This is a genomic window from Psychrobacillus mangrovi (genome assembly GCF_037104765.1).
Taxonomy (GTDB): domain Bacteria; phylum Bacillota; class Bacilli; order Bacillales_A; family Planococcaceae; genus Psychrobacillus; species Psychrobacillus mangrovi.
In genome coordinates this window covers 1-57,671 of the sequence record NZ_JBAWSY010000019.1, presented here as the reverse complement: position 1 = coordinate 57,671, position 57,671 = coordinate 1, and the positions used below count along the sequence as shown (strand labels likewise).

General features: G+C 35.0%; 61 protein-coding genes, 1 pseudogene and 2 riboswitches (1 of these 64 running past the window's edge). Of the genes and pseudogenes, 55 read left to right on the top strand and 7 right to left on the bottom strand.

Annotated features, from left to right (window positions below; all coding sequences use genetic code 11):
• Together WAX74_RS17575 and WAX74_RS17570 are read left to right on the top strand one after the other, a co-directional pair.
• A protein-coding gene (locus WAX74_RS17575; RefSeq protein WP_336498966.1) for a hypothetical protein crosses the window boundary here: on the top strand, positions 1-384 show its 3' portion. Its footprint begins 171 nt before the window's first position; 384 of the gene's 555 nt are visible here — the last part of the coding sequence; its start codon lies off the left edge, out of view; the stop codon is at positions 382-384.
• 1 nt (position 385) lies between these two features.
• The gene (locus WAX74_RS17570; protein WP_336498965.1) at positions 386-547 is read left to right on the top strand and encodes a hypothetical protein; all 162 of its coding nucleotides are present in this window, start codon (positions 386-388) and stop codon (positions 545-547) included.
• Between the two features lie 259 nt (positions 548-806).
• Here the strand turns inward: WAX74_RS17570 and WAX74_RS17565 are convergent, their stop codons facing one another.
• Positions 807-1,064, bottom strand: coding sequence for a hypothetical protein (locus WAX74_RS17565; RefSeq protein WP_336498964.1), 258 nt, complete (start codon positions 1,062-1,064; stop codon positions 807-809).
• A 418-nt stretch (positions 1,065-1,482) separates the two neighbouring features.
• Here WAX74_RS17565 and WAX74_RS17560 point away from each other — a divergent pair, with 418 nt between their 5' ends.
• The 11 genes from WAX74_RS17560 to gcvPB all read left to right on the top strand — a co-directional run bounded on the left by WAX74_RS17560 (position 1,483) and on the right by gcvPB (position 9,334).
• On the top strand, positions 1,483-1,764 hold the full coding sequence (locus WAX74_RS17560) for a hypothetical protein (protein WP_336498963.1): 282 nt from the start codon (positions 1,483-1,485) through the stop codon (positions 1,762-1,764).
• Positions 1,745-2,809 carry a competence type IV pilus assembly protein ComGB gene (gene comGB / locus WAX74_RS17555; protein WP_336498962.1) on the top strand — a complete coding sequence of 355 codons (1,065 nt, stop codon included), beginning with the start codon at positions 1,745-1,747 and terminating at the stop codon, positions 2,807-2,809. Before WAX74_RS17560 ends, comGB begins: the two co-directional genes overlap by 20 nt.
• A gap of 27 nt (positions 2,810-2,836) precedes the next feature.
• Positions 2,837-3,175: a competence type IV pilus major pilin ComGC gene (gene comGC / locus WAX74_RS17550; protein ID WP_336498984.1), complete on the top strand. Its 339-nt coding sequence runs from the start codon at positions 2,837-2,839 to the stop codon at positions 3,173-3,175.
• Positions 3,153-3,590, top strand: a complete 438-nt coding sequence (gene comGD / locus WAX74_RS17545) for a competence type IV pilus minor pilin ComGD (RefSeq protein ID WP_336498983.1) — start codon at positions 3,153-3,155, stop codon at positions 3,588-3,590. The genes comGC and comGD overlap by 23 nt, the downstream gene beginning before the upstream one ends.
• The gene (locus WAX74_RS17540; RefSeq protein WP_336498961.1) at positions 3,583-3,891 is read left to right on the top strand and encodes a hypothetical protein; all 309 of its coding nucleotides are present in this window, start codon (positions 3,583-3,585) and stop codon (positions 3,889-3,891) included. Before comGD ends, WAX74_RS17540 begins: the two co-directional genes overlap by 8 nt.
• Positions 3,870-4,325 carry a competence type IV pilus minor pilin ComGF gene (comGF, locus tag WAX74_RS17535; RefSeq protein ID WP_336498960.1) on the top strand — a complete coding sequence of 152 codons (456 nt, stop codon included), beginning with the start codon at positions 3,870-3,872 and terminating at the stop codon, positions 4,323-4,325. The genes WAX74_RS17540 and comGF overlap by 22 nt, the downstream gene beginning before the upstream one ends.
• On the top strand, positions 4,303-4,497 hold the full coding sequence (locus tag WAX74_RS17530; protein ID WP_336498959.1) for a hypothetical protein: 195 nt from the start codon (positions 4,303-4,305) through the stop codon (positions 4,495-4,497). Before comGF ends, WAX74_RS17530 begins: the two co-directional genes overlap by 23 nt.
• Positions 4,498-4,523: 26 nt before the next feature.
• On the top strand, positions 4,524-5,036 hold the full coding sequence (locus tag WAX74_RS17525; RefSeq protein WP_336498958.1) for a shikimate kinase: 513 nt from the start codon (positions 4,524-4,526) through the stop codon (positions 5,034-5,036).
• A 117-nt stretch (positions 5,037-5,153) separates the two neighbouring features.
• Positions 5,154-5,248, top strand: a riboswitch (glycine riboswitch).
• 157 nt (positions 5,249-5,405) lie between these two features.
• Positions 5,406-6,509 carry a glycine cleavage system aminomethyltransferase GcvT gene (gene gcvT / locus WAX74_RS17520; protein ID WP_336498957.1) on the top strand — a complete coding sequence of 368 codons (1,104 nt, stop codon included), beginning with the start codon at positions 5,406-5,408 and terminating at the stop codon, positions 6,507-6,509.
• 25 nt (positions 6,510-6,534) lie between these two features.
• Positions 6,535-7,881 carry an aminomethyl-transferring glycine dehydrogenase subunit GcvPA gene (gcvPA, locus tag WAX74_RS17515; RefSeq protein WP_336498982.1) on the top strand — a complete coding sequence of 449 codons (1,347 nt, stop codon included), beginning with the start codon at positions 6,535-6,537 and terminating at the stop codon, positions 7,879-7,881.
• A complete protein-coding gene (gene gcvPB, locus WAX74_RS17510) occupies positions 7,874-9,334 on the top strand; it encodes an aminomethyl-transferring glycine dehydrogenase subunit GcvPB (RefSeq protein WP_336498956.1) in 1,461 nt (486 codons plus the stop codon). The genes gcvPA and gcvPB overlap by 8 nt, the downstream gene beginning before the upstream one ends.
• A 571-nt stretch (positions 9,335-9,905) precedes the next feature.
• Here the strand turns inward: gcvPB and WAX74_RS17505 are convergent.
• Together WAX74_RS17505 and WAX74_RS17500 are read right to left on the bottom strand one after the other, a co-directional pair.
• Positions 9,906-11,174, bottom strand: coding sequence for an ATP-binding protein (locus WAX74_RS17505; RefSeq protein WP_336498955.1), 1,269 nt, complete (start codon positions 11,172-11,174; stop codon positions 9,906-9,908).
• A 74-nt stretch (positions 11,175-11,248) separates the two neighbouring features.
• Positions 11,249-11,608, bottom strand: coding sequence for a rhodanese-like domain-containing protein (locus tag WAX74_RS17500; protein WP_413788992.1), 360 nt, complete (start codon positions 11,606-11,608; stop codon positions 11,249-11,251).
• A 126-nt stretch (positions 11,609-11,734) separates the two neighbouring features.
• Between WAX74_RS17500 and WAX74_RS17495 the strand changes: the two genes are divergently transcribed.
• From WAX74_RS17495 to WAX74_RS17355, 30 genes are all read left to right on the top strand, one after another.
• Complete coding sequence (locus tag WAX74_RS17495) at positions 11,735-12,571, top strand: lipoate--protein ligase family protein (RefSeq protein ID WP_336498953.1); 837 nt, start codon at positions 11,735-11,737, stop codon at positions 12,569-12,571.
• Between the two features lie 157 nt (positions 12,572-12,728).
• Entirely contained in the window at positions 12,729-15,293 is a 2,565-nt protein-coding gene (locus WAX74_RS17490; RefSeq protein ID WP_336498981.1) for a vitamin B12-dependent ribonucleotide reductase, read from the top strand.
• A 322-nt stretch (positions 15,294-15,615) separates the two neighbouring features.
• Positions 15,616-15,753, top strand: coding sequence for a hypothetical protein (locus tag WAX74_RS17485; protein WP_336498952.1), 138 nt, complete (start codon positions 15,616-15,618; stop codon positions 15,751-15,753).
• Between the two features lie 57 nt (positions 15,754-15,810).
• Complete coding sequence (locus WAX74_RS17480) at positions 15,811-16,074, top strand: GNAT family N-acetyltransferase (protein WP_336498951.1); 264 nt, start codon at positions 15,811-15,813, stop codon at positions 16,072-16,074.
• A 90-nt stretch (positions 16,075-16,164) separates the two neighbouring features.
• A complete protein-coding gene (locus tag WAX74_RS21070; RefSeq protein WP_413788991.1) occupies positions 16,165-16,290 on the top strand; it encodes a TetR/AcrR family transcriptional regulator in 126 nt (41 codons plus the stop codon).
• 405 nt (positions 16,291-16,695) lie between these two features.
• Positions 16,696-17,478, top strand: coding sequence for an arylamine N-acetyltransferase family protein (locus WAX74_RS17475; RefSeq protein WP_336498950.1), 783 nt, complete (start codon positions 16,696-16,698; stop codon positions 17,476-17,478).
• A gap of 411 nt (positions 17,479-17,889) precedes the next feature.
• Complete coding sequence (locus WAX74_RS17470; protein WP_336498949.1) at positions 17,890-18,318, top strand: hypothetical protein; 429 nt, start codon at positions 17,890-17,892, stop codon at positions 18,316-18,318.
• 72 nt (positions 18,319-18,390) lie between these two features.
• Positions 18,391-19,452: a M24 family metallopeptidase gene (locus tag WAX74_RS17465; protein WP_413788990.1), complete on the top strand. Its 1,062-nt coding sequence runs from the start codon at positions 18,391-18,393 to the stop codon at positions 19,450-19,452.
• Between the two features lie 17 nt (positions 19,453-19,469).
• On the top strand, positions 19,470-20,027 hold the full coding sequence (gene efp, locus WAX74_RS17460; RefSeq protein WP_336498948.1) for an elongation factor P: 558 nt from the start codon (positions 19,470-19,472) through the stop codon (positions 20,025-20,027).
• 968 nt (positions 20,028-20,995) lie between these two features.
• A complete protein-coding gene (locus tag WAX74_RS17455) occupies positions 20,996-21,205 on the top strand; it encodes a SpoIIIAC/SpoIIIAD family protein (protein WP_336498947.1) in 210 nt (69 codons plus the stop codon).
• 3 nt (positions 21,206-21,208) lie between these two features.
• Positions 21,209-21,592 (top strand): hypothetical protein, encoded by a 384-nt coding sequence (locus WAX74_RS17450; RefSeq protein WP_336498946.1) that lies wholly within the window; start codon positions 21,209-21,211, stop codon positions 21,590-21,592.
• Between the two features lie 14 nt (positions 21,593-21,606).
• The gene (locus tag WAX74_RS17445; protein WP_336498945.1) at positions 21,607-22,518 is read left to right on the top strand and encodes a stage III sporulation protein AE; all 912 of its coding nucleotides are present in this window, start codon (positions 21,607-21,609) and stop codon (positions 22,516-22,518) included.
• Positions 22,519-22,819: 301 nt separating this feature from the next.
• Entirely contained in the window at positions 22,820-23,152 is a 333-nt protein-coding gene (locus WAX74_RS17440) for a hypothetical protein (protein WP_336498944.1), read from the top strand.
• A 4-nt stretch (positions 23,153-23,156) separates the two neighbouring features.
• Positions 23,157-23,690, top strand: a complete 534-nt coding sequence (locus tag WAX74_RS17435; RefSeq protein WP_336498943.1) for a SpoIIIAH-like family protein — start codon at positions 23,157-23,159, stop codon at positions 23,688-23,690.
• Between the two features lie 154 nt (positions 23,691-23,844).
• Positions 23,845-24,342, top strand: coding sequence for an acetyl-CoA carboxylase biotin carboxyl carrier protein (gene accB, locus WAX74_RS17430; RefSeq protein ID WP_336498942.1), 498 nt, complete (start codon positions 23,845-23,847; stop codon positions 24,340-24,342).
• Between the two features lie 81 nt (positions 24,343-24,423).
• Complete coding sequence (gene accC, locus WAX74_RS17425) at positions 24,424-25,773, top strand: acetyl-CoA carboxylase biotin carboxylase subunit (RefSeq protein ID WP_336498940.1); 1,350 nt, start codon at positions 24,424-24,426, stop codon at positions 25,771-25,773.
• Between the two features lie 13 nt (positions 25,774-25,786).
• Positions 25,787-26,179, top strand: coding sequence for an Asp23/Gls24 family envelope stress response protein (locus WAX74_RS17420; RefSeq protein ID WP_336498939.1), 393 nt, complete (start codon positions 25,787-25,789; stop codon positions 26,177-26,179).
• A gap of 148 nt (positions 26,180-26,327) precedes the next feature.
• A complete protein-coding gene (gene nusB, locus WAX74_RS17415) occupies positions 26,328-26,705 on the top strand; it encodes a transcription antitermination factor NusB (RefSeq protein ID WP_336498938.1) in 378 nt (125 codons plus the stop codon).
• A 27-nt stretch (positions 26,706-26,732) separates the two neighbouring features.
• A complete protein-coding gene (gene folD / locus WAX74_RS17410) occupies positions 26,733-27,587 on the top strand; it encodes a bifunctional methylenetetrahydrofolate dehydrogenase/methenyltetrahydrofolate cyclohydrolase FolD (RefSeq protein WP_336498979.1) in 855 nt (284 codons plus the stop codon).
• Positions 27,588-27,748: 161 nt separating this feature from the next.
• Positions 27,749-29,107, top strand: a complete 1,359-nt coding sequence (gene xseA, locus WAX74_RS17405; protein WP_336498937.1) for an exodeoxyribonuclease VII large subunit — start codon at positions 27,749-27,751, stop codon at positions 29,105-29,107.
• A 5-nt stretch (positions 29,108-29,112) separates the two neighbouring features.
• The gene (gene xseB / locus WAX74_RS17400; protein WP_336498936.1) at positions 29,113-29,334 is read left to right on the top strand and encodes an exodeoxyribonuclease VII small subunit; all 222 of its coding nucleotides are present in this window, start codon (positions 29,113-29,115) and stop codon (positions 29,332-29,334) included.
• Positions 29,327-30,211, top strand: a complete 885-nt coding sequence (locus WAX74_RS17395; RefSeq protein WP_336498935.1) for a polyprenyl synthetase family protein — start codon at positions 29,327-29,329, stop codon at positions 30,209-30,211. The genes xseB and WAX74_RS17395 overlap by 8 nt, the downstream gene beginning before the upstream one ends.
• A gap of 88 nt (positions 30,212-30,299) precedes the next feature.
• Complete coding sequence (gene dxs, locus WAX74_RS17390) at positions 30,300-32,195, top strand: 1-deoxy-D-xylulose-5-phosphate synthase (RefSeq protein ID WP_336498978.1); 1,896 nt, start codon at positions 30,300-30,302, stop codon at positions 32,193-32,195.
• On the top strand, positions 32,192-33,028 hold the full coding sequence (locus WAX74_RS17385) for a TlyA family RNA methyltransferase (protein WP_336498934.1): 837 nt from the start codon (positions 32,192-32,194) through the stop codon (positions 33,026-33,028). The genes dxs and WAX74_RS17385 overlap by 4 nt, the downstream gene beginning before the upstream one ends.
• 83 nt (positions 33,029-33,111) lie before the next feature.
• Positions 33,112-33,561 (top strand): transcriptional regulator AhrC/ArgR, encoded by a 450-nt coding sequence (ahrC, locus tag WAX74_RS17380; protein ID WP_336498933.1) that lies wholly within the window; start codon positions 33,112-33,114, stop codon positions 33,559-33,561.
• A gap of 63 nt (positions 33,562-33,624) precedes the next feature.
• Positions 33,625-35,328 (top strand): DNA repair protein RecN, encoded by a 1,704-nt coding sequence (gene recN / locus WAX74_RS17375; RefSeq protein WP_336498932.1) that lies wholly within the window; start codon positions 33,625-33,627, stop codon positions 35,326-35,328.
• Positions 35,329-35,422: 94 nt separating this feature from the next.
• The gene (locus WAX74_RS17370; protein ID WP_336498931.1) at positions 35,423-36,385 is read left to right on the top strand and encodes a SpoIVB peptidase S55 domain-containing protein; all 963 of its coding nucleotides are present in this window, start codon (positions 35,423-35,425) and stop codon (positions 36,383-36,385) included.
• A 224-nt stretch (positions 36,386-36,609) separates the two neighbouring features.
• Positions 36,610-37,401 (top strand): sporulation transcription factor Spo0A, encoded by a 792-nt coding sequence (gene spo0A / locus WAX74_RS17365; protein ID WP_336498930.1) that lies wholly within the window; start codon positions 36,610-36,612, stop codon positions 37,399-37,401.
• Positions 37,402-37,477: 76 nt separating this feature from the next.
• Positions 37,478-39,109: a DUF342 domain-containing protein gene (locus tag WAX74_RS17360; protein WP_336498929.1), complete on the top strand. Its 1,632-nt coding sequence runs from the start codon at positions 37,478-37,480 to the stop codon at positions 39,107-39,109.
• Positions 39,102-39,821: a glycerophosphodiester phosphodiesterase gene (locus tag WAX74_RS17355; RefSeq protein WP_336498928.1), complete on the top strand. Its 720-nt coding sequence runs from the start codon at positions 39,102-39,104 to the stop codon at positions 39,819-39,821. The genes WAX74_RS17360 and WAX74_RS17355 overlap by 8 nt, the downstream gene beginning before the upstream one ends.
• A 385-nt stretch (positions 39,822-40,206) precedes the next feature.
• Here WAX74_RS17355 and WAX74_RS17350 read toward each other — a convergent pair whose 3' ends face one another.
• Entirely contained in the window at positions 40,207-40,449 is a 243-nt protein-coding gene (locus WAX74_RS17350) for a DUF2627 domain-containing protein (protein ID WP_053588926.1), read from the bottom strand.
• 230 nt (positions 40,450-40,679) lie between these two features.
• Between WAX74_RS17350 and WAX74_RS17345 the strand changes: the two genes are divergently transcribed.
• The 6 genes from WAX74_RS17345 (at position 40,680) to WAX74_RS17320 (ending at position 48,792) form a co-directional block, all read left to right on the top strand.
• Positions 40,680-42,701: a sigma 54-interacting transcriptional regulator gene (locus tag WAX74_RS17345; RefSeq protein WP_336498927.1), complete on the top strand. Its 2,022-nt coding sequence runs from the start codon at positions 40,680-40,682 to the stop codon at positions 42,699-42,701.
• Positions 42,702-42,851: 150 nt separating this feature from the next.
• Complete coding sequence (gene bcd / locus WAX74_RS17340; protein ID WP_336498926.1) at positions 42,852-43,946, top strand: branched-chain amino acid dehydrogenase; 1,095 nt, start codon at positions 42,852-42,854, stop codon at positions 43,944-43,946.
• Positions 43,947-44,036: 90 nt separating this feature from the next.
• Positions 44,037-45,467 (top strand): dihydrolipoyl dehydrogenase, encoded by a 1,431-nt coding sequence (gene lpdA, locus WAX74_RS17335; RefSeq protein ID WP_336498925.1) that lies wholly within the window; start codon positions 44,037-44,039, stop codon positions 45,465-45,467.
• A 14-nt stretch (positions 45,468-45,481) separates the two neighbouring features.
• Entirely contained in the window at positions 45,482-46,492 is a 1,011-nt protein-coding gene (locus WAX74_RS17330) for a thiamine pyrophosphate-dependent dehydrogenase E1 component subunit alpha (protein ID WP_336498924.1), read from the top strand.
• Entirely contained in the window at positions 46,492-47,475 is a 984-nt protein-coding gene (locus WAX74_RS17325; RefSeq protein ID WP_336498923.1) for an alpha-ketoacid dehydrogenase subunit beta, read from the top strand. The genes WAX74_RS17330 and WAX74_RS17325 overlap by 1 nt, the downstream gene beginning before the upstream one ends.
• Before the next feature lie 18 nt (positions 47,476-47,493).
• A complete protein-coding gene (locus WAX74_RS17320; protein ID WP_336498922.1) occupies positions 47,494-48,792 on the top strand; it encodes a dihydrolipoamide acetyltransferase family protein in 1,299 nt (432 codons plus the stop codon).
• 245 nt (positions 48,793-49,037) lie between these two features.
• Here WAX74_RS17320 and WAX74_RS17315 read toward each other — a convergent pair whose 3' ends face one another.
• Positions 49,038-49,229: a hypothetical protein gene (locus WAX74_RS17315; RefSeq protein WP_336498921.1), complete on the bottom strand. Its 192-nt coding sequence runs from the start codon at positions 49,227-49,229 to the stop codon at positions 49,038-49,040.
• A 201-nt stretch (positions 49,230-49,430) separates the two neighbouring features.
• Here WAX74_RS17315 and WAX74_RS17310 point away from each other — a divergent pair, with 201 nt between their 5' ends.
• The 5 genes from WAX74_RS17310 (at position 49,431) to WAX74_RS17290 (ending at position 53,952) form a co-directional block, all read left to right on the top strand.
• The gene (locus WAX74_RS17310; protein WP_336498920.1) at positions 49,431-50,666 is read left to right on the top strand and encodes a HAMP domain-containing sensor histidine kinase; all 1,236 of its coding nucleotides are present in this window, start codon (positions 49,431-49,433) and stop codon (positions 50,664-50,666) included.
• A 763-nt stretch (positions 50,667-51,429) separates the two neighbouring features.
• Positions 51,430-51,993 (top strand): GNAT family N-acetyltransferase, encoded by a 564-nt coding sequence (locus tag WAX74_RS17305; protein WP_336498919.1) that lies wholly within the window; start codon positions 51,430-51,432, stop codon positions 51,991-51,993.
• Between the two features lie 459 nt (positions 51,994-52,452).
• Positions 52,453-52,860, top strand: coding sequence for a VOC family protein (locus WAX74_RS17300; protein WP_336498918.1), 408 nt, complete (start codon positions 52,453-52,455; stop codon positions 52,858-52,860).
• Positions 52,861-52,957: 97 nt separating this feature from the next.
• Complete coding sequence (locus WAX74_RS17295; RefSeq protein ID WP_336498917.1) at positions 52,958-53,404, top strand: GyrI-like domain-containing protein; 447 nt, start codon at positions 52,958-52,960, stop codon at positions 53,402-53,404.
• Between the two features lie 38 nt (positions 53,405-53,442).
• Positions 53,443-53,952, top strand: a complete 510-nt coding sequence (locus tag WAX74_RS17290; RefSeq protein WP_336498916.1) for a GNAT family N-acetyltransferase — start codon at positions 53,443-53,445, stop codon at positions 53,950-53,952.
• Between the two features lie 221 nt (positions 53,953-54,173).
• On the opposite strand, the gene WAX74_RS17285 is transcribed toward WAX74_RS17290, so the two are convergent.
• Positions 54,174-55,502: a TrkH family potassium uptake protein gene (locus WAX74_RS17285; RefSeq protein ID WP_336498915.1), complete on the bottom strand. Its 1,329-nt coding sequence runs from the start codon at positions 55,500-55,502 to the stop codon at positions 54,174-54,176.
• Positions 55,503-55,659: 157 nt separating this feature from the next.
• Positions 55,660-55,801: riboswitch (cyclic di-AMP (ydaO/yuaA leader) on the bottom strand.
• A 226-nt stretch (positions 55,802-56,027) separates the two neighbouring features.
• A pseudogene (locus WAX74_RS17280) lies at positions 56,028-56,297 on the bottom strand (transposase); the annotation flags it as partial.
• A gap of 483 nt (positions 56,298-56,780) precedes the next feature.
• Here WAX74_RS17280 and WAX74_RS17275 point away from each other — a divergent pair.
• A complete protein-coding gene (locus WAX74_RS17275; RefSeq protein WP_336498914.1) occupies positions 56,781-57,302 on the top strand; it encodes a hypothetical protein in 522 nt (173 codons plus the stop codon).
• Positions 57,303-57,671 lie beyond the last annotated feature (369 nt).

Here is a 57,671-nt window from a genome sequence, read left to right as displayed (position 1 = left end):
ATTAGAATTAGTGAACATTTAAGAGAAATGCGTAACACTTCTCAAGAATATTTACATATACACACTCATCCAGAGAATTCGCCACCGTCACCAGAGGATATAAAAATTTTTTTACAAACAAAAGAAATCAAATTTATGATTATTTTTGGTTTAATGAATGCTACTTATTTTATGAGTAAAAAAGATACGTTTGATATTTCTGAGGAACAAATTAAAAAAAGTTTATATGACAATATGCAAACTTTAGAAGAAGCAGAAAAGTATTCGAAGAAATATAACGAAACAAAAGATATTAAATATATAGAGGATTTATTTGAACGTACGTGGAGTGTCACTTGCGCCGAATTCGGTATTAATTTTCACATAATTAAAGGGGGGATTTGATATGTGCAATAGAAAAATCGAGAGAGAGCATGATAACCAGGAAGAAAAGGAAATATATCTAACTGAAATGAAGTTAGATGAATTTTTGGGTATTCCGAAAGAAGAAATACATCGAATGTTTGAACAAATGGGAAATAGAGAAGCAAAACACAAAAAAAATTAATATATTTACAAGTTGTTTTAAAGAAAACAATTTGTAATCAACAGTTGAAGTCTATCTCATCCTTACTAAAAAACGCTCAGAACTTAGCCTCTGAGCGTTCTTTTTTCTTGATGACCTATTCAAGTAAGTCTTATAAATGATATAAAAGGTTCTTTGGGTTGAGTGAGCCGAAGGTTAATAGATTACTATTTTTAAACCAAAGATTCGAGAAGCTATACATTTCGATTCTTTGGTTTTTTTTACGAATACTACTCCTTTCTTACAGTTCTTTATTGCTTATAGGTGTTCTCCACCATTTAATAATGCTAGTAAACTTTAGGCGGTCCCAAATAACAAATAAAAGCCATACCACGATCCCAGCCATCGCAATGGTAATTGTGTAAGGAAAGAATACAACAGCCAAAACAATATCTCCTTTTGTGAAATCAGTTATTTTGTCTTTTGACACCAGATAACAAAAGCACAATAATCCAATAACAAAATATGCACCACAACAGATTGCTAAAAATTTCTCCACTATTTTCCCTCCTTTTTTTCTAGTCTAAAAAGTGACACTTTACTTGTTCATTTAGAAATTACATATCCAACCGAAAAATCGAGAAGTAATACAATTCAATTTTCGTTTTTTACATACCTTGTTCCCGACCGATAAAAAGAGTGCTATCAACTCCTCTATTCAAGAATTCTTCAAAATGAATTCTTTTCCTGTTGTCAGGGACAATCAAATGTTCTTCTTTATCGTAAGGAAACTTAGATTCTTTTCAAGTTAGGAACTCGTTGTGTTTTTCCCTCGCCACGCTTTTGATTTGCGTGTCGCCAAAGAGGAAGAATGAAAATTTCCCCCGCCACGCTTTTTGCACAACTTTAGTTGTGTCGCCAAGCTTTGATTTTTTTCAAGACAGACATGTTGGAAGACATACCACGTTTCATGCGATTTGTTCCATTATCTTCGCCAAACTTTTTCGAGGATAACACTTGGTATTTCAGCTGAAGAATTAAAGCAAACAGTTATTGGTTTAGTTGCGCAAAAACTAGTTACCGTTTCTTATGCTAAACAGCCAGAATTATCAGCGATTTTTGAAATTATTTCAGACGAACTATTGATGGAAGCTTTAAACTCTCTACTATCAGGAGCAGAATTTAAGATACCTTATTCGTTAACACTTTCTTATCAAATAGAGAGAGGTGTGCGTGAAGGTGTTATTCAAAAAAATTAATGACTATATAGTTCGTAGAAGTGAAACAATTCCATCTCCCATTCAATCTTCCTTTTTAAAGAGATTAAGTGACCTATTACAGGAAGGTTATACATTCCATGAGTCAGTCTCAATGTTATTGCCATTTCATGTAAAAAACTCTGATGTAGTCATTCAAAAAATGACGCAAGTGCATAAAAACGGTTTAAGTGTTACAGAAGTATTTAGGTTGTTAGGGTTTCCTGATCGTCTTTTGCTTCCTATAAATTTGGCAACAACTCACGGGAAACTTCAAGAGACAGTATCTGTATTAAGTGTACAAGCAGCTATTTTTGAAAAGGCAAGAAAAAGGTTAAATAGTTTATTAATGTACCCATTATTTTTATTTGTAGTAATTTTCCTTTTGTTTACGATCTTTAAAATTTATTTCTTGCCTAACATGGAATCATTACTACATACGAGGGCTACTGAAGATGCTGATAGTTCTATTATTTGGACAAGTGTATTACTGCAATTGCCTAATTATTTTTTGATTGGTCTATTGTTTTTTTCTGGCGCAATGTTGTTTTTAGTGAAAATGATAAATAGGAAAAAAATAGAGGTTCAGATATCTCTTTATTTAAAAATACCGCTAGTAAATAAATGGTATCGCCTCTTTTTGACAAGAGTTTTTTCTAGAGAAATGGGGGGGCTATTAGACAGTGGTATGTCATTGCAGCAAGCATTTGATTCATTGATCAAACAAGAAGAACATAAAACGCTTCAGTATATAGCAATGCAAATGAAAGAGAAACTAGTACATGGAGAGTCATTTTCTAATGCTTTATTGTTATTAGACCATTTTACTAACGACTTCCATCAATTTGTAACTCATGGAGAACTTAGTGGTTACTTAGGAAGAGAGTTGAGTTTGTATAGTGAGTTTGTAACAGAAACAATAGAAGCAAAGTTATCGAAGTACTTAAGTATTCTACAACCTACACTTTTCTTAATACTTGCCATTTTTATTGTCGGAGCATACTTGGCTATTATGTTACCAATTTATGAAATGATCAATATTGTATAAAAGGAGAAGGATCTATTGAGAAAACTAATGAAAAATAACAAAGGATTTACTTTAATAGAAATGATGATTGTTTTACTTATTATTTCTATTTTAATTTTAATAACAATACCAAATGTGACGAAACATTCCGCATCCATTGATGACAAAGGGTGCAAAGCTTTTGCCAAAATGGTAGAGGGTCAAATTCAAGCATACAAAATAGAGTTTAAAAAAATTCCAAATGTAGAGGATTTAACTAAAGAGGGTTATCTAAAAGGAATTGAGAGCTGCCCGAATGGTACGGAAATTATCATTGATGAAAAAGATGGAAGTGTAACGATAACGGGAGCAGTAGTTATTGAAAATGAAACAATGCCTTTTGCGTGAAAATGGATTTACATTTATCGAAATGCTACTTGTTTTATCTATCGTAATGGTGATGTCTACCTCTATAATTTTTGTAAGTACTTCTAAATTTGAGAGGATGGAGGAAAAACGATTTTTTGAACAATTTCATTTGGATGTGCAAAGTCTCCAAAGTATTGCTTTGTCCGAGAGGAAATATATGAGTTTAGTATTTTTCGAGAACGGCACAAAATATAAAGCAAAAAATGCAAATGAAATATATTTTGAATATGAAATGCCGAAAGGGATACGATTATCTCAAGATAGTTACTTGAAAGAAATAGTTTTTCACCCTAATGGAACCGTAAAAGAGTTTGGGACTCTCTTGTTCGAAACAAAGAACGGATTTAAGAATGTTTATGTTTATATCGGTAAAGGAAGATTAAGATATGATTAACAGTAAAGGTTTTTCCTGGCCAGAAACAATCGTAGCCTTAAGTGTAATTTTTCTAATTGCAACTACGTTACTACCTCTTTTAAGTAATATGGTAGTGCTACTTGAAGAGAAAAAAAGAAAATATCATTCGTCGGTAGTTATAAAAGAGGGTGTAAAAATGTACATCGAAGAAAATTTGTTAGATGGTTCCATGCGGATTGACGAAATCGAATATACATTTTCAATTGATGGTCAACAAATTTGTGTAAATTATGAAGGGATGACTGAGGAGAAAATGAATTGCCTATCGATATCTTATTGAACAAAAATAATGAAAATGGATATACCTTAATTGAAGCTATCATTCAATTATCTGTGCTTATGCTTTTTTCTCATGTATTTGCTATATCTATAGGGTGGTTATATTTGATGGAGGAAACAGTAACAAATCCAACCGAAACAGAGTGGGCTTTGTTTGTAGAGGACGTTGAAAACTATTTAATCGATTTAGATATGATAATAGTGCAAACAGGAAATAAAGGGATACGTTTTAAAAAGAATGGCGATGAATATGATATAGAAATTTATCAAAATCTAATCCGTAAACAAAAAAATAGGGTAGGTCATGAACAAATGTTACTTCAGGTGAAAACTATAAACACAAGCATAGAAGATCGACTATTATATTTTTCTGTCGAGTTTATGAATGGAGTAAAAAAGGAGCATACATTTTATGTTACGTTTAATTCAGAATGAAAAAGGCGTTCTATTACCTGCTTCTATATTACTTCTGTTATTTGTATCTCTTTCGATTTTGTCTGTTTCTGCTGCATATCAATCAAAATACCGAACATATGATTCGTTGGAATTGAACAATATTAATGCTACTATCAAAAGAATAGAAATTTTCAATGCAAACAAAAAATAATACTGGTAGCAGTGAGTTGGTGAATCGTGTACAAAGTATATTTAGTTGGGTTTATGGGTAGTGGAAAAAGTGCGGTTGGGAGAAGACTGAGCTATTTATTGAAGATGCCCTATTATGATATGGATAAAGAGCTTGTCAAAAAGGAAAAAAGGTCCATACCCGAAATATTTGAGCAAGAAGGAGAAGCGTATTTTCGTAAGATAGAAACAGATTTTCTTCAAAACTTTCGTAATGAATCCTGTATTATTTCTACGGGTGGCGGAGTTGCGATGAATGAGGAAAATATTCGCATTATGCGAAAAACCGGGCTGGTTTTGTACTTAGATGCTACTTTTCAAGATATTTGGATGCGAGTGAAAAATGACAAAAACAGACCCGTCGTTCAAAATAGCACGAAAGAGGAACTGGAACAGCTATATAAGAAAAGACGTAGAAATTATAAAAAAGCTGCACATATTACCATATTGACGGGAAATCGTCATTTACGACAAGTTACAGAGTATGCTGGATATCAAGTAAATAGGCTTAAAGGCGAATGAAAATAAATATATTGTAAAAATAGTTCGTGTTTTAACTAATTTATTAAAAAGTATTGCTTACTTTTGTGTTCAATGTTAGGATATAGACAAAGCAAGTGATAAATACAGATTTAGCGGATGAGTATACGGGGAGAGAACGCCTTTAGTGCGTCGCCGAAGGAGCAAATAAAGTATTTTATGAATCTCTCAGGCAAAAGAACTCGTATAGGACGCAACTCTGGAGAGTGCTTTCGTTTAGTATCACGCAAAGCCACCAAAGAGGAAAGCCGTTTCGGTAAACTTTCAGGTGCCAGGACAGAGAACCCCTGTTTTTTTAAAAGGGGTCACTCTGTCTTTTTTTGTGTGAAAATTATAAAGGGGGAGAATTTTGTGTCAGAACAGTTGAAACGTACACCTCTATATGAAGACTATGCAACTTATGGTGGGAAAACAATTGATTTTGGTGGATGGGAATTACCTGTCCAATTTTCTAGCATTAAGGAAGAACATGCTGCAGTTAGAACAAAAGCGGGATTATTTGATGTTTCCCATATGGGAGAAATTTTTGTTAAAGGATCAGCAAGTGAAGATTTTTTACAAAAAATAATGACAAATGATGTTTCCAAATTAGTAAATGGGCAAGCCCAGTATACAGCAATGTGCTACGAAGATGGCGGCATTGTAGATGATTTATTAGTGTATAAAGTAGAAGATAACCATTATTTATTAGTAGTAAATGCAGGGAATATTGAGAAAGATTTTGACTGGATGAAACAATTCGCGACTGCAGGTGTAGAACTAGTAAATAAATCCGATGAATACGGTTTACTTGCTTTACAAGGCCCACTTGCGCAAGCGATTTTACAAAAGCTTACTTCCAAAAATTTAGAGGAAATCGGCTTCTTCCGTTTTGCTGACAATGTAGAAGTAGCAGGAAAATCGGTTCTCGTATCTCGTACGGGCTATACAGGAGAAGATGGATTCGAAATTTATGCGGCAAGTAAAGATGTAAGAGACTTATGGAGCAGCATTTTAGAAGCTGGTAAAGAAGATGGGCTACTTCCTTGCGGACTAGGTGCGCGTGATACATTACGATTTGAAGCTTGCTTACCATTATACGGTCAAGAGCTTTCGAAAGATATTTCACCACTTGAAGCTGGATTAGGTTTTGTTGTTAAACTTAAAAAAGAACAAGATTTCAATGGGAAATCAGTTTTAGCAGCTCAAAAAGAAAATGGTGTTCCGAGAAAAAGCATTGGAATTGAAATGATTGATAAAGGAATTCCACGTACTGGGTACCCAGTGTATGCTGGTGAAAAGCAAATTGGGTTTGTAACTACAGGAACTCAATCGCCAACACTCAAAAAAAATATCGGTTTAGCATTAATTGACGCAACATTTGCTGAAATCGGTAAAGAGTTAGAAGTTGAAATAAGAAACAAACGTTTAAAAGCGGTTACCGTTACTACTCCATTTTACAGAAGAGAAAAATAAGACAAAGAAAGAGGTTGTCCATTTGATAAAGCATCGTTATTTACCAATGACTGAACAAGATCAAAAGGAAATGCTAGATGTCATCGGCATTTCTTCCGTTGATGAATTGTTTGCAGACATTCCGGAGAAAGTGCGTTTTAAAGGGGAATATAATATTAAACCTGCAAAAGCGGAGTCTGCTTTGTTAAAAGAATTATCTGTTCTTGCTGATAAAAATGCTCACAGCAAAAAGTATGCTTCCTTTCTTGGTGCCGGTGTATACGATCACTTTAAGCCTACAATCGTAGATCACGTTATTTCAAGATCTGAATTTTATACTGCTTATACACCTTATCAACCGGAGATTTCTCAAGGTGAATTACAGGCTATTTTTGAATTTCAAACGATGATTTGTGAGCTTACAGGTATGGATCTTGCAAACTCTTCCATGTATGACGGTGGTACTGCACTTGCGGAAGCTGGTAACTTGGCAGCTGGTCACACTCGCAGAAAAAAATTATTAGTTTCTGAAGCTGTTCATCCAGAGTATATTGACGTAGTGAAAATGTATGCAAAAGGTCAAAACGTGCAAGTTGTTACGATTCCTACAAAGGATGGTGTGACTGACCTAGGTAAATTAGAGGAACTAGTAGATGAAGAGACAGCAGCAGTGTTAGTCCAGTATCCTAATTTCTTTGGACAAATTGAAGATTTAGCAAATGTAGAGAAACTAACACATGATCAAAAAGCATTGTTTGTTGTTTCTGCAAATCCACTTGCTCTTGGAGCTTTAACGCCTCCAGGAAAATTTGGTGCTGATATTACAGTTGGGGATGCACAACCTTTTGGTATTTCTGAAGCATTCGGCGGACCGCATTGTGGTTTCTTTGCTGTTTCATCAAAACTTATGCGTAAAGTACCTGGTCGTTTGGTAGGGGAAACGACAGATGAAGAAGGACGCCGTGGGTATGTTTTAACATTACAAGCTCGTGAACAACATATTCGACGTGACAAAGCAACTTCTAATATCTGCTCAAACCAAGCGTTAAATGCACTTGCCGCTTCAGTAGCAATGACTGCACTTGGTAAAAAAGGTGTAAAAGAAATGGCTATTCAAAATATTACTAAGACACATTATGCAAAACAAGCATTTGAAAAAGCTGGATTTGAAGTTCCTTTCCAAGGTCCTCATTTCAATGAAATCGTTGTTAAAGTAGATGGTTCTGTAGCAGATGCAAACAAAACACTTCTTGATAAAGGAATTATCGGTGGTTTCGACTTAGGCCGTGTTATCTCTGACCTTAAAAGTCATGTATTAATTGCGGTTACAGAGCAACGAACAAAAGAAGAAATAGATGCACTCGTGCAAGAAATGGGGGCTCTTTATGCATAAGGATAACCAACCACTAATTTTTGAAATGACAAAAGAAGGTCGTGTAGGGTATAGCCTACCTGAACTAGATGTGCCAGAAATAGATATTAATTCTTTGTTACCACAGGGCTTGCTTCGTGAAGAAGAAGCGGAACTACCAGAAGTATCAGAGCTTGATATAATGCGACACTATACAGCTCTATCCAACCGTAACCATGGTGTAGATACTGGTTTCTATCCACTTGGATCTTGTACGATGAAATACAATCCAAAAATTAACGAATCAGTAGCACGTTTCCCTGGATTCGCAAACGTACACCCATTACAAGACGAGTCAACTGTACAGGGTGCAATGGAATTGATGTATGATTTGCAAGAACATTTAGTAGAAATTACTGGTATGGATGAAGTAACCTTACAACCAGCTGCTGGTGCACACGGAGAATGGACTGCTTTAATGATGATTCGTGCTTTCCATGAAGCAAATGGAGATTCACAACGTACAAAAGTAATTGTCCCTGACTCCGCACATGGTACAAATCCAGCATCTGCTACTGTTGCAGGTTTTGAAACTATTACAGTGAAGTCTGACGAAAATGGATTAGTAGATTTAGAGGATCTTCGTCGTGTAGCTGGTCCAGATACAGCAGCTCTTATGCTTACAAACCCTAATACGCTTGGGTTATTTGAGGAAAGTATTCTAGAATTAGCTGAAATCATTCATGGAGTGGGTGGAAAACTTTACTATGATGGAGCTAACTTAAATGCAGTTATGTCTAAAGCGCGTCCTGGAGATATGGGCTTTGACTGCGTTCATTTAAACCTGCATAAAACATTTACAGGTCCTCATGGTGGCGGTGGTCCGGGTTCAGGCCCAGTTGGAGTTAAAGCTGATCTTATTCCATTCCTACCAAGCCCAGTTCTTGTAAAAGAAAATGATCAGTATAAATTTGACTATAATCGTCCACAGACAATTGGTCGTGTAAAACCATTCTACGGCAACTTTGGAATTAATGTTCGTGCATATACTTACATTCGTTCAATGGGTCCAGATGGTCTTAAAGCTGTAACTGAATACGCAGTTTTAAATGCAAACTATATGATGAGACGTTTAGAAGCGCATTTTGATTTACCATATAATCGCCATTGTAAGCACGAATTTGTACTTAGTGGTCGTCGCCAAAAGAAATTAGGGGTTCGGACTCTTGATATGGCAAAACGTCTGCTTGACTTCGGATATCATCCTCCGACAATCTACTTCCCATTAAATGTAGAAGAAGGTATGATGATCGAGCCGACAGAAACAGAATCAAAAGAAACATTAGATGCTTTCTGTGATGCAATGATACAAATTGCAAAAGAAGTAGAAGAAAATCCTGAAATCGTTCAAAATGCACCACATACGACAGTAATCAACCGCTTAGACGAGACGAAAGCTGCCCGTCATCCAGTGTTACGCTATACTAAAGCTTAATAATAGAAAAGCGATCCGAGATGGATCGCTTTTCAGACTGTCGGCAAAAGGTATCAAGAGGGTGTCCTCTCGATACCTTTTGTCTTTTTAATATGTTTTTTTAGGTAAACAAAAGATGTGTTTTTGCAAGGCATACTCTTCAAGTATTTTTCAATATATTGCTGTTTGGGCTGTGCAAGTGGCGAATTTATTTATATAAATTGCAGCAATAGTTAGTATCGTCTTCATGGCCAATTTTTAAGAACTCTTAAGGTTGTCCATCCTTGATTTGTTTTTTCGTCATTCCGGTACATCACTTCGAAAGTAGTGCTTAACTGCAATGTTTATCTATCCATTTTGAAATAAAACTCATCGTTCATTTCCACTGCGGTCGGACGCTTTCCGCGGGCGGTCCGTGAGCCTCCTCGTCGCTAGCTCCTGCGGGGTCTCACCTGAACACGCTATTCCCGCTGGAGTCGCCGCCCTCCGTTTCAATCAACTGAATGATTCCATGAACAATATAATCTACTAAACTATAGAATATAATGTCCACAGTCTAATATGTCCAATAGAACCTATTTTCTTCTTTGATTTAAAATCCAATAGAATGTTCGTCATTCTCCCATTCTTTTTTCATGGATCTTTTGTTTTGTTTTAGCAACTCTTCAATTCGCTCTTCATATGCCAGTTTTCCATCATAATGCCAATTCAACGCAACCGACATGTACAATTCGTTCAGTTGAGACACGGAAAGTCCTTTAGAGCGTCTAGCCATATCTGTAAATTGTTCATCCGTAAAAATATGTTTAATATCTAACTTTCGCAAGTAGTGTTCTCGTACTTTATCCGAAGGAGATGGTATTTCGTATGCACGGTCAAAACGTCCAGCTCTATTTATAAGCGCAGGATCGATTTTTTCCGGGTAGTTTGTCGTTCCGATGATAAATAACCCTTCTCGAGATTGAACGCCATCTAGCGTGTTTAAAAAGACGGATCTCGTGTATTCAGGCATGGAATCGATATCTTCGATAACAAGAATTGCAGGGGCAAGTCTTGTAACGATGCCAAAGACTTCCTGAATTGAGTGACTTCCAGTAAACTCAGTTATTTGCCAATAAACAACCGGTGCTTTTGTTGAGCCTGTAATAGATTTAACCAAGGTTGTTTTTCCGTTACCAGGACTACCATACAGTAAAATTCCTCTTTTATAGGGTAAGCCATATTCTTTGAAGAATTGTCCGTCTTGCTTAAAGAATTCATCGATAGAACGAAATATATCTTGCTTAATACTATCTGCTAATAATACGTCTTCTCTATTTACAACAGCTTGTTCGCCATAATTTCTTCGTTGGACTCCATTTTCTGTATCAACTAAATAAGTAATGGATTGCATGAGTAATTGTCTTAACTTTTCGTTGATTTCGTTTAAAAATATAAGTGCTTTTTCTGCTGACAGAGAAAAGAAACGATATTCAGGCCAACTATGACTTGATGAATAGTTAAATGATAATGTCATTCCTACATCATATTCTGGAAAGTAGATAAGTTTATTTTCAAAGGTTTCGGTAATTTCTAAACCTGTGCCTACATTTAGAGAAGATTTACTTACAATTTTACCTAAAGGCTGCGTTTCGAATATATAGCCAAGTGTTTCATAGGTTAATAAGTTTTTTTCCATCATATCAAGTAAGTTTGCATCAAGTTGAGTTATTGTTTCTCCGATTGAAATATTTTTCCAATCACCTTGTTTTCTTTCATTTAAGGCCCAAATAATCCTTTTGGAAACAAGTGCAAAGTCCTCATAATTAGGGAGAGTAGTTCTAAAATCCTCGTGATGTGAAAATAACGTTTTCTCTTTCATTCTATACCTCCAGAAAATTTAGTGAGTGTTGAAAGAAAAAAGGTTCCTCTAATGAAAAGAAGAACCTTTATATATTATTTAGATTTAATTTTACCAGTCCAAGTTTTGAATCCGCCTTGAAGTTGGTTTAATTGGGTATATCCTTTTTTCTTAAGGAACATGGCTGCGCGTGCGCTTCTTGCACCGTTTTGATCATATAGATAAACTGGTTTATCAGGACGAATTTCTTTAAAACGTTGTCGAAGCTGAGAAGATGGAATATTTCTAGCTCCTAGAATATGACCTGCATCAAATTCTTTTGGTTCTCTTACGTCGATTAATTGAGCTTTTCGATATCCCTCAATGAATTGTTCTTGCGTAAGGTTTGTAACTGCTTTTTTTAGTCGGAATGCTTGAACACCAGCATAAACTAATAACACAACAATTACTGCTATTAAAAAGTATAAAGTAGTAGACACGGTCTTTCCCCTTTCTATGTTTCCTTATTCATTATAAAAGATTAACTAGATACAATTCAATCTATTTGATAAAATGAATAACGTTGTTAGGGGGAAGATTCGATGGAAAAGACAAAATGGTACTTTATTAATTCCGGACCTTGTAGTCCATCTTATAACATGGCACTTGATGAGGCTTTACTAGATTGGCATAGTGAAGGGTTGATTCCACCAGTAATTCGCTTTTATGAATGGAATCCAGCAACTCTATCGATCGGTTATTTTCAATCTGTTGAAAAAGAAATAGATTTAGATGCAGTAAATCGTTTGGGCCTCGGGTTTGTTCGTAGACCTACTGGAGGAAGAGGCGTACTCCATGAACACGAGCTAACATATAGCGTAATTGTCACCGAGAGCTATCCGGATATGCCAGCAACCGTGACAGAAGCTTATCGTGTGATAAGTGAAGGCTTATTACTTGGTTTTCAAAATCTCGGTTTAGATGCTTACTTTTCCATTCCAGACACAGAAGAGAAAAAGCAAAATCTAAAGAAACCTAAATCCGCTGTCTGCTTTGATTCACCTAGCTGGTATGAATTAGTAGTAGAAGGAAAAAAGGTTGCTGGAAGTGCTCAAACACGTCAAAAAGGCGTTATTTTACAGCATGGTGCGATCTTGTTAGATCTTGATGAAGATAAACTTATCCAGACATTTAAATTTTCTTCTGATGCTCTACGTGATAGAGTAAAAGCTAGCTTATCTAAAAAAGCTGTGGCCATCAACAAAATTAGTCAAAATCCTGTAACAATCGACGAGTGTAAAAAAGCATTCAAAAAAGGATTTGAAGATGCGTTGCAGATTGAATTAGTAGAATTTACCCTATCAGAAGAACAAGAATTATACGTAAACGAGCTGCAAAAAAATCGTTATGATAATAATCAATGGAATTTTAAAAAATAAATTATTTTTTTTAGGAAATTAGTCCGTTGACTATTGCTACATATGACTTTTAGCGGAATTCATATATTTGCAAAACAACACAACATATAGTATGGTTTAAAAATAATCATACACTATATGGTGTGTTTTATTTTTAAATATAAGGGAGGCAATTATGATGGTATTAGCATCTCAGAACAATAATGCAACCATTAACATTGATCAGTTAAACAAAGACATTCAACTATTTCCACAAGTACATCCAATTACAGAAGACATGAAATTGACGCACAAAGGTGTTTCCCGACTAGTAATGATTGACCGTTATTCATTTAAGGATACGGAAAAGAAAACGCTAAAATCAGGAGATTTTGTCGTACTTACTGTAAAAGCAGATCCGAAATTTCCTGCACGTGGCTTAGGTCACATAGTTTCAATCGATCATTCGACAAAAACAGCAGAAGTATTGATTGAAGAAGATTATCGAAGTGCAATTGATGATCAAGATGAACTACAAGAAGGAATTGTAAAACGTTCCCTTAATGTTATTGAGAAACCATTGGAAGTGTATTACGAGCAAATTGCTAAACGTAATGCAACTGGACTAGCTTCGGTCGAAAAAACAGAGGAAAAACGCAAGGAATGGTTTGAAAAGTTCTACCAACAATTAGTTTCACTAAAATTTATTCCAGCTGGACGTGTACTCTATGGAGCAGGTACAGGTACAGATGTTACTTACTTTAATTGCTACGTAATGCCATTTGTTCCTGATTCACGCGAGGGAATCAGTGACCACCGCAAACAAGTAATGGAAATAATGAGTCGCGGTGGTGGTGTTGGAACGAACGGTTCTACGCTTCGTCCACGTAATACACTAGCTAGAGGTGTAAATGGTAAGTCATCCGGTTCAGTATCATGGCTAGATGATATTGCTAAACTGACTCACTTAGTGGAGCAGGGCGGATCACGAAGAGGGGCACAAATGATAATGCTAGCCGATTGGCACCCGGATATTGCAGAATTTATTATCTCCAAAATGCAAAATCCTCGAATTCTTCGTTTTTTAATTGAAAATACGAATGATGCGACTATTAAACAATTAGCGAAGGATAAGCTAAAATTTACACCATTAACTCTTCAAGAAGAAGCAATGTATCAAGGAATAGTTAATTATAAAGCGATTCCTGGATTAGGTGGCTTCAGCGATGATATCATTCGCGAAGCAGAGACAAAACTTCGTGATGGTGGTAATTTTACTGTTCACAATCCTGAATTTTTAACTGGTGCAAATATCTCTGTCACATTGACAGACGACTTCATGAAAGCTGTGGAGGAAGATGCAGACTTTGAACTGCGTTTCCCTGCAATTGAAACATATTCTCCAGAAGAAATGGTATTTTATAACAAACATTGGCATGAGGTTGGAGATGTCCGTGAATGGGAGAAAATGGGCTATGCTGTTCGAACATATCGCACAGTAAAAGCAAAAGATTTATGGAATTTAATTAATATTTGTGCTACTTATTCTGCAGAGCCAGGTATTTTCTTTATTGATAATGCAAATGAAAAAACAAATGCAAAAGCGTACGGACAAAAAGTTGTTGCTACGAATCCATGTGGTGAACAGCCGCTTGCACCATATTCTGTATGTAACTTAGCAGCTGTTAACTTAGCTCAATTTGCAAACAAAGGAACAAAAACGGTAAACTTTGAAGCATTAAGAGAAACTGTAAGTGTTGGAGTTCGTATGCAGGATAATGTAATAGATGCTACTCCATATTTCTTAGAAGAAAATAAAGTACAAGCTTTAGGAGAAAGACGTGTAGGTCTTGGGGTTATGGGACTAGCGGATCTTCTAATTTATTGTGAAAAAGAGTACGGATCTGAGGAAGGAAATATTCTCGTTGACGAGGTATTTAAAACGATTGCTATTGCTGCCTATGAAACTTCAGCTAACTTAGCGGTAGAACGAGGAAGTTTCCCATTTTTAACGGCTGAAACAGAAGAAGAAACAAATCGCCTTCGTAAAGCATTTACAGAAACTGGTTTTATGCAATCTATGCCAGAGGAAATTAGAAACACTATATTAGAAAATGGAATTAGAAATTCACATTTACTAACAGTTGCACCAACAGGATCTACTGGAACAATGGTAGGTGTCTCTACAGGCTTAGAACCTTATTATTCTTTCACATATTATAGAAGTGGACGTTTAGGAAAATTCATTGAAGTAAAAGCTGATATCGTTCAAGAATACTTACAAGCAAACAGACATGCTGATGAAAACGATTTACCTGAATGGTTTGTTACTGCTATGGAGCTAGCTCCAGAAGCTCATGCTGATGTTCAATGTATTATTCAACGTTGGATTGATAGTTCTATCTCCAAAACGGTAAATGCACCAAGAGGCTATACAGTTGAACAGGTAGAAGGTGTATATGAACGTCTATATAGTGGTGGAGCTAAAGGTGGAACTGTTTATGTGGATGGAAGTAGAGATTCTCAAGTTCTAACCTTGAAAGCGGAAGAAAATACGCTTGACGATCATAGACAAGAAGAAAAGGTATTTGAAAAACGACCTATCGTTTTAATTGATACAATACAAGATTTACGTTCAACAAATGTTACAATCGGTTCTGAAGTAGGTAACACTTGCCCTGTTTGCCGAAAAGGTACAGTAGAAGAGATGGGCGGATGTAACACATGCACTAATTGTAACGCACAATTAAAATGCGGATTATAATATGATAATAAAAAACACATTGTAGCTTTGAAATAAAGTTTGATAAAAACAACCTCTTTGGTATTCTTTACCAAAGAGGTTGTTTTTTTATTTTTTCAAACAGGAGGGAAAATGCAAAGAGTTACCTTGGTAAGATGAAAGATTTAGATTTAAATGAAAAATTATTCTTCGGTTATGATAATGATCATATATTCATTCATTAAAAAGGAATAATATAATATATGGAATCTGAGAATTATAAATTTACTATTGTGAAAGCAGATAAAGTGAATTTTGATGTGAGGAAACAAATGTCTGAGATTTTTTCGGAAGGGTTCTCACAATGGCTCGTTTTTTTTCAAAGGATAAAAATAAAATTGCAAAAGCTTTTGCTCATATGTTTGTTTTGAATCAATTTTATGTAGCGATAGCTAATAATAAAATTGGTGGAATGACAGCATGCACGGATGGAGCCGATTGATCGGTTCGATTAAATATAAAGGAATTAAGGAAGCATCTAGGATTTTTCAAGGGAAGCATGGCATGTATCTTTCTAAAGAAGGAATTTGAAGCGCCTTTCGAAGAATTCCCTCCCAATACTGGGTCGATTGAGTTTGTTGGAACAACTTCAGAATTTAGAGGACAGGGTGTAGCATCTCAAATCATAAATCATATCATTGAAAACACTCCGTACAATGATTATGTCATTGAAGAGGTTGCGGATACGAATACTTCGGCAATGAATTTATATAACAAATTGGGATTTGAAAAGTACAAAAGAAAGCCTCGTTCCAGAAATTAGGGCTAAGAAAATTGGAATCAATAATTTTTCGGCTTTGAAATATGTGAAAAAATAATATATATTTCTTTAAGATAATGGAAAAAGGTAGAAATAAAGTCCATTCGGCTGCTAAAACTATTTGCTATAAAAGGCTTTGCTGAAACCAGTATTCAGGAGATTGCAATTAGAGCAGGTATTAGCACTGGACTATTGTACCGTCACTATAAAACCTTGTAGATGGCTTGAGTAAAAACTATATATTCCTTTTTAGATACTCAACAATCGGGCGCTATCCTTGAACAAGGATAAGGGCTCATTTTTCATTAAAGGGCTATTATCTTGAATAACGCTTAATAAGAAAAGTTGGATATTTTTGTTAAGAAATAGAGAAGATTGTGAAAAAATTTACTAAGAGAAGTGTTAGTTCAAGAAGAATTAAAGTGATTTTAGGGTTAAGATCTTATTGTAGTATTCCATAAAAGGGGTTTGATTCCTTTTTAATAGGGCAGATTCTTGTTAAAGGCAAGCAATGAAAGTAGGAAATAGAATTTAAATAAAAGTAGTGAAGTATATAAACCACTGAAGACATACTATTCGATAGGCGAATTAATTAAAAAAGAAATATTATTGGGGGAATTATTAATGAGTGAACTGAATGCTTTATTTCGTAAAAGAATCGGTTTTCCAGAAAATGAGGAAATAACATTTGAAGCGTTGGATATCATTCTTGAAAAAACGGCAAAAAACATTCCTTTTGAAAATTTATGTATTCTTGAAAAGAAAACAAGTGATATCACTAAAGAAAACTTAATCAATAAAATACTAGTAAAAAAAGAAGGTGGTCTTTGTTATGAGTTAAATTCGATATTGTATTTCTTCTTAATCGAAAATGGTTTTAACGCAGTCCTAGCCCGCGGAGTTATTTTTGAGAATGCTACTCAAAACTATCTAACGCTTGGGAGAACTCATGTAACTATTCTTGTAAATCACGAGGATCAACAATACTTAATAGATACTGGCTTTGGAGGGAATTTGCCATTAAAACCTGTTCCTTTAAGTGGGGAGCCCATAACCTCTAATAATGGAGAATTTCGAATCAAAAAAGTTAATAGCGAGCATGGAAACTATGTTCTTGAAATGAAATTGAAACATAAAAATATAGCTTGGAAAATAGGATATGCCTTCGATTCCAAGAAGCCTATACACGATGTATCGGAATTTAATGAAATCCAAACGATTATCGCTGAACACCAAGAATCTCCATTTAACAAAAAACCTATAATCACACGACTTACAACTGGAGGAAATTTAACATTAACAAATACTTCATTTACACAGTGGATTGATGGAATCGTTACAAAAGAGGAAATTGACAACTCTAGTTTCGAAGAGCTATTGAAACAACATTTTGATATTACCCACTAAATCAAAAGATAATAATCCTATAAATCAGTAGCTGGTACCAAATTTATAATAAATTATTAGTGTAGTTATGTAGAATGATGTACTAACTTATACAATTATAGGTGAAGGTAGGCTACATATGATTTGAAATTTTGAAAACTTCATCTTCATCAAACTGGTGCTTTCTTTGAAATAAGGAGAGCGTCTTTCTTCATGAAAAGGGCCGGGATCAATCTTTTTTCAAAACGGATTCTTTTTATATAACGCAAAATGCGGGTTTGTGAGGGGGGGTGATCAAACTTTATTTCAAATCAACACACATGCTCGTAGGTAAATCCTCTGTATGTGTTTTTTGTTATTTTAGAAGTTTTTTTCCTTTTTGTTTAATAATCTTCTTCTAGCATCAAACTGATACAAAAAGGAGACTTGAATATGAAAGAAAAAGGATTATCTGTTAGTACTAGTTTTGTAGCTGCATTAATTTGTACTTTTTTTCTTAAAGTACTGGATTTTTTTAATTGGATCAAATGGAGTCCTATTGGTTATGCAGACAAATTGCAAATATTTGAATCATTCCGGGATCGATGGAAATGGGGAATTCTATTTATTGTAGTTTGGTTTATTTGTTTTGTATTTTATTATATAAGCCTGATTTTTATAAAAATCCCTGTCTCTATTACTAGCTTGGCCATTGGAATCATTTTAGCAATTATTATGGAGTGGATATTTTTAGATAAGAGTACACTCGTAAAAACAATTAAACATTTAAGCATTCCGTTTATCTGTATCGTTGTTATGTTAGTAAGGTTTATGATGGAGTCTGCCATTTTCCAAGCACAGGATAATCCTCTTAGTAAATGAAAAATTTACCCACGCCTCTTCCTATGATAAAATAAAGTGTAGATATATTAGAAAAAGAGATGGGGTATAATAATGAAACTTGATAAGTTGCGTGCTGCTTTAGAAGAACAAGGTGTGGATGCCTTATTGATAACAAACGGATATAGTAGACGTTATATGACTGGTTTTACTGGTACAGCAGGTGTTGCAATTGTGTCCAAAAACGATGCGGTATTCATTACAGATTTTCGTTACACAGAGCAAGCTGCTAGTCAGGTGAAGGACTACCGTATTGTACAGCATACCAAAACTTTAATAGAAGAAGTTGCTAACCAAGTCACAGAAATGTGCATTAATTCTATTGGATTTGAAAAAGACGATTTAACTTATAGTGGTTATGAATTGTACAAACAAGCTATCCAAGCAGATTTAGTGCCGCTTTCTGGGCTAGTGGAAAAAATTCGCTTGATTAAGACAGAGGAAGAGATTAGTATTATAAAGGCGGCTTGTCGTATAGCTGATGAGGCTTTTGAACATATTGTTACATACATAAAACCAGGAATGACAGAACTCGAAGTGTCAAATGAACTTGAATTCTTCATGAGAAAACTTGGTGCCTCGTCTTCATCTTTTGATACGATCGTTGCTTCTGGTGTAAGATCTGCACTTCCACATGGTGTTGCAACTAGCAAAGTTATTGAAGTAGGAGACTTTGTGACACTTGACTTCGGTGCACTCTATAATGGGTATATTTCTGATACAACTCGAACAGTTGCTGTTGGTGAACCGAGTGACCAATTAAAAGAAATTTATCAAGTAGTTTTAGATGCACAATTACTTGCGTTGGATAAAATTAAACCAGGAATGACAGGTAAAGAAGCAGATGCAATTGCTCGTGATTATATTGCTTCAAAAGGCTATGGTGAAGCATTTGGTCACTCTTTAGGTCACGGAATTGGGCTTGAAGTGCATGAAGGACCTGGGTTATCTTTTCGATCTGATATTACACTAGAACCAGGGATGATTATTACAATTGAGCCGGGAATTTACTTGCCGAATATCGGTGGAGTTCGTATAGAAGACGATGCAATTGTAACTGAAAATGGATTAGAAAAGCTTACGCATTCGACTAAAGAATTACTCATTTTATCTTAATATTTGGAGGAAAAATAATGATTTCTGTAAATGATTTTAAAACAGGTTTAACAATAGTAGTAGATGGAGTACTTTATCGTGTACTGGATTTCCAACACGTTAAACCAGGTAAAGGAGCAGCGTTTGTTCGCTCGAAACTTAGAAACCTTAGAAATGGTTCAGTGAATGAGAAAACTTTCCGTGCAGGTGAAAAAGTAGAGAAAGCTCAAATTGATAACAGAAAAATGCAATATCTATATGCGAGTGGAGATCAACACATCTTTATGGATACAGATTCATACGAACAACTTGAGCTAAACGAAGGACAAATCGAATACGAACTAAAATATTTACGCGAAAACATGGAAATCCATGTTATTCAATACCAAGGAGAAACACTTGGGGTAGAACTACCAAAATCGGTTGAACTTGAAGTGACAGAAACTGAACCTGGTATTAAAGGGGATACTTCTGGCGGTGGATCTAAAACTGCTACTCTTGAAACTGGTTTAGTTGTAACGGTACCACTTTTTATCAACGTTGGAGATCGACTAATTATCAACACAGACGAAGGTTCATACGTTTCTAGAGCTTAAATTAAAAATAGTTATATAGGTTAATTTCATTTAAGAGTTTTGTGAAGATATGGCTTTTCAAAGTAAAAAAAGAGGCAGTTGGAATGATTTCATTCTGACTGCTTTTTTTGCTGCATTATATTAAATTATTTTATCTTAATAATTTAATAGTAAAAGTGACGCTTCTACAATAGTTTGTAAAAGCGTTACTCGATTTCAGTAAGCAGTAATTATATGGAAAATGTATCTTTTTAGTAGAGATTTCGATATCTTATGTAATCATCCGTTGATTTGAGAAGATGGCTCACCAGTATTATCTTCCTTACCCTATGTGTAAGAATTGGAGGATTGATCCTAGTGAGTTGAGAACTGGAGTTCAGTGTGGGAAACGTGAGAGGTTTTGTATGAAAATATTAAAAGCGGGATGGTATTGCCTTTCATGTGGATATCTAGATCATCAAGTTCATGAGTAAACTTTACTAGATTGGTTAGTTTAATTAGCAATAGTCTTACTAATAGGGAATGTAGAAAGTTTTTACATATTAATTCTACATAATCATCACATGAATTTAATGAGAATCGGAAATAACAATAAGACAATTTATCATTGGAATGGGAGTAAAAAGGAGTAATCGGAGGGTTAACGTCAATAATCGGACGGTTAGTACAAATAATCGGATGGTTCAACCTAATAATCGGATGGCTCGCACAAATAATCGGATGGTTCAGCCTAATAATCTGATGGCACAGCAAAAAAATCGGTTGGTTAAACAAGTATATGGTCACAAACAAAGCAGCCCCGCCTGCTGAAAGCGTCCCCCAGGAGCGAAAATCAATAGTTGTCTAATTTTTTATGTAAAAGAAAAAGTATAAATAAACTTAATATTCTTCAGGTTTATCTAATGATAAAGAGTTACGTTAAATACGTGACTCTTTACATATTTGGAGAACTTGTTTCATATGCTGAATATATGGAAGGGGGAGGCATTGTGGAACTTCACGATGTACTTCGAGTGGCTGGTATAGGATTACTAATTGCTATGCTTCATTTGTTTTTCGAATCAACAGGAAAAAAAGAATTTGCTTTTTTTTTATTTTTTGTAGGATATATTTACATGACCATTGAGCTACTCCGTTTACTTAGGGTGTTTTTTTATGAAATATCCACATTCCTTGAATGGCTTATTATGTCGAGTTAGCAAATGATAGTATACATAACGATTATTATCGCATTCATTTTGTTGCAATTCATTGATGAAACTTATCCAAGACTTCACTCTATCATTTATACTATTTTCATATTTTTATTTTTAACCTACTTATTAATAAACTTTATCATACCTAATACAACTCAATTTATCTCCGTAGTTCCAACTAATCTCCTGCCAGTATTTAAACTACTTATGTTCTCTGTCATCCTACTAATCGTTTCTCAAATAATTGAGGAACTTTTGACGGATTATGAGTATACAAGCCTTGCGACTATTCTAACTTTTACAACTAAAGCTATATTGCTTCTGGCCTGGCTCGACCATATGAAACAATTCTACTCTAAATTCTTTTCCATAATGGGACTACTCTCTTGAAGGAATGAATCAAAATGGATGAACTACTTACGAATTTGCTACTCCCAGTAAAAGAAGTTATTCAAACGTTTACGTATATCCTGCTATTTGGTTTTATTTTTCTTTGCTTAGAATGGTTCATTCCAAAGAGCAAAAGATTGTTAAAGTTATTGTTTCTATATCTTATTTGTTACTTATGTTTAGAGCCAGCTTATCGAACGCTAGAAATGATTCAAACCCTTACTAACCAGTTAGTTACACTTTTTTTAGGGATGTATCCTGTGCTAACTGCAGGAATTGCTGTTTCTGGTGGCGCGTTGTTAGTAACATTATGGAATCCAGCTGTAGTCTTCTTTTCATCATTTACTGCATTCATGGCAGACAAAGTATTAATTCCATCAATTATATCTGCATTTATTCTGGATTTAATTAGTCGAATACACCCTGCTACATCTTTTTCTAAAATGTCAGATCTTATTAGGATGACATTAATCGGTATTACGTCCGTAATTCTCGTTTTATACAGTTTCTTTATAACTGTTAATGGTGTGATTACATGGACGGTAGGAGGAGCAGTCAATGAATCTGTTAAACGATTAATACAAAGCTCGATACCATTTGTAGGGTCGTTATTGACAGAAAGTATTAGTACGATGAAAACGTATTCTTCATCTGCTTCGGTTATAACTGGTAATTCGTTACTTATCTCTGTATTGGTTTTAGTTTCAATCCCTACAATTCAAACCATATTAATCGCATTTTTATATAGACTACTAGCTGCAATCTTGGAACCATTTTTAGATTCGGGAATAAGTGGGCTCCTGGATGATATTGGAAGGACTCTTTTTGTTCTGTCTATAATTTCTGTATTAATAGCTTTCGCGTTCTTTTTCACAATCATATTAACCATGCTCTTTGCAAAACTATTAGTAAGCGTGAAAGGATAACTTATCATAATTCAGAAAATCTTGTACGGAATTTTAATAATTGTTGTCATTGGAGAGCTAATTTCGATTCTATTAGAACATGTAGATAAAGAGAAATCGAGCTTTTTAGTAAAAATTGCGATAATATTTTGGATTCTGTCTAATCTCTTCATATAAATAGTTTTTGATGCATAAAGTATTATATCCATAATGAAAAGAAGGGTGAAGTACTATCACACTAAAACAAATACCCACTTTTCGTTTTGTTGTTATAGGAGGAGCAGTTCTTTTCATAAGTCTACTTTTTTCAGGTCTTCTCAATATGGATAATGTTAGTAAAACAGAAACGAGTGAAGAAACACTTCAAACACCAGATGCGTTAGCTTCTGTTCTTGAAAGAATTAGAGGCGTTGGTCGAGTAGCTGTTTATTATCATTATGCAAATGGATCTGAGAAAGCTACGGAGAGTGATGTATCATTTTTCCAATGGACAAGTGACAGCAAAAGGGACAAGGAGGAGCTAATTGGAGTATTAGTTGTGGCGGAAGGGGCGAGCGATAAGCACATTCAAAACAAACTTGTAGTAACACTTTCATCTGTTTTGCAAATATCCCCACATAGAATTGTGATTGAAGAAATGGAACTGGAGGAATAATAACATGAATGTAAAAAAGAGATCTATTTGGTTTTTAACTTTGATTAGTTTAGTAGCTGTTATTACTGTTTTTTATGTGACAGATCGACCATCACCATTTGATGGTATAGCATTATTCTCAAATGATACAATAGAAGATGTAGACTTAGTCGAAACTTCTTCCACAAACGAAGAATCTTTTACTTCAAGTAGTAATGCTTTTGAAGAAATGAGAATGGAAGTTCAAGGGAAAAGAAGCCAACTTCGTGAGCAACTAACAACTAAAGTAGGTAGTAATGATTTTACGGCAGAAGAAAAAGGCGAAGCTTATAATCAAATTGAAGAATTAGTAAAAATAGATTCAACAGAGGCAATGTTGGAATTAATTATTAAATCATTAGGCTACAATGATGCGCTTGTAAGAATTGAAGACGAATCTGTGTTAATAGATGTCGTATCAAGTGAGCAGTCTTCACAAAAGGCAGATGAAATTATTTATGCTGTAAAAAGAGAGTGGCCACAAGCATATAAAGTAGAAGTTAAGTTTGATGGTCAATAACATATACTAAACTTATTTGTGAAAAAAGTGCCATTCAGGCGCTTTTTTTTATTATTTCCAAAGGTTTTATACTCTAGCTATTTAAAATTATCATAAAAACGTCTAAAATGAGAAGAGTAAGTATTATAATGTATACAAAAGGGAGACAAGTAAAATGAAAATCCAAGAAATTCGAGAAATTATTAAATTAATTGATCAATCCACTCTAGATGAATTTTTATATGAATCAGAAGGCACTAAAATCAAACTAAAAAAGAATGATAAAGGCTCTGTATCTTCGACTGGATTCGCATTAGAAAGTTCAGTAGTTGCAGAACAACCTATTGTGGTGGAAGAAAAGCAAGCGCAAGTAAGTGAAGCTCCAAAAGAAAACGTGGAGAAAAAAGTGGAAGAAGTTGCTGCTGAAACTTCCTTACATAAAATCACATCTCCAATGGTTGGTACATTCTATCAATCATCATCTCCTGAAGCAGATGCATATGTTCAAGTTGGAACGAAAGTTTCTTCTGATTCAATTGTGTGCATTGTAGAAGCAATGAAGTTATTTAATGAAATTGAAGCGGAAGTAAATGGTGAAGTTGTAGAGATTCTTGTAAAAGATGGACAATTAGTAGAATACGGTCAGCCTTTGTTCCTTGTAAAAGAAGTATAAAAAGCAGACATTACCTTAAACAAGTAAGATTCAATTTAATGAAAAATTTGCTTTTTAATTACGGAGGAAGGGGCAAGATTGATGAAAAAAGTATTAATAGCCAATCGTGGAGAAATAGCGGTTCGAATCATTCGAGCTTGCAAAGAAATGGATATTGAGACAGTTGCGGTATATTCAGAAGCAGACCGTGAGGCGTTACATGTTCAAATAGCGGACGAGGCATATTGTATCGGTCCAAGATTATCGAAGGATTCTTATTTAAATTTTTCTAATATTATTAGTGTTGCTAAACTTACTGGATGTGATGGAATTCATCCGGGTTACGGATTTTTAGCAGAAAATGCAAGCTTCGCTGAGTTATGTGAAGAGTGTGCAATCACTTTTATCGGCCCATCCTCATCTGCAATTTCAAGTATGGGTACAAAGGACGTTGCAAGAGAAACGATGAGAAAAGCTGGAGTTCCAGTAGTACCTGGTTCTGTAGGAATTGTCGAAGATGAAGAACAGGGATTAAAAATTGCTCGTGAGATTGGTTTTCCAGTTATCATTAAAGCAACTGCTGGTGGCGGCGGTAAAGGGATTCGTGTAGCTAGAGATGAGGAAGAACTAGTAAAAGGAATTAAAATTACACAAAAAGAAGCTGCAGCAGCATTTGGTAACCCTGGAGTTTACTTGGAGAAATTTATAGAAGAATTTAGACATGTAGAAATTCAAGTATTAGCAGATGGACATGGAAATGCTTTACACTTAGGTGAGCGTGATTGTTCTATTCAACGTAGAATGCAAAAACTTGTAGAAGAAGCACCTTCTCCTGCATTAACAGAAGAAATTCGTTCTGCAATGGGAGAGGCTGCTGTAAAAGCAGCTCTTGCTGTTAACTACAAGAGTGCTGGAACAGTAGAATTTATATTTGATCATATCAATCAAAAATTTTACTTTATGGAAATGAATACACGTATTCAAGTAGAACATCCAGTTACTGAAATGGTTACGGGTATTGATTTGATACAACAGCAATTAAAAATTGCATCTGGAGAAAAATTAGCATTTGAACAAAAAGATATTCAAATAAAAGGGTGGGCAATTGAATGCCGGATCAATGCAGAAAATCCCGCTAAAAACTTCATGCCATCACCAGGGAAAATTGATATGTATCTTGCACCGGGTGGTAATGGTGTTCGTGTCGATTCTGCAATGTACCCAGGTTATAGTATTCCACCATTTTATGATTCGATGGTAGCTAAATTGATTACGTTTGGAGATACACGTGAAGAAGCAATTGCTAAAATGAAACGTGCATTAGGAGAATTTGTCATCGATGGAGTGGAGACAACTATTATGTTCCACGAAAAATTGATGAATAATGAAGTGTTTGTTTCTGGAGATTTCGATACAAAATTTCTAGAGAAGTACGATGTAATCAATTCATAAAGGAGTGAAAAAAATGTCAGAAATAAATGAACAAAAATTTGTTCAAATGACTCCTGAAGGAAAAGAAGATTTAGGGACAATTGAGATTGCTCCTGAAGTTATAACTGTAATTGCAGGTATTGCAACAAATGAGGTAGAAGGAATCGCGGGAACTCGCGGCAACCTTGCTTCAGGAGTTGTTGAGCGTTTGGGTAAGAAAGTGCATGGTAAAGGAATTAAAACCGAAATAACTGCAGAGGGCTTATTTATAGATGTATATTGCCTTGTAAAATACGGTGCTTCTGTTCCTGTTGTTGCCAGAGAAGTACAGTCTCAAATTCGCCAAGCAATTGAAAATATGACTAGTTTAGTTCCAAAAGAAGTAAATGTTCATATTACAGGCGTACAATTCGATTCAACTGAATAAAAAGAAAGAGTCATCCTTGGATGGCTCTTTTTCTTTTCAGTATCTATTCTCTATGCATTTTCTTTATATTTTCTGCTTTCTAGTACGCAATCTAAAGAGAAATATGCTATGATTGTTTAGATAGTTACATTTAAAGGAGAACTAAATAATGAAGCGAAGAAAAGCAAGAGAGTTAGCGTTACAAGCGCTATTTCAGTTAGATAATCATGAAATTTCTATAGAGGAAGCAATTGGTCATGTCACAGATGAACAAGACTCTTTTCTAACGAATTTAGTTAGTGGAGTGATTGAGCATAAAGAACAGATTGACGCTTCATTAACAGAAAAGCTAGAAAAATGGTCGCTTTCCCGACTACCAAAAATTGAACGTACAGTGTTGCGTATTGCCGTGTTTGAATTAATGTTTACGGAAGAAACACCTGCAAAAGTTGTAATTAACGAAGCGTTAGAAATTTCTAAGGTTTTCGGTGATGAGAAATCTAGCCGTTTTGTAAATGGAGTATTATCTAAATATACAAATGAATAAATTGTTCGTTTTGAAGGAGAGTTAATGGTGATAGACAATTTAATTGATGGTAAACAAATTGCTGGACAAGTTACAGAAGAAGTCCAAAAAAGAGTAGAAGCTTTAAAAGCAAAAGGCATCACACCAGGATTGGCAGTTGTTTTAGTCGGAAATAATCCTGCTTCTCAAACTTACGTAAACAATAAGACAAAAACTTGTGAGAGATTAGGGATGTATTCTATCCTTATCCAATTGGACGAGGGTGTTTCAGAAGCTGAGTTATTAAACCAAGTAGAGTTATTAAACAACGACGAGAAAATCCATGGTATACTAGTTCAATTGCCTTTACCAAAACAAATTGATGAAGATCGAGTAATCGCAAAAATTTCACCATTTAAAGATGTTGATGGTTTTCACCCCGAAAGTGTTGGTAAAATGATGATCGGACAACAAACCTTCCTTCCATGTACCCCATTTGGAATACTAAAATTATTAGAATACAGTAATATTGATGTTGCAGGAAAACATGCTGTTATTATTGGAAGAAGTAATATTGTAGGTAAGCCAATGGGACAACTTTTACTTCAAAAAGATGCTACAGTTACTTACTGTCATTCCAAAACAACAGATTTGCATGCATTTACAAAACAAGCTGATATTTTAGTAGTTGCTACCGGTCGTACTAAAATGATCGACGCTAGTTATGTAAAAGAAGGTGCTGTTGTAATTGATGTTGGCATCAATCGTGATGAAAATAACAAATTATGTGGAGATGTAGATTTCGATTCTGTAAAAGAAGTTGCATCTAAAATTACACCAGTACCAGGTGGAGTAGGTCCAATGACGATTGCTATGTTAATGGAAAACACATGCCTAGCAGCGGAAAATACATCTAAAAATTAATAAGCAATAAGCTGTTTTTCTAAAAAGCGAAAGCCCCTATGTCTCCCCATTAGGATAGACGGAGGCGTGGCAGCCTAGACAGATGCAAAGTAGAGAATGTCTACCTTCTAATCTGTTGAGAAAGGCAGCTTTTACATTGTGAATCTAATGGAGTTGTTCTTGTGACTACACAAACACATACATACTTAACAGTAAAAGCTCTAACTAAATACATAAAACGAAAATTTGATGCGGATACACATTTACGAGATGTTTACGTAAAGGGCGAATTATCAAATGTGAAGGTGCATAGCAGTGGTCATATCTACTTCACTTTAAAAGACGATACTGCCCGTTTAACTTCCGTTATGTTTGCAATGAATGCGAGATCGTTAAAGTTTAACCCTGAAAGCGGGATGAATGTACTCGTTCGTGGTGATATTAACGTTTTTGAAGCTGCAGGGCAGTACCAATTATATGCTTCCACTATTCAACCGGATGGTATTGGGGAGCTTTTTTTAGCATTTGAACAATTAAAAAAGAAACTGGAGCAGGAAGGTTTATTTCATCCTAGTCGTAAAAAACAGATTCCCATTTTTCCTAAAAAGATAGGTGTAGTTACTTCTAAAACAGGAGCAGCTATCCGGGATATTTTGACAACTTTAGAACGTAGATATCCAATAAGTGAAGTAGTTGTTTTTCCAACTATAGTCCAAGGACCTCAAGCAGCCCCATCCATTGTAAAGTCAATTGAGCAAGCAAATAAAATGCAAAACATTAATGTCTTAATTGTAGGTCGAGGTGGAGGCTCTATCGAAGATCTCTGGGCATTTAATGAGGAAACAGTAGCGAGGGCTATTTCAAATAGTCATATTCCAATTATAAGTGCTGTCGGGCATGAAACGGATACGACGATTGCAGACTTTGTATCCGATTTACGAGCCCCCACCCCAACAGCTGCCGCTGAAATGGCTGTTCCAAGCAAAGAAAATTTATTAAAAAATATTTTTTCCTTCCAATCCGCATCATTAAATTTTGTCTCTAAAAAGCTACAGGATGAAAAAAACAGATATAACCGAGCAATACAATCTCCTGTACTTGCAACTCCTGACAAACTGTATCGTCCTTTTATTGAGAGATATGTACGTGTGGAGCAGCAATTACAGAGAGAAACGAATCGTTTGTACCGTGAAAAAGAACGAAACTTTATGCAAATAGAAAAAAGAATGCTCCAACTTTCGCCTAAAAAAATGATAGATTTGCAATATAAGTCTGTTCAAATCTTAACGAATCAACTAACCCAGGCAACAGTTTCTACCTTTGAGAAATATAGACAGCACTTTCATGGATCGATTCGTACGCTAGAAGCTTTAAATCCATTAAAAATTATAGACCGAGGCTATAGTATTACGTATAAAGATGGGAAAGTGGTAAAATCAGTAGAAGAAGTAGCTAAAGGGGACTCCATTTTTGTTACACTCGCAGATGGCAAAATTGAAGCGATTGTACAAGAAGCAGAGAAAATAGGGAAAGGGGAATAATTTTTATGCCTAAAAAAGAAATCCCTTTTGATGAAGCGATGTTACAACTAGAAAATATCGTTCGTCAATTGGAACAGGGCGATGTACCACTTGAAAATGCAATCGAACTCTATCAAAAAGGGATGGAGTTATCAAAACTTTGTAGTGAAAAATTACAAAGCGCTGAAAAACAGCTTGTCTCTTATATAGGAGATAACACCGAAAAAGAAGGTAATATTAATGAATAATTTATTACAATCTTTTATCCATTCTAATCTTCCAATTATAGAGCAAAAGATGAATCTATTGATAAAAGAGCTTAAAGCACCCCAAGAACTGAAAGATGCAATGGATTATTCTCTACAGGCCGGGGGTAAAAGAATAAGACCGTTATTCACATTAGCAGTTTTAAAAGAACTTCAGACAAATAATGACGATGCCTTTGTAGTTGCTAGTGCGATTGAAATGATTCATACTTATTCATTGATCCACGATGATCTTCCAGCAATGGACAATGATGATCTTCGACGAGGTAAGCCAACAAATCATGTTGTGTTTGGGGAAGCACTTGCGATATTAGCAGGTGACGCACTTGTGACGTTTGCTTTTGGAATAATTGCACGTCTCCCAAATCTTACTGCAGAACAAAAGGTAAAATTGATTGATAGGTTAAGCTATTCAGCTGGTGCAGAAGGAATGGTTGGAGGCCAGGTTCTTGATATGCTAGGAGAAGGGAATTCTTTAACACTAGCGGAGTTAGAAAAGGTTCATGTAAATAAAACTGGGGCTCTTCTAACTATAAGTATTTTAGCTGGTGGTATCATAGCAAATGCAAATGATGAACTGATGGAAGCATTAAAAAAATATGCATTCCATATAGGATTAGCTTTTCAAATTCAAGATGATATTTTGGATATAGAAGGAACTTCTGAACAATTAGGTAAAACAGCTGGAAAAGATATTTTAAGCGAGAAAAATACATACCCGTCAATCTTAACTTTAGATGGGGCGAAAGAAGAGTTACAAAACCAATACAATATGGCGATTCAAGCTCTACAGACAGTTAATTTACATCAAGGACTATTAGTTGAATTTGCAGATTATATAACGAAACGAGCTAATTAATAGCGAATAATTTTATTTTACGACAGTTTATTGGTATGATATTACCAACGTATAACGAAGGAAATCTAAAAGAAGGTGTGTGATGGCAATGGATTTAACTTCAATTTCTAGCCCATCCTTTTTAAAAAGTTTAAATAATGAACAATTAAAGGAATTAAGTGAAGACATCCGATCGTTTTTAATAGAAAAGTTATCTGTAACGGGTGGACATATTGGTCCAAATCTTGGAGTAGTTGAGCTTACTGTTGCACTTCATCGTGCATTTAACAGTCCAGTTGATAAATTACTATGGGATGTAGGACATCAAGCGTATGTGCACAAAATTTTAACTGGCAGAGCAAATCAGTTTGATACACTTCGCCAATATAAAGGATTATGTGGATTTCCAAAACGTATAGAAAGTGAACATGACGTGTGGGAAGCCGGTCATAGCTCAACGTCTTTATCTGCTGCAATGGGAATGGCCAAGGCCCGTGATCTACAGAAAAAATCAAATTTCGTTATACCAATTATTGGAGACGGAGCACTTACTGGTGGTATGGCCCTCGAAGCACTAAACCATATCGGGCACGAAAAAACAGATATGATTGTAATTTTAAATGATAATGAAATGTCTATAGCTCCAAATGTCGGAGCTCTTCATAATATTCTAGGTAAATTACGTACCCATGGAACGTATAACAGAGCTAAAGATGATTTAGAATATTTATTAAAGAAAATTCCTGCAGTAGGTGGAAAGCTTGCGGGAACAGCAGAACGTCTAAAAGATAGTTTAAAATATTTACTAGTTTCTGGTGTCTTTTTTGAAGAACTAGGATTTACGTATCTTGGTCCAATAGACGGACACAACTTTGAAGCATTAGAAGAGAATCTAAAAAATGCGAAAAAGATGAAAGGTCCTGTCCTTCTTCATGTAATTACGAAAAAAGGTAAAGGTTTCAAACCTGCTGAAAATGATAAAATAGGGACTTGGCATGGAACTGGCCCTTATAAAATGGAAACAGGTGACCTTATAAAAAGCTACTCAAAAGCACCATCTTGGAGTGGTCTAATTGCAGAGACAGCACGGAAATTGGCTAGGGATGATAAACGTATTGTTGCTATTACACCAGCAATGCCAGTTGGATCTAAGCTAGAAGGATTTGCTTCGGAATTTCCAGATCGTATGATAGATGTAGGTATTGCTGAACAACACGCAACTACGATGGCAGCTGGTCTTGCAGTTGATGGTATGAAACCGTTTTTAGTTATTTATTCAACATTTCTACAACGTGCTTACGATCAGGTACTACATGATATTTGTCGTCAGAATTTAAACGTAGTTATTGGTATAGATAGAGCGGGATTAGTCGGAGCTGATGGAGAGACCCATCAAGGTGTCTTTGATATTTCATTTTTACGTCATATGCCAAATATGGTATTAATGATGCCAAAAGACGAAAATGAAGGACAGCATATGGTAAAAACTGCATTTGATTATGCAGATGGACCAATTGCACTTCGATATCCACGAGGAAATGGACTAGGAGTTCCAATGGATGAGGATTTAAAATCCATTCCAATAGGTTCTTGGGAAGTATTGAAAGAAGGCACACAGGCTGCGATTTTAACTTTCGGTACAACAATTCCTATGGCACTTCAAGCTGCTGAACAACTTAAACAAGCTAATATATCAGTTGAAGTCATTAATGCTCGTTTCATTAAGCCTTTAGATGAAGAGATGCTTCGTTCTTTGCAACTACGTAATATACCAATTATTACAGTTGAAGAAAGTATGCTCGAAGGTGGATTTGGCAGTGCAGTTTTGGAATTCTATAATGACAACGAGTTACAAGTGCATGTGAAACGAATCGGTATACCAGATCTGTTTGTTGAGCACGGCGATGTAAATCAATTATTAGAAGAAATTAATATCACGACTGATGATGTAATAAAAGTAGTAGAGAATTCAATAGTTACAACTAACAGGTATATTTCATCATGACAAAGTCGCCAAAAGAACGTGTGGATATATTATTAGTTGAACAAGGATTATTTGAAACAAGAGAAAAAGCAAAGCGTGCTATTATGGCAGGACAAATATATCATAAAGAAGAACGCATAGATAAACCAGGTGAAAAAATAGATGTTAACTCTATTTTGTCAGTGAAGGGTCAAGTATTAAAATATGTAAGTAGAGGCGGACTAAAGCTTGAAAAGGCGTTAGAACAATTCAATCTTACTATTCAAGACAGAATCATGTTAGATATTGGCTCTTCTACTGGTGGGTTTACCGACTGTGGATTACAAAATGGTGTGAAGCATGCATATGCACTTGATGTTGGAAGTAACCAGCTAGCATGGAAAATTCGTCAAGATTCACGAGTTACCGTGATGGAAAAGACAAATTTTCGATATTCTACGCCTGCTGATTTCCAAGAAGGATTACCTTCCTTTGCTTCTATCGATGTTTCCTTTATCTCTCTTAAACTCATCTTTCCTACTTTAAAAACTATTCTTGTTCCAAATGGTGATGTCATTGCACTAGTCAAACCTCAGTTTGAGGCTGGTAAAGAACGGGTTGGAAAAAAAGGGGTAGTTCGTGACAAATCTGTTCATATTGATGTTTTGAATGATATTGCAGATTTTGCAGAAAGCCAGCATTACCAGTTAATAAATGCATCCTATTCTCCTATAACAGGAGGAGAAGGCAATATTGAATTTCTCTTTCATTTAGTAAATGTTAATGAAGGTGAAGTCAGCCCTCATAAAATTGATTTTAAACAGTTAGTCAACGAAGCGCATTCAAACTTAAAGATAAGCGTGGCTCTGAATTAGAGTCGCGTTTTTTTCTTGTGCCTTTTTGAAGGAAATGCTAATGTATAAATAAACTGGTATAATTATACGAAGAGGTGATCGAAATGAATAAAGGTCAAAGACATATTAGAATTCGCGATATTATTGCAAATAATGAAATAGAAACACAAGATGATTTAGTCGATTCTTTAAAGAATGCTGGATATAATGTTACACAAGCAACTGTCTCAAGAGATATAAAGGAATTGCATTTAGTGAAAGTACCTCTTCCTAATGGAAGCTATAAATACAGTTTACCAGCCGATCAAAGATTCAATCCAACTCAAAAGTTACGTCGAGCGTTAACGGATGCATTTGTAAGTATTGATGGAGCAAGTCATTTTTTAGTAATGAAAACGTTACCAGGAAATGCGCATGCTATCGGATCTTTAATCGATTATTTAGACTGGTCTGAAATACTAGGTACTATTTGTGGAGATGACACATGTTTAATCTTATGTAGAAATGAATCGGAAACAGAAGGAGTCAAAAACCGATTACTTGAAATGCTTTAATATAATGTATTTTGCGTATTGGGAGAAGACGCCAATGCCAATTTTATAATGAGGTGAAAGCTAGTGTTAAAAGAATTATCGATTAAAAATTTTGCAATTATTGACGATTTAACAGTTAGCTTTGAAGAAGGACTTACCGTGTTAACTGGAGAAACGGGCGCAGGGAAATCGATAATAATTGATGCTGTTCATTTGTTGTGTGGAGGAAGAGGTTCACAAGAATTTATTCGTCATGGAACAAAAAAAGCAGAATTAGAAGGGTTATTCATCATTACTAATCCAAAACATGGCGTTTTTAAAAAAATGACGGATGTAGGAATAGATATCGATGAAGAAACTATCATTTTAAGAAGAGATATTAATGACTCTGGAAAAAGTGTTTGTAGAATAAATGGTAAACTAGTAACCATTGGTATATTACGTGAGATTGGAGCCTCTCTCATTGATATACACGGACAGCACGAAAGCCAAGAATTAATGGACGAAAAAGCACATATACATTTGTTAGATCAGTTTGCAGGAGAAAAAATAAAACTAGTTAAAGAATCGTATAAAGAACTTTTTACTAAATATAAAAAGTGGAAAAAGGAATTAGCAACTTTAACTGAAAATGAACAGCAAATAGCTCATAAGATTGATTTGTATACGTTTCAAGTAGAAGAAATCAATGATGCTAATTTAGTTAGTGGAGAAGAAGAACAACTTCAAGAAGAAAAAAAGAAACTCCAAAATTTTCATAAGGTATTTGACAAAATGAGTAGCGCTTATGAAGCGATACTATCCGAATCAAAAGGGTTAGACTATATCGGAACTGCAATGGCAGACTTACAGGATATTTCAGATATAGATAAAAATATGCTCGAGTTAAGTGAAAATGTGTCATCCGCATTTTACATTTTACAAGATGCTGCTTACCAATTAAAAAATGAATTAGACGAAATGGAGTTTGACAGCAATCAGCTTCAAATTGTAGAAGACCGCCTTGCATTTATTCAAACCTTAAAAAGGAAATATGGCCAATCTATTGAGGATATTTTAGAATATAAAGATAAAATTTCAAATAGTCTCGAGCAGTTAGTCAACAGAGATGAGCAAATTCAAAAAACTGCAGAAAAGATAAAACAATTAGAAAAAGATTTAGAATTAGAAGCAAAAGATTTAACAGATAAGCGAAAAATAGCAGCTAAACAATTAAGCAAGGCAATTATGGAACAATTAAAAGAACTCTATATGGAAAAAGCGACTTTTTCTGTAATGTTTCATGATCAAGCCAAAACAACTTATAACGAAAATGGTATTGACGAATTATCATTTTATATATCAACAAATGTAGGTGAACCACTTAAAGCCCTTACTAAAATCGCATCTGGTGGAGAATTATCAAGAATGATGCTTGCATTAAAAAGTATTTTCTCCAAGCATCAAGGAATAACATCCATCATTTTTGATGAAGTAGATACTGGTGTAAGTGGACGAGTTGCGCAAGCAATTGCTGAAAAAATTGCAGCAATTGCAACGGATTCTCAAGTATTATGCATTTCTCATTTACCACAAGTTGCAGCAATGGCCGATCAGCATTTAATGATCAAGAAGATCGTGTCTGGAAACAGAACATACACGAAACTGGACGAAGTAATTGACGATCAGCGTGCTGAAGAGTTAAGTCGTATGATGTCAGGAGCAGAAATTACAAGTACGACATTACAGCATTCAAAAGAGCTGCTAAAATTGGCAAAAGAAAGAAAAAAAATGTTTAGACACGCATGAAGACCTTCTTTAAACAGGTCTTCTTTTTTTATCAATTATTTACCTCACATAGACTTTATTCAACAGGATATAGTATTTGTATAGGAGGTGAAATATGAAGCCAAGCTATCGTATATGGTCGCTAATTACAATACTTTTCTTTACTTTATTCTTTGCAGTTAATTCCACTTTTGCACAAAACTCTACTTCCTCAGTTGTCCCTTTAGGACAATCCATTCAAATCGACCTACAGTACGGTGCTGTGGTGCTAGGTAATGACGTCTTATTAACGGATGATTATTGGTTGCGTACAGGTGACGCAATCAAACAAATCAATTCGAAAAATGTTCGAACAATGGAAGACATTAAAACCCATATAAAAGATAAAGAACAAATCATTATTCATTATGAGCGAAATAAAAATATGTATACGAAAGAAATAACTTCAGAACAAATACTGAAACTTCTTCCATTTTTAAAAGATGCGACAGAAGGAATTGGTACATTAACGTATTTTGATTTAGAAACAAATGAATTTGGTGCCTTAGGACATCAAATTGTGGACCATCCATCCGGTTTGACACCTAGTTTTTCGGAAGGCTCGATATACTTGTCTTCTATACTACAAATAAAGAAAAGCATTCCAGGTAAGCCAGGATATAAAATTACTTCTCATCAAAATAACTCTTCACCAATTGGAGGAGTAAATGAAAATAATGTGTACGGTATTTTTGGAAAACTTGAAAAAAATGCAATAGAAAATATTCCTATGCAAGAAGTAGAAGTAGCTGACAAGGAAGCAATAACGACAGGTAAAGCAATTATGCGAACTTCAATCGATGGCGAAAAAGTACAGGACTTTTCAATAGAAATTACGACTGTTGAGGACTATCTTTTTCAGTTTACAGTAATTGATAAAACGCTCATTGAAAAAACAGGAGGAATTCTCCAGGGCATGAGTGGAAGTCCCATTATTCAACAAGATAAGCTTATCGGTGTTGTCACGCATATGTATGTAGATAAACCAAAAAACGGTGCAGCTTTGTCCATAAAAGAAATGATGAAAAAAAATCCATGATTAGAATTGAAAAAGGTTACACTGAAATTTGGTGTAGCCTTTTTCTCTAACTACATATACAATGGAATAAAGAAAATTCGACAAAAGGGAAGAAGCCTTTACCATATTGTCGTAATATAAGGAAATCGTATTATTAAAGACTTATTTTTAACAAAAATAAAGGAACACGTAAAAAAAGAGCGAATACTATCTAAGTGAAAAAATACAAAAGGTGGATGAGGCAAATGGAGAAAATAAAAATCGTAATAGTAGATGACAATAAAGATTTAATTCGGACAATGGATTCATATTTTGACAAACATTCGGAGATAGAAGTAGTTGGGACAGCTGTTAATGGAAAACTTTGTCTAGAATTACTCGAAACAGTTGAACCTGACGTACTACTATTAGATATAATTATGCCTCATCTAGACGGCATTGCTGTATTGGATAGTTTGCAAAAAAATGACAAAATCAATAATCTCCAAGTTATAATGTTAACTGCATTTGGTCAAGAGGATGTTATGAAACAAGCAGCAGAACTAGGTGCATCTTATTTTATGCTAAAACCATTTGAGTTTGAACGGTTAGTTACACAGATCAAACAAGTGGCAGGTAGAAAAGAAAGCATACAAGCATTGCCGGCCAAAGCTAATCCAGAAAAAGAAGCAATGCAAAATAAACGAGTTATTGACAACATCATTACGAATGTTATAAAAGAAATCGGTGTTCCCGCGCATATAAAAGGTTACTCTTATTTAAGAGAGGCTATTCAAATGGTCTACACAGATATTGAGTTACTTGGTTCTATTACAAAAGTTTTGTATCCAGAAATCGCGAAAAAGTTCCAAACAACTCCATCTCGCGTAGAAAGAGCGATTCGTCATGCCATCGAAGTAGCATGGAACCGTGGAAATTACGAAACTATTTCTAAAATGTTTGGGTATACGGTACATCATCTGAAAAGCAAGCCAACTAATTCTGAATTCATCGCGATGATCGCCGATAAAATTCGTATGGAGAATATGGCTAGCTGAAATTTATAGATTAACTGAAAAGTTATGCATTACAAAGTATCTTCCTTTGCTATAATAAATGAAGATACTTTTTATATTGGCATTTATATTTTTTGAAAAGAAAGTAAAGTTGAAAGTGAAAGGTTGTGAAGCAGTTATGATTATAGAAGAAACAGATGAAGTAAAACTTTTGGAAGAAAACGGAAGAGTTTTTATTGAAATAAGAAATAATAGTTTTGATCTGAAGAAATTTGATAAAATGGCTCGCAAATATGGACGTTTAAGAATATCTAATTTTATGGCCTTAAAAAAAGCTGTTGATAAGAAATCACTTGAACGAATAGAGATTGGCAGTTGGATTGATAGTATAGAACTTGAAATAAGCCCTGATAAAATGCAAGCATTAGTAACAATTTATGAATCACAGAGTTATATCCAAGAACATACACAAGAAATTTATACAACAATTCGTAACCTTCTTGCTGATCATCAAATTATTTATGGACAAGTTCCAATTGACCTTCAAAAAGTTAATACAGGAAAACCTTACATAGTTGCTTCAGGCTTGCCACCTCAAAAAGGCGCTGATGCTCAAATAACTTACTTACAGCAGGCAGAGAAGAAGCCTGAAATAAATGAAGACGGACAAGCAGATTACTTCGATATGAATTTTTTAGTCGAAATCAAAGAAGGATCATGGCTAGGAGAAAAAATTCCTCCACGAGAGGGTACAAATGGGATAAATATACTCGGTCAAGTAATACCTGCTAGTAGGGGTGAAGATATACCATTGAAATATGACATGCAAACTGCATATGAAGTGGGGGAAGCCGGTAAGACTGTCTTGCGTTCTAAGATAAACGGAGTAATCGGAGAAGTAAATGGAGCGCTGACCGTTCAGAAGCATCTTGTAATTGATGGGGATGTCGGTTTAGAAACTGGAAATTTAAAATTTGATGGCTCTATTCAGGTAAAAGGTACTGTTATGCCGGGTTATTCTATTGTCGCTTCGGGAGATATATCTATTGAAGCTAAAGATGGGGTAAATGCCGCAGAGCTCATTAAGTCTACTGAAGGCGATGTCTTTATAAAGGGTGGTATTTTTGGAAAAGATGTTACGAAAGTAGAGGCATTCAGAAATATTTTCATCAAACATGCAAATGAATGTACATTAGAAGCAAAGGAAACCGTTCATATTGGATTTTATAGTTTGGGCTCTACAGTATTCGGGAATGAAATTATTTTAGATGAGAGAAAAGGAAAAATTATTGGTGGAAAGGCAATTGCTATCAATTCTATCACTTCTGCATATTCGGGAAATAATTTAGAGAGAAAAACCGAACTTATTGTGCAAGGCATAAATCGAAAAATATTAACGGAAAATGCAAAAATAAAAGCAGAAGAGTTGATGAAGCTACAAAACGAATCCACAAAATTAAATGCTCAAATTAGTCAGCTGAACATGTTTAAAGATACAATGTCTAAGGAGCAAATTGTCGTATATGAACAAACGAAACAAAAGTACAATGTAATGCAAACTAATATTAAAGAACTGGATATAGAGATACAGCGAATATTGAAGATGCTAAGGCAAACAACTGATTATTTTATTAATATTACAAAAGAGGCAAGCCCAGGTACAATTATTCAAATAAACAACAGGTCATCTTTATTAACAAATCCTACAAAAGGTAAATTTAAGCTAGAAAATGGGGAATTGAATGTTTAACATACCAGTATATGCACATAGAGGCGTTTCTTATAAATCAGTGGAAAATTCTTTAAACGCTTTTAAAAAAGCAGTAAACATTGGTGTAGATGGCATCGAACTAGATCTCCAATTATCAGCAGACGGCGTTGCATTTGTTACGCATGATATCGATTTTTTTCGTTTAGCAGGCAATAAACGAAGAATTACGGACATGCTTGCAGAAGAGGTTTTACAACTGAAATTAGGAACTAGTTTCTTTCGAAAGTTTATAGGTAGTCGAGTATTAACTTTTGATGAGTTCCTACAATATGTTATACCAACAGGCATGAAACTTAACGTTGAATTAAAAGAATCCTTTCTAGGTAAAAGTGAAAAGATTCGTGAAGTCGTAGAAAAAAGTAGAGTAGTAAAAGATGTTCATTTTTCATCTTTTGAATTTAGTATTTTAGAAACCATTCAAGCGATGAATATAGATGTTCAAACAGCTTTCATAGGGAAAAAGAATTCTGACTGGGATTATGTCCTTTCTAATAAAAAGTTCAACGCAATTCATTTGAACAAAAAGTTTTATGGCAAAGAGTTGATGAACACCATTTGGAATGCAGGTTTTCCTATGCGTTTTTACAATATAAAAGGAAATGAAAAATATGTACAAAATCCTCATGAATGTGTCATTGGATGGATTACCGACTATCCAGAAAAAATATTAAAGATACAAAAAAGACGATGATCTATTTGAACATCGTCTCAGACTTTAGCTATACTCGATTTTATTTTTCTGGGCACCGTTGATTTCCGTTCCAGGCGGACGCTTTCCGCCGGCATGGCTTCAGCCGCTTCCGCTCAGTCCAGTGTCTTCAGCTCATGCACCTGCCGCTTCGCTTTCGGTGCAGAAAACATTTGCTATTCCGGCTGGAGTCGCCGCCTGAAACGAAAATCAACTATTGTATGCTTACAATTAAGCCTTTCTTCTCTCTATTATAAACATTGCTTTCTCGTCTGTATAGCTTTTACAGCAGGAGTCGAGCGGACGCTTCTCCACAATAAAATGCTACTCTGCCTTTTGTCTAAAATCTGAGACGATGACCTTTTTGATCATCGTCTTTTTTGTATTGCTAGTCCTTCTTCTTCTCGAAGCGAGGCGCTACTTTTCCATTTTTTCGATCTCTGTTTAACAAAAAGCCTGCAAAGAAACCAAGACCTAGAACAGTGAAAACTATTCCACAAATAAATTGAAACCATAAAGCACCAAAAGGGAGAATATGTATGCCGAAAAAGGTATCTCTCATTAATTTAATCCCAAATGCAGCTAAAATTCCAGGAATCAATAACACGATTAAAGCAGCTAAACGAGCCAACATTATCACTCCTGTATCTTATAAGCTTCATGCGCCATCCAAGACAACATCCATCATATACGATGGCTATTATATTAAAACATTTTTAGTTGTCTAAGACAGATGCCTTCAGCCTTTCTACTATAATTTAATTTTACATGTGAGAAAATTATTGTCAACTCATGGAACATACGTTATGCTTATGAAGAAGTGCAATTAGTTGCAGAGGTAAAATGGGGGTGTGCATTTTTTTGCAAAACATATTAATCATTGGAGCTGGTAAAGGTGGATATGCTCTATTGAAGTTAATAGAAGAGGCGGACTACCTTCAAGTTAAAGCAGTAGTTGATATTGACGAAAATGCTCTAGGTATGCAATATGCAAAAAAACAGCATATTCCTACGTATACCGATTGGAAACATCTTTTAAAAAGTGATATCCAAATAATTATAGACGTCACGGGTAGGAAAGAAGTTTTTTTAGAATTACTATCTAATCGACCGGCTACGGCAGTAATAATCCCAGGCGAAATTGCAAATTTAATTGTCACATTATTAGAAGAAAAAAATAAATTTATCCAAGTTTTAGATAACAAAAATACTACACAAGAACTAATTTTTAACTCAGTTGAAGAAGGTATGATTGGTATTGATGAAAATGGCATCGTGAATTTTTTTAATAAAAGTGCCTCAAAAATGACTCAGGTCACTATAGAGGATGCCATAGGCGAGCACATTTATAATGTTATTGCACAAAGTGAGTTACCAAGAGTATTTGAAGCAGGACAGACTGAGTTGAATAAAGAATTAATTCTTGAAAGCGGTACCAAAATAGTAACCTCCAGATATCCTATGATTAATGAGGAAGGACAAAAGATTGGTGCATTTGCAGTATTTAAAGATATAACAGAGGTCGTACAACTTGCAGAAGAAATTACGAATTTAACTGAAATACAAACAATGCTTGAAGCAATCATACAGTCTAGCGATGATGCTATTTCTGTAGTAGATGAAGAGGGAAAAGGGATTCTTATTAATCCAGCCTATTCTCGCATTACAGGTTTGAAAGAAGAGGAAGTAATAGGAAAACCTGCAACAGCCGATATTTCAGATGGAGAAAGTATTCATTTAAAAGTTCTCCAAACACGCAAACCTATTCGTGGAGTTAATATAAGAGTTGGTAAGGAGAAAAAAGACGTTATTGTGAACGTTGCTCCAATTTTAGTAAATGACCGACTAAAGGGCAGTGTCGGTGTTATTCACGATATGACTGAGATGCGATCTTTAATGAAAGAGCTCGATCAAGCTCGCACACTCATTCGGAATTTGGAGTTTAGCTTTTCATTTGAAGATATTGTTGGTAAATCCGAAACCATTCAATTTGCAATCAATCAAGCAAAGCTTGCCGCAAGCGTTCCAGTAACAGTGCTTTTAAGGGGTGAAGTAGGTTCTGGAAAAGAATTGTTTGCACATGCGATTCATAGCGCCAGTAATAGGAAGTTTAAACAATTTATCCGAGTAAATTGTAGCTCTCAGGAAGAACACCTATTAGAACGTGAATTGTTTGGTTATGAAGATGGTGAAGTCAGCTATCCTGGTCTTTTTGATGAGGCAAATATGGGTACCATTTTCTTAGACGAGGTGGGCGAGTTAACGATTAGAACACAAGCGAAGCTACTTCGAGTGCTAAGAGAGAATGCAATTGTGAGAGTAGGTGGCACCACTCCTGTTCCAGTCGACGTACGACTTATAGCTGCTAGTTATTTCAATCTTGAAAAGTTAATGCGAGAAGGAGCTTTCCGAGAAGATTTTTATTTTCAGCTAAGCCGTATGCCAATTCATGTACCAGCTTTAAGGGAAAGAAAACAAGATTTACCGGATATTGCGAATCATCTTCTTGTTAAACTAAATAAGGAATTTGGCCGCAATATTGAAGGATTTACGAAATCAGCGATGGAGAGCTTACTCTTATATGATTGGCCAGGTAATTTACGTGAGCTTGAAAATGTTATTAGTCGAGCAATGATCTTCTTAGAAGCCCAAGATCGGATAATAGAAGAACATCATTTACCAAAATCGATCTTGTCTATTTCAGATGAAGTACAAGAAGAAGTACAGTTAGGTACGTTAGCAGAGCAAATGGATGTAATGGAGAAAAAAGTGCTTTTAAATGCTCTTCGAGTTTGTGAAGGTAATAAATCGCAAACGGCGAAAAAACTTAACATTTCATTGCGTACTTTATATTACAAATTAGAAAAATATAATTTAGATTAAATAGGTATTTACATGGGGATGTAAAAATACGCTAATGTTCAACGATTTTCACAAAGGGTTTTAAACATAAAATTACATGGGGATGTATTTTACGAAAATAATTATTTTCGAAAAAATAAATAATAACTTAACTACTAGGAGGAACTACAGATGGAAATTTTCAAATATATGGAGACTTATGATTATGAGCAATTGGTGTTTTGCCAAGATAAAACTTCTGGATTAAAAGCGATTATTGCTATTCATGATACTACATTAGGGCCAGCACTTGGTGGTACACGTATGTGGAACTACGCTACTGAAGAAGAAGCAATTGAGGATGCACTACGTTTGGCAAAAGGGATGACTTATAAAAATGCTGCTGCAGGTCTAAACTTAGGTGGCGGAAAAACAGTTATTATTGGAGACCCATTGAAAGATAAAAATGAAGAAATGTTCCGAGCTTTTGGTCGATTTATTCAAGGTTTAAATGGACGTTATATAACCGCAGAAGACGTTGGTACGACAGTTGCGGATATGGATTTAATTCATGAAGAAACAAATTATGTAACTGGTATTTCTGAAGCGTTTGGATCTTCAGGAAACCCTTCACCTGTAACAGCTTATGGTGTATACGTTGGAATGAAAGCTGCAGCAAAAGAAGCTTTCGGTTCTGACTCACTAGAAGGAAAAACGGTAGCAGTTCAAGGTGTTGGTAACGTAGCATACACATTATGTGAGTACTTACATAAAGAAGGTGCTAAACTTATTGTTGCTGATATCAATCAAGCTTCCGTTGATCGTGCTGTGAATGCATTTGGGGCACTACAAGTTGGTGTTAATGAAATTTATTCACAAGAGGCTGATATTTTTGCACCATGTGCACTTGGCGCAATTATCAATGATTCTACAATTCCACAATTAAAAGCAAAAGTTATTGCTGGTTCTGCAAATAACCAATTAAAAGATACTATGCACGGTGATTTAATCCATGAAATGGGAATTGCTTATGCACCTGACTATGTTATCAACTCTGGTGGAGTAATCAATGTTGCCGATGAGTTATATGGTTATAATCATAATCGTGCAATGAATCGAGTAGCGGGTATTTATGATAAAATTGAACGTATCTTTGAAATTTCAAAACGAGATGGTATACCAACTTATGTTGCAGCGGACCGCTTAGCAGAAGAGCGTATTGCACGCGTAAGTAAATCACGCAGCCAATTTTTACAAAACGGAAAACATATCATTACAGGAAGATAAAACAAACAACCACAATCATTATATAATAAATGGCCGTTTTTCCTAACAGTTAAGCGGCCTTCTAAGTGGTTAAATAAGGAGATGTAACAGTTGGCAAAAGAATATGATGTAGTCATAATCGGTGGCGGTACAGGTGGTTATGTTGCTGCTATTCGTTCAGCACAATTAGGTTTAAAAACAGCAATCGTTGAAAAAGGAAATTTAGGTGGTACCTGTTTGCATAAAGGTTGTATTCCTAGTAAAGCCTTACTTCGAAGTGCTGAAGTCTATGCTACAACAAAAAATCATGCCGCAGATTTTGGAGTAAATACTTCTGAAGTTACACTTGATTTTACTCGTGTACAATCTAGAAAAGAATCCATTGTCAACCAATTACATCAAGGTGTGCAAGGCTTGATGAAAAAAGGGAAAATCGATGTCTATGAAGGTACAGGAAGAATGTTAGGACCATCAATTTTCTCACCTTCTCCAGGAGGAACTATTTCAGTGGAGATGAATAGTGGTGAGGAAAACGAGATGCTTATTCCTAAAAATGTACTAATCGCGACTGGTTCAAGACCACGTACACTACCTGGTCTAACAATTGATGGGGAAAATGTTATGAGCTCTGATGAAGCATTAGCTATGACAGAATTGCCGAAATCAATTTTAATCGTTGGTGGAGGAGTAATTGGTATCGAGTGGGCTTCTATGTTAAATGATTTTGGTGTAGAAGTAACAGTTATTGAATATGCTGATCGTATTATCCCTACAGAAGATATGGATATTTCTAAAGAAATGCAAAAGCTTCTATCTAAAAAAGGGGTAAACATTTCCACTGGTGTTAAGGTTCTACCTGAGACACTCCAAACTGGTGATAATCAGGTAACTATATCTGCAGAGCTAAAAGGAGAAACTATATCTTTTACTGCAGAAAAAATGCTCGTTTCTGTTGGTCGACAAGCAAATGTTGAAGGTATTGGAATAGAAAATACTGACATAATAGTTGAAAATGGATTTATTCAAGTGTCTGAAACATTCCAAACTAAAGAATCACATATTTATGCTATCGGTGACGTTGTTGGTGGACTTCAGTTAGCTCATGTAGCAAGTCATGAAGGTATTAATGCTATTGAACATATAGCAGGCAATAACGTATCGCCTATTGACTATAAATTAGTTTCTCGTTGTATCTATTCTAGTCCTGAGGCTTCTAGTGTAGGTATTACTGAACAACAAGCAAAAGAACAGGGCTTTGAAGTTAAAGTAGGAAAGTTCTCATTTAAAGCTATTGGAAAAGCGCTTGTATACGGGGAATCAGATGGCTTTGTTAAAATTGTTGCGGATAAAGTTACAAATGACATTTTAGGAGTTCATATGATTGGACCACACGTAACAGACATGATATCTGAAGCAGGTCTTGCAATGGTTCTAGATGCAACACCATGGGAAATAGCACATACGATTCATCCGCACCCAACGCTTAGCGAAATTATGGGTGAAGCAGCTTTAGCTGTTGATGGTAAAGCTATTCATATGTAAAAGGAGGAATTCTGATGACAAAAAATCGTCATGATGAATTAGGTTTAACTAATGAAGACGTGCTGAAAATGTTTGAAACGATGCTAATGGCTCGTCGTATTGATGAACGTATGTGGTTATTAAACCGAGCAGGGAAAATTCCATTCGTTATTTCCTGTCAAGGTCAAGAAGCCGCACAAGTAGGAGCGGCATATGCGCTTGATAATACAAAAGATTATATAGCACCATATTATCGAGATATGGGAGTAGTCTTACATTTTGGAATGACACCTAGAGACTTGATGTTATCTGCCTTTGCAAAAGCAGAGGATCCAAACTCTGGAGGCCGTCAGATGCCAGGTCATTTTGGTCAAAAGAAAAATAGAATATTAACCGGCTCTTCACCTGTTACTACCCAATTACCACACGCGGTAGGTGTAGCATTAGCTGCTAAAATTGAGAAAAAAGATTTTATTACATTCGTAACACTAGGTGAGGGCTCTTCTAACCAAGGAGATTTTCACGAAGGGTTAAACTTTGCAGGAGTACACCAATTACCTTGTATAACTATGGTTGAGAACAACAAATATGCAATTTCTGTTCCATTTGAACGCCAAGTGGCGAGTAAAAATGTAGCCGATCGTGCTATCGGTTATGGTATGCCAGGAGTTACTGTAGATGGTAAAGACCCTATTGAAGTATATAAAGTAGTAAAAGAAGCAGCCGACCGTGCTCGTAGTGGTGGGGGACCTAGTTTAATTGAAGCAGTGACATACCGTTTGACAGCCCACTCTTCTGATGATGATGACCGTCAGTATCGAACTGCGGAAGACATTGCAGAAGGTAAAGCTTTGGACCCTCTTATTACATTTGCAAAATATTTAAGAGATCTTGATATTTTATCCACGGAATTAGAAAAAGAAATAAATGAACGTGTGATGAAAGAAGTAAATGAAGCTACTGACTATGCTGAAAATGCTCCTTATGCTGCTCCAGAAGATGCAATGAAGCATGTATACGCTGAAAAAGATGGGGGGAATGCATAATGGCAGTTATGTCTTATATCGATGCAATCACACTTGCAATGAAAGAAGAAATGACTCGCGATGAGCGTGTCTTCATCTTAGGTGAAGACGTTGGACGTAAAGGTGGCGTTTTTAAGGCAACAAATGGCCTTTATGATGAGTTTGGAGAATATCGTGTCCTTGATACACCACTTGCGGAATCTGCTATAGCTGGAGTAGGAATTGGTGCAGCAATGTATGGTTTACGTCCGATTGCAGAAATGCAATTTGCTGATTTTATCATGCCAGCCGTGAATCAAATTATTTCTGAAGCTGCTCGAATTCGTTATCGTTCCAATAATGATTGGACCTGTCCAATTGTTATTCGTGCTCCTTTCGGTGGTGGTATTCATGGTGCCCTTTATCATTCCCAGTCAGTTGAGGCAATTTTTGCAAACCAACCAGGATTGAAAATTGTTATTCCATCTACTCCATATGATGCAAAGGGTTTACTAAAAGCAGCTATTCGTGATGAAGACCCAGTAATGTTCTTTGAGCATAAGCGTGCCTATCGTTTAATCAAGGGTGAAGTACCAGAAGATGATTATACAATTGAAATTGGAAAAGCAGATGTAAAACGTGAAGGGGAAGATATTACAGTTATTACGTATGGTCTAGCTGTTCACTTTGCACTCCAAGCAGCTGAGCGATTAGAAAAAGACGGAATTTCTGCCCATATTCTAGATTTACGTACGATTTATCCTTTAGATAAAGAAGCAATTATTGAAGCTGCTTCTAAAACAGGAAAAGTATTGCTTGTTACAGAAGATAACAAAGAAGGTAGCATTATTAGTGAGGTTGCTGCAATTATTGCAGAAAACTGCTTATTTGATCTTGATGCTCCGATAATGCGTCTTGCCGGTCCTGATGTTCCTGCTATGCCATATGCACCAACGATGGAAAAATTCTTTATGATTAATCCAGACAAAGTCGAAAAAGCGATGCGCGAGCTAGCGGAATATTAACAGGAAGGAGGAATTCATATGGCTCTGGAACAAATTAAAATGCCCCAACTTGGTGAAAGTGTAACCGAGGGAACAATTGAAAAATGGTTAGTAAAGCCAGGGGATCATGTAAATAAATACGATGCACTTGCTGAAGTAAATACAGACAAAGTAACAGCTGAAGTACCTTCTTCTTTTACAGGTGTTATTAAAGAGCTTATTGCCAACGAAGGAGATACACTTGCTGTTGGAGAAATAGTTTGTACAATTGAAACGGAAGGTGGCTCTACTGAAGAAGTAAAAGAAGCTGCTCCTGAACAGCCGACTGCTGAAACAGTAAAACCAACTGAAGTGCAAAAACATACTACACCTGCTCCAATTGAACGTGAAAAAGGTGCTAAAGCACGCTATTCTCCTGCTGTATTAAAATTATCGCAAGAACATGGTATTGATCTATCACTAGTAAATGGTACGGGTAATGAAGGACGTATCACTCGTAAAGATTTACTGAAAATCATTGAAAGCGGTGAAATACCAGCTGCTGCTCCTAAAACCACTGAAGAAGAGCAAGTACATGCAACACAGCAGACAACATCTGCCCCAAAATCAGCTCCTGCTAATATTCCAGTTGCAGTTGGTGATATAGAAATTCCTGTAACAGGTGTTCGCAAAGCTATCGCTGCAAATATGCTACGAAGTAAACACGAAGCCCCACATGCTTGGACAATGATAGAAGTGGATGTTACAAATTTGGTTAACTACCGTGACTCTATAAAAAATGAGTTTAAGCAAAAAGAAGGCTTCAATGTGACCTATTTTGCTTTCTTCGTAAAAGCAGTTGCACAAGCGCTGAAAGAATTCCCTATGATGAATTCAATGTGGGCCGGAGATAAAATTGTTCAGAAAAAAGATATCAATATTTCAATCGCTGTAGCTACTGAAGATGCGCTTTTTGTACCTGTTATTAAATACGCGGACGAAAAAACCATTAAAGGTATAGCTAGAGAAGTAAATGATCTTGCAGCTAAAGTACGTTCTGGAAAATTAAAATCAGATGAAATGCAAGGTGGAACTTTCACTGTGAACAACACAGGTTCATTTGGTTCTGTTCAGTCTATGGGAATCATCAACTACCCGCAAGCAGCAATTCTTCAAGTAGAATCTATCGTGAAACGTCCTGTTATTATGGATGGCGGCATGATTGCAGCGCGTGATATGGTAAACCTTTGCCTGTCATTAGATCACCGCGTACTTGACGGTCTAGTTTGTGGTCGCTTCTTAGCGCGAGTAAAAGAAATATTAGAAAATATATCAAAAGAAAATACATCTGTTTATTAACATCGAGTGACTCAAAATCATTTTAGAAATGGTTTTGAGTCTTTTTTACATATCGGAAGAAGCTTAATCGTGAGATTGGCTGGTGGCGACAATATTTCACTAAATAATTTGCTGGGGAAAAATGGAACAAACACTTATTTGTTGTCTTTTTTCCGGTGCTATATATAACAAGATTGACAAAATCCCATTTGCTACACTAATAATAGAGTAGCAAATGGGATTCATATTGTTGCATTATAAATTCTTTATGATCCGGAGTTCTCAGCATCCGAGTCCTCTGTTTTCTCATCAGGTACACCACCGTCATTTTGGCCATCATCTTCTAATAATGGATCATTCACTTCAATTTCTTCTATATCTTTGTCATCTTCTCCACAAGCACCTAGTAAAAAAAAGGAAGATAAAGCTAATGGTAAAGCTATCATTCTTCTTTTCATTGTGAATACCTCCTATAATAGGTTCTTTATAAATATCTACCTCTTTAAAAGTTTTATAAACTTTTTTAGTTTAAAGTTTAAAGGATATGTATTTAGAAATAGTAATATCATGTATAATGGGGTTCACACTGCAGAGTTTAGTAATTTTAAAGTAGTAAAAAGAATCTCTTCCTGCTAAAACAGAAGAGAGGAGGGTATCTAATGTTAGAAACTTTTTTGATTAATATTTTATTTATGGTTTTTCCGGTGCTACTATTTGTCATCTTTTTTGATAATTATAAAAGGGAATTTAACTATTCCCTCATTCTTTTTTCTTTCTCTATATCAATGATTCTTTGCATGATATATCCAATTGAATTGGAATTGGGATTCATTATTGATTTGCGGTATATCGCTTTTATAATAGCAGGACTTTACGGTGGATATAAAGGTTTGTTTCCGCTTTACCTCTTACTGAATGTATATCGATTTATTATTGGAGGAGAAGGTACATTACAATCTTTTGTCCATTCGACTTTGGCTTTTATTGTCATACCATTATTATCTAAACGATTCAACGAATATAATCCAAAAAGACGAATAATAATTGCGGTAATTGTTTCAACCTTGAATGTTATTATATATCTGATTGCATTGTCTAATTATTTTGATGTATTAACGAATGAATATTGGTCATCAGCATTTTTTATGTTGTTTGCTTCTATTTTGGTGATGTCGCTAAATATGGTTATGATTGAAAAGATAATTTCCAACATCAAAAATAGGGAGAACCACCTTCGAACGGAGCGTCTACATGTCATGAGTGAACTTTCTGCAAGTGTAACCCATGAAATACGAAATCCGCTTACCGTTACAAAAGGGTTTCTTCAATTATTGAATGTCTCAAAAACTATTTCAACTCAAGATAAGGTATACATAGATTATTCTTTAAAAGAATTGTTACGTGCGGAGAGCATTTTAAGTGATTATTTAGCATTTTCTAAACCACAATCAGAGCATATGGTTTATTCAAACTTAAAAGAAGATATGGAGTACGTACAAAATGTATTAAGTCCATTTGCACTTTACAATAAAGTTGAGATTGTCTCTACATTTTCGAACTCATTAAAAAAGGAATATGATCAAAATCAGATAAAACAATGTTTTATCAATTTGATGAAAAATGGCATTGAAGCTATGAAGGGTGAAGGCGGTACTTTATATGTTGATGTAACGGAGCAAGGCAATTATATAATGATTAATATAAAAGATTGTGGTGTAGGAATGACCAAAGATGAGATTCTTCATTTAGGTAAACCATACTATTCAAATAAAAAAGAGGGGACCGGACTTGGGATGCTATTAGTCTATGGAACAATTAGCAAAATGAAAGGGAAAATTGATGTTCAAAGCAAAAAAGGAGTTGGTACAACCTTTACTATAACTATACCGACTTGAACCAGAAAAAAATGAAATACGGGTTGTAGTTCCTTTTTCTAAAAAAAGTTAAAATGCCTACTAAATTGTTTGAAGATTTGGTAGGCATTTTTCTTATACACAGATACTTTTCATCGTATTCAATTAAGTACAATAAACTTAACTATTGTCGAACCTGGATCTATGTGATATTACAAAAAATAATTTAATTCTTCTATAAATCCAACCCAATCATAGAATGAAAAAATGAACCATAGTCAAATCAGACAGAGTGTCATAACAAATGAAGAAAACATAATGTAAGCCATGTGAAAAGCGACAGAAGTACAGCATTATACTTCGTAAATATTACCTTTTCAAATGCTTATATATACATCTTATAAGAATTAATTATTTCCCCATTAACAACAATGAATTTCTAGTTTGTTGTTCGGATTTCTACTTGAATAGCTTTATAACATACATTATAACCAACTATTTCAATATTTCTCCTCTACCACGCTCTTTTGTTTTTGTTAACTTAACGGGAGCTTTACTTTTATAAAAAAGTAAAGCCACTTTCCTACTTTAGAATTATATCTTCAGGAAGAATTTGAAATGCTTATGCATAATTAAAGTACAACGGCTTTATAGGTCTAAAGCTATAAGTATGAGCAAAGTAAGTATTTTTCAGAATCTTTAAAGATAGAACTTACTATGATTGAGCTAAAGCTAGAAAAGATTGAAAGAATTTATTGATAGAGGTTAAAATTATCTTATAGAAATTAAGAAGAAAGGAGCCTATATGATAATAAACAAAAAGAAGTTTAATGTTAATGGTATAAATTATACGATAAGATCAGCAATGGTTAATGATTCAAAAGAATTGTCTGAAATAAGATTGCAAATTGATGGTGAGACAGAAAATCTGGACAGAGAAAAAGGTGAAGCATACTTAGATCCACTTGATTTTGAAAGAATAATCAAAACTGATATAGAAAGTAAACGCAATCTTTTTTTAGTTGCCGAGGTCAACGATAGGATTGTCGCTTTTTCAAGGTGTGAAGGAAATCATTTGAAACGCTTTGCACATAAAGTAGAATTTGGTGTAGGTGTATTAAAAGACTACTGGGGTCTCAAGATTGGATCAAACCTATTAAAGGAATCTATTTCTTGGGCAGATTCAAATGGATTTAAAAAAATTACTTTAAATGTTTTAGAAACAAACGACAAAGCGATAAATCTTTATAAAAAGTTTGGTTTTAATATTGAAGGAATATTACAAAATGACAAAATTCTCTCAGACGGTCAATTTTACAATACTGTTACAATGGGAAGAATTTATGATAAAGGCTTTAAAAATGACTAAGCTGCTAAAACTTATCTATTAAGATTTTTATTTTTACTAAAAGGAAAGCCGTATGGGTCAATTTATGTTATAAGACATGCTCCCATATTTCAAGCTTTCCTTTAGCAGGAATTAATTCGTCCACCATTCCATGTCGCTAACTTTCCACATATAGCCACCTATAAAAAAATCATTACCTTCTACGATTCGTCCATCACGGCTGAGTCAAAGACAAAACTTTCATATTTTGAACCCGACTTTTCAAAAGTCGCTTTTTCCTATGTTTTCCAAAAAGAATAAAAATATTAGCATTAAAGTTGAAAATGTTAACTATAAGCTCTTGTTTCACACAATACATTTTTATATTAATAAAGGTATCACTTATTTGGATTTGTAAAAAAAATTAGTCGTTTTCAAAGAGGAAATAAACATAAAAATATAGAATATATTAGTAACATTTAAAAAGGGGTGACAAATGATTTGAACAACAAATTGTTAAGAGTAGGAACTTCTTATATACCAGTATCAAATGTAGGGCTTTCATCCGAATGGTATATAAACAAATTAGGTGCAGAGCTTAGCTATAAGGATGAGGATAAAGCTATTCTAAATTTAGCTAACCAAAGTTTATTTCTTGTTCGAGCAAAAGATGGCCAAAGTTCTAACTTCTATGATATTCACGGGGAAGAACGTTTTTCAATGACATTTGAAGTGAATGGTTTAGTTGCTTTAGAAAATATTCATAAAGACTTTTTAGAAAAAGAGATAAAAGTGGGAGAAATTGAAAACAGAGGACACGCTGGAAGGAACTTTGTATTTCATGATCTGGACGGTAACAAGTTTGATGTGTGGAGTGAATTGAGTCCAAAATTTTTAGATTTAGTGTGACTGTAAACTGTAAGAAGAAGTTATGAATAACTGCTAAAAGTATTAAAGGTGTTTGGGAGTGTTATTTGTAAATACAGTTAGGGGGCTATATGGGGATATGGAAATCAAACAGATAAAAAAGAATTTTAAGGTAGTAGGTATGAAAAATAGTGGTGTCTTTGCTGATTTTGGGAGTGAAGTTCCTAAGTTTGCCCAGCAATTTTTGAGACGAGCAAATGAGATAAAAAATAGTTCGCAAACTGAAATTGCCTTATATGAACCAAAAAGAAACGATAACCATATCAAGGGACAGTATTATGTAGGGTTAATTGTTAATGGAACTTTAAATGAAGTTCCAACCGGTATGGAATATATTGAAACTACACAGGATTACGTTAATATCAGAGGTAAAATATCTGATATTGGAAAACTACATAAAGAACTATTAACATGGGCAGATGAACAAGGATTTCAAAGGGATCTTGAATCTTATATTGTTGAAACATATCATCAAAATGAAAATAATGAGGAAGATGTAGACATATACTTGCCAATACTTTTATAAATGTCAGCTAACATTATTCCATAGGTAGGAGGTATTAAATGCAGACCGATAACTTGGAAGATTTTAAAATAATTATTGCTACTAACGATAAAAGCATGACTATTATTGACATGTTAAAGCAAGTTGCTTTATGGCTGAAGAAAAAAGAAATAAACCAATGGAGATTTCTGTTAGATAGCGGTGAAGATAAAGAAATCGAGCAAGATATAAATAATCGAAACACATATATTGTTTTAAAAGAAGATGATCTTGTAGCGACATTCACACTTTTATCGAAACAAAGTGAATGGGATATGCATATTTGGGGGGATGATATTACATCAACTTCGCTTTATTTACATAGACTCGCAATCCAGCCCAATTATATGAGCAAAGGAATAGGGAAAAGTATTTTGGAGTGGATTCAAAAGAATATTAGAAGAGATATAGAATATATAAAACTAGATTGTGTTGCTGACAATGTAAAACTTAATAATTTTTATAAGAGCAATGGCTTTGAGCTAGTAGGTTTAAAAGACGGTCATAGTAAATTTCAAAAAAGTGTGTAATAGAATTCCTATAGTATAATATCCATAAAATGCTAAGAGAGTTTCTTCAGTAATGAAGGATAAAATTAGTTGATAGTACTAAGCTTTTGATAGACCCTTTCTTCTTCAACTAAAGAATCATTTAGTTGAAGAAGAAAGTACATAAAATAAATCTCTCCCAAAAAAGCTGCTAGATTTATCTTCAGAAAAAAGTGCATCATCAGTGCGACGAGCCTTAATATTTATCCTGTAAATACTTGGTCGTATGGATAGCGATAATGTATTTTTTTTGGTTTCATTAGCAAGAAAAATAAGGTTAATGGACCAATTCGTCCCACGAACATGACCATACATAGAAGTAATTCGCCTATGTCACTAAGTTGAGCTGTGATTCCCATTGACAAACCAACTGTTCCAAAAGCTGATACGACTTCAAATGCAAGAGGTAGAAAGGGAATCTTTTCGGTTATTGTTAACATAAACATAAATGAAAAGACGATGAATAATCCAATTGTTGCAATAGCTAAAGAACGGATTACAATATCGATTCTAATTGATCGTCCAAATAATTCTGGTTCGCTTCGTTGGCGTAAGAAGGCAATCGTTGCAAGAATGATTACCATAAAAGTAGTTAGCTTTATCCCAGATGCTGTAGATGCACTTCCTGCTCCAATAAACATTAAGACCATAGTAAAAAGAATCGTAGGATCTTTCATATCACCATAATTTATAGTATTGAATCCTGCAGTACGAGGCGATACGCCTTGAAAGTAGGAAACCATCACTTTCTCATATAACAGCATATTACCGATAGTTGCTGGATTATCATATTCAAGTAAGAAAACTATAACGACTGCTACAACATTAATTATAATTGTTCCTACAATCATCATTTTCGTATGAAGTGACCATTCCTTAAACGACTTTTTCTGATGAATATCATATAAAACGGTAAAACCTAGCCCACCAAGTATAAACAGAGCTGATAAAACTATGTTCACAATCGGATCATTTGCAAAGCCAATTAAGTTATCTGGAAACAAGGAAAAACCTGCATTATTAAAAGCAGAAATAACGTGGAAAACACTTAAATAAAGCGCATCCTTAAACCCGAAAATTGGTATCCAGTGTAGGGTCAAAATGATAATTGTAAATAGTTGAACCGATAAAACAAATGATAAAATCAGCTTAACTAATTTGATAATGCCACCTATTGACTCTTGATTAAATGATTCTTGCATATAAATACGATTTTGTAGCCCTATTTTCTTTTTAAGAATAATAAGTATGGCTACTGCAAATGTCATCAAGCCGATACCACCACACTGTATTAAAATCATTAATACAATTTCCCCAAATAGAGTGAGCGTAGTACCAGGGTCAAAGACGCTGAGCCCAGTTACTGTAGTTGCTGACGTTGCTACGAATAATGCATCCGTCCATGATATATAGGTCGTAGTAGCAAACGGGAGCTTTAAACAGAGTGTCCCAATCATTATTAAAAACAAGAAACTTCCTGCAATAATAACAGGAGGGGAAACTACATTTCTTTTCTTCTTAATTCCTCGCATACGAACACTCCCCAAAAATCAATTCTAGAAACAAAGCTCGAAAAAAGTTACTTCTTTTTTTCATTACATAACATCACAAAATGAAGAATAAGTACAAAAAAAATCCACAAGGCATAGGTAATAGCCTAGTGGAAATTATTTCATTCTCACTAGTTCCAATTCCTCTCTCAGAACGCTTACGAGGTTAGCTGTCGGATTAGGGCAAAAGAGTAGCCCTTCCTAGATTCGTAGGATTCACCCCATGAGCATAAATGCCACAATGGTTCCCCCGCTTCAAATGAATTAAGCGATTTAGAAATATGAAACTGCAAGTAATAATACTCCTATAAATTTAACTTGTAAATAGAATTTTTATGAGTGTAAATTGTTATCGATATATAGCATTTCTAAATCCTGAATATAATGGATTTTCCACGAAGGAATAGAGTTATTTGTTATATAAAATGGCTATGTAAAAGGTAAAGGTTGATTTTTCGTATAATGGTATGATGACAACTACCCTACATCTAAGAAAAGGTTTGTGAAAACGGCAGTATAAAGCATATGACGTCGCCTAGCTGAGCCACGCTTGGTAATGTGATTTTTCGTACCATTAAAGCGACCTGATTCAAACACACTTGGATCAAGTCCTGCAAATGCTACTAACTTTTTGGGAAGATTAAACCGGTCAATTTCCTCGATTTCGGAAATAATCGTGGCTGCGATTTTTTCACCTACACCGGGAATTGATTGGAGTAATTCATATTCTTCAAGTTGTGCCGCTAACTGATCAATCTCACGCTCTAACGTAGAAAGTTGCTATCTACCTTGTTATTCATATCTTCGCTTGTTATACGAGATCATCATGTCCCAACCAGCCTAATCATGTGTTAACAAGTAGAGGGCGAACTGTTTAGTTGTCGGGATCAAGTCCCACGGGCAGGTCCGTTCTACCCCGGCTACTATCAATCTATAAATTGAATAAAAAATAGTCAACCAGATTTCTCTTGCTGACCTTATAATACGAAAGCGGCAGGTTAGATGAAGAAGGGGTGTAAGCAATACTGTGGCGATTCAACGGAATATTGACGAAGTGATTTTTTAGACGTAGTTATAAATAAGACTCCAGACGGAGTTAAAAATATAACTCCGGACCCGCTATTATAAAACTCCTCCCATGTATCATTAAAGCTAAGATATTCAAAGGAGTGGGAATATTTATAATGGAAACGCATTTAATTATAAACGTAGGGGATTCAATATATAGCCTTAATAGAGTAGTAGGAGGTGTAGAAACATATGAGGTTGGAAATAGGGCGTAAAACTTATATCACTAAAGGCTGGGGCTATGTTGCAGCTCTTGCATTGTTGCCGTATGCGATTTTAAAATCGCTTTGGGCATGGGGATCAACGGTAGGAATTACAACAAAAGAAGCTGTACAAAATGTAGCAGGGTTTGGTGATACACTAGAGAAAGGACCGGCTTTTCTAAATACGTTATATAACCTTGGAATTGACTTCACAGCTATTTTGGCCATATTGGCATCTTTATTTGCATTGGCTTTCGTGACTTCCTGGGGGGAGAAATTATCAAATAGGGTATTAATTATATCTGGATGGTCAGTCGGGGTATTGACAGTTCTAATTTGCTGCTTGACGGCTCTTCAATTTTTAGGAGTTCTCCCAAAAGGAGACACCGAGGGGTTAGCCATATGGGTGTATATGGTAACTTACGGAGGATTGTTCTTGTGGGGAGTAACTGTATTTTTAGCTACTTTGTCGTTCCAGCATCGAATTAAAAACAAGCAGTCGATTCATTAGAAGTTTTCATCTTTTTTGGTCACATTGTACTTATTTGATGTATGTAGTCTAACTCTTTTTATTTTAAAAGAAATTAACTCAAAATTTGATTTTAATAATAAGTGTTGTGCTCCATAACAAACTTAGTATTCTTGTTCAACTAATAGGTGCTTTAGTTAAATAAGACCATCATTTCGATGGTCTATTTTTACGTCCAAAATAACAAGTAGATTTCGGTGATTCATTGTGAAATGTTACACATAAACTAAACCAGCTAATAGAATGTCAAGAAAAACATTTTAAATCGAAAACCGGTTCATGCTATACTAAAAATGTGCAACTCAAATAACCCTCCGAATTTCATTTGGAAGGTTTTTGTTGTATTTGAAA

Coding starts and splice junctions, on each gene's coding strand:
- WAX74_RS17480 (WP_336498951.1), top strand. CDS start 15,811: ATGGCATGTATCTTTCTAAAGAAGGAATTTGAAGCGCCTTTCGAAGAA.
- WAX74_RS17450 (WP_336498946.1), top strand. CDS start 21,209: ATGATAGTATACATAACGATTATTATCGCATTCATTTTGTTGCAATTC.
- efp (WP_336498948.1), top strand. CDS start 19,470: ATGATTTCTGTAAATGATTTTAAAACAGGTTTAACAATAGTAGTAGAT.
- WAX74_RS17420 (WP_336498939.1), top strand. CDS start 25,787: ATGTCAGAAATAAATGAACAAAAATTTGTTCAAATGACTCCTGAAGGA.
- WAX74_RS17490 (WP_336498981.1), top strand. CDS start 12,729: ATGGTATTAGCATCTCAGAACAATAATGCAACCATTAACATTGATCAG.
- WAX74_RS17435 (WP_336498943.1), top strand. CDS start 23,157: ATGAATGTAAAAAAGAGATCTATTTGGTTTTTAACTTTGATTAGTTTA.
- WAX74_RS17305 (WP_336498919.1), top strand. CDS start 51,430: ATGATAATAAACAAAAAGAAGTTTAATGTTAATGGTATAAATTATACG.
- WAX74_RS17330 (WP_336498924.1), top strand. CDS start 45,482: ATGACAAAAAATCGTCATGATGAATTAGGTTTAACTAATGAAGACGTG.
- dxs (WP_336498978.1), top strand. CDS start 30,300: ATGGATTTAACTTCAATTTCTAGCCCATCCTTTTTAAAAAGTTTAAAT.
- ahrC (WP_336498933.1), top strand. CDS start 33,112: ATGAATAAAGGTCAAAGACATATTAGAATTCGCGATATTATTGCAAAT.
- WAX74_RS17325 (WP_336498923.1), top strand. CDS start 46,492: ATGGCAGTTATGTCTTATATCGATGCAATCACACTTGCAATGAAAGAA.
- WAX74_RS17440 (WP_336498944.1), top strand. CDS start 22,820: ATGGATAATGTTAGTAAAACAGAAACGAGTGAAGAAACACTTCAAACA.
- WAX74_RS17540 (WP_336498961.1), top strand. CDS start 3,583: ATGATTAACAGTAAAGGTTTTTCCTGGCCAGAAACAATCGTAGCCTTA.
- WAX74_RS17275 (WP_336498914.1), top strand. CDS start 56,781: ATGAGGTTGGAAATAGGGCGTAAAACTTATATCACTAAAGGCTGGGGC.
- WAX74_RS17530 (WP_336498959.1), top strand. CDS start 4,303: ATGTTACGTTTAATTCAGAATGAAAAAGGCGTTCTATTACCTGCTTCT.
- accC (WP_336498940.1), top strand. CDS start 24,424: ATGAAAAAAGTATTAATAGCCAATCGTGGAGAAATAGCGGTTCGAATC.
- WAX74_RS17475 (WP_336498950.1), top strand. CDS start 16,696: ATGAGTGAACTGAATGCTTTATTTCGTAAAAGAATCGGTTTTCCAGAA.
- WAX74_RS17570 (WP_336498965.1), top strand. CDS start 386: ATGTGCAATAGAAAAATCGAGAGAGAGCATGATAACCAGGAAGAAAAG.
- WAX74_RS17290 (WP_336498916.1), top strand. CDS start 53,443: ATGCAGACCGATAACTTGGAAGATTTTAAAATAATTATTGCTACTAAC.
- WAX74_RS17355 (WP_336498928.1), top strand. CDS start 39,102: ATGTTTAACATACCAGTATATGCACATAGAGGCGTTTCTTATAAATCA.
- WAX74_RS17445 (WP_336498945.1), top strand. CDS start 21,607: ATGGATGAACTACTTACGAATTTGCTACTCCCAGTAAAAGAAGTTATT.
- WAX74_RS17295 (WP_336498917.1), top strand. CDS start 52,958: ATGGAAATCAAACAGATAAAAAAGAATTTTAAGGTAGTAGGTATGAAA.
- WAX74_RS17385 (WP_336498934.1), top strand. CDS start 32,192: ATGACAAAGTCGCCAAAAGAACGTGTGGATATATTATTAGTTGAACAA.
- WAX74_RS17395 (WP_336498935.1), top strand. CDS start 29,327: ATGAATAATTTATTACAATCTTTTATCCATTCTAATCTTCCAATTATA.
- xseB (WP_336498936.1), top strand. CDS start 29,113: ATGCCTAAAAAAGAAATCCCTTTTGATGAAGCGATGTTACAACTAGAA.
- nusB (WP_336498938.1), top strand. CDS start 26,328: ATGAAGCGAAGAAAAGCAAGAGAGTTAGCGTTACAAGCGCTATTTCAG.
- WAX74_RS17370 (WP_336498931.1), top strand. CDS start 35,423: ATGAAGCCAAGCTATCGTATATGGTCGCTAATTACAATACTTTTCTTT.
- accB (WP_336498942.1), top strand. CDS start 23,845: ATGAAAATCCAAGAAATTCGAGAAATTATTAAATTAATTGATCAATCC.
- WAX74_RS17470 (WP_336498949.1), top strand. CDS start 17,890: ATGAAAGAAAAAGGATTATCTGTTAGTACTAGTTTTGTAGCTGCATTA.
- spo0A (WP_336498930.1), top strand. CDS start 36,610: ATGGAGAAAATAAAAATCGTAATAGTAGATGACAATAAAGATTTAATT.
- WAX74_RS17495 (WP_336498953.1), top strand. CDS start 11,735: ATGGAAAAGACAAAATGGTACTTTATTAATTCCGGACCTTGTAGTCCA.
- gcvPB (WP_336498956.1), top strand. CDS start 7,874: ATGCATAAGGATAACCAACCACTAATTTTTGAAATGACAAAAGAAGGT.
- WAX74_RS17505 (WP_336498955.1), bottom strand. CDS start 11,174: ATGAAAGAGAAAACGTTATTTTCACATCACGAGGATTTTAGAACTACT.
- WAX74_RS17320 (WP_336498922.1), top strand. CDS start 47,494: ATGGCTCTGGAACAAATTAAAATGCCCCAACTTGGTGAAAGTGTAACC.
- comGD (WP_336498983.1), top strand. CDS start 3,153: ATGAAACAATGCCTTTTGCGTGAAAATGGATTTACATTTATCGAAATG.
- WAX74_RS17465 (WP_413788990.1), top strand. CDS start 18,391: ATGAAACTTGATAAGTTGCGTGCTGCTTTAGAAGAACAAGGTGTGGAT.
- WAX74_RS17315 (WP_336498921.1), bottom strand. CDS start 49,229: ATGAAAAGAAGAATGATAGCTTTACCATTAGCTTTATCTTCCTTTTTT.
- WAX74_RS17310 (WP_336498920.1), top strand. CDS start 49,431: ATGTTAGAAACTTTTTTGATTAATATTTTATTTATGGTTTTTCCGGTG.
- WAX74_RS17485 (WP_336498952.1), top strand. CDS start 15,616: ATGGCTCGTTTTTTTTCAAAGGATAAAAATAAAATTGCAAAAGCTTTT.
- bcd (WP_336498926.1), top strand. CDS start 42,852: ATGGAAATTTTCAAATATATGGAGACTTATGATTATGAGCAATTGGTG.
- WAX74_RS17285 (WP_336498915.1), bottom strand. CDS start 55,502: ATGCGAGGAATTAAGAAGAAAAGAAATGTAGTTTCCCCTCCTGTTATT.
- comGC (WP_336498984.1), top strand. CDS start 2,837: ATGAAAAATAACAAAGGATTTACTTTAATAGAAATGATGATTGTTTTA.